This window comes from Thermodesulfobacteriota bacterium, assembly GCA_040753795.1.
GTDB lineage: Bacteria > Desulfobacterota > Desulfobacteria > Desulfobacterales > Desulfosudaceae > JBFMDX01.
This window is the reverse complement of sequence record JBFMDX010000007.1, coordinates 57,672-115,342: the sequence shown is the minus strand read 5'-3', so window position 1 is coordinate 115,342 and position 57,671 is coordinate 57,672. Positions and strand designations below refer to the sequence as shown.

General features: G+C 58.2%; 52 protein-coding genes (2 of these 52 cut by a window edge). 22 read left to right on the top strand and 30 right to left on the bottom strand.

What is annotated here, in order from left to right; genetic code table 11:
• The 5 genes from AB1724_10515 to AB1724_10495 form a co-directional block, all read right to left on the bottom strand.
• Positions 1–630: the 5' portion of an NAD(P)/FAD-dependent oxidoreductase gene (locus tag AB1724_10515; protein MEW6078236.1), read on the bottom strand. 741 nt of this gene lie to the left of the window's left edge; 630 of the gene's 1,371 nt are visible here — the first part of the coding sequence; its start codon is at positions 628–630; its stop codon lies beyond the left edge, outside the window.
• Between the two features lie 17 nt (positions 631–647).
• On the bottom strand, positions 648–2,591 hold the full coding sequence (locus AB1724_10510) for an ATP-binding protein (protein ID MEW6078235.1): 1,944 nt from the start codon (positions 2,589–2,591) through the stop codon (positions 648–650).
• Complete coding sequence (locus AB1724_10505) at positions 2,588–3,604, bottom strand: ATP-binding protein (GenBank protein MEW6078234.1); 1,017 nt, start codon at positions 3,602–3,604, stop codon at positions 2,588–2,590. Before AB1724_10505 ends, AB1724_10510 begins: the two co-directional genes overlap by 4 nt.
• A gap of 23 nt (positions 3,605–3,627) precedes the next feature.
• A complete protein-coding gene (locus AB1724_10500; protein ID MEW6078233.1) occupies positions 3,628–6,312 on the bottom strand; it encodes an alpha/beta fold hydrolase in 2,685 nt (894 codons plus the stop codon).
• A gap of 114 nt (positions 6,313–6,426) precedes the next feature.
• Complete coding sequence (locus AB1724_10495; protein MEW6078232.1) at positions 6,427–8,892, bottom strand: PEP/pyruvate-binding domain-containing protein; 2,466 nt, start codon at positions 8,890–8,892, stop codon at positions 6,427–6,429.
• Between the two features lie 207 nt (positions 8,893–9,099).
• Here AB1724_10495 and AB1724_10490 point away from each other — a divergent pair, with 207 nt between their 5' ends.
• Positions 9,100–9,960, top strand: coding sequence for an SDR family oxidoreductase (locus AB1724_10490; protein MEW6078231.1), 861 nt, complete (start codon positions 9,100–9,102; stop codon positions 9,958–9,960).
• 47 nt (positions 9,961–10,007) lie between these two features.
• Positions 10,008–11,084, top strand: coding sequence for a hypothetical protein (locus AB1724_10485; GenBank protein MEW6078230.1), 1,077 nt, complete (start codon positions 10,008–10,010; stop codon positions 11,082–11,084).
• 131 nt (positions 11,085–11,215) lie between these two features.
• On the opposite strand, the gene AB1724_10480 is transcribed toward AB1724_10485, so the two are convergent.
• Together AB1724_10480 and AB1724_10475 are read right to left on the bottom strand one after the other, a co-directional pair.
• Positions 11,216–11,824: a TetR/AcrR family transcriptional regulator gene (locus AB1724_10480; protein ID MEW6078229.1), complete on the bottom strand. Its 609-nt coding sequence runs from the start codon at positions 11,822–11,824 to the stop codon at positions 11,216–11,218.
• A gap of 259 nt (positions 11,825–12,083) precedes the next feature.
• Positions 12,084–13,037 carry a hypothetical protein gene (locus tag AB1724_10475; GenBank protein MEW6078228.1) on the bottom strand — a complete coding sequence of 318 codons (954 nt, stop codon included), beginning with the start codon at positions 13,035–13,037 and terminating at the stop codon, positions 12,084–12,086.
• 458 nt (positions 13,038–13,495) lie between these two features.
• On the opposite strand from AB1724_10475, the gene AB1724_10470 reads away from it, so the two are divergent.
• From AB1724_10470 to AB1724_10430, 9 genes are all read left to right on the top strand, one after another.
• A complete protein-coding gene (locus AB1724_10470; GenBank protein MEW6078227.1) occupies positions 13,496–13,843 on the top strand; it encodes a helix-turn-helix transcriptional regulator in 348 nt (115 codons plus the stop codon).
• A complete protein-coding gene (locus AB1724_10465) occupies positions 13,840–15,162 on the top strand; it encodes a HipA domain-containing protein (GenBank protein MEW6078226.1) in 1,323 nt (440 codons plus the stop codon). The genes AB1724_10470 and AB1724_10465 overlap by 4 nt, the downstream gene beginning before the upstream one ends.
• Before the next feature lie 37 nt (positions 15,163–15,199).
• Complete coding sequence (locus AB1724_10460; GenBank protein ID MEW6078225.1) at positions 15,200–15,565, top strand: four helix bundle protein; 366 nt, start codon at positions 15,200–15,202, stop codon at positions 15,563–15,565.
• A gap of 52 nt (positions 15,566–15,617) precedes the next feature.
• On the top strand, positions 15,618–16,607 hold the full coding sequence (locus tag AB1724_10455) for an NAD-dependent epimerase/dehydratase family protein (GenBank protein ID MEW6078224.1): 990 nt from the start codon (positions 15,618–15,620) through the stop codon (positions 16,605–16,607).
• 32 nt (positions 16,608–16,639) lie between these two features.
• On the top strand, positions 16,640–17,524 hold the full coding sequence (locus tag AB1724_10450) for a hypothetical protein (protein ID MEW6078223.1): 885 nt from the start codon (positions 16,640–16,642) through the stop codon (positions 17,522–17,524).
• Positions 17,525–17,668: 144 nt separating this feature from the next.
• Positions 17,669–18,532: a hypothetical protein gene (locus AB1724_10445; protein ID MEW6078222.1), complete on the top strand. Its 864-nt coding sequence runs from the start codon at positions 17,669–17,671 to the stop codon at positions 18,530–18,532.
• A 57-nt stretch (positions 18,533–18,589) separates the two neighbouring features.
• Complete coding sequence (locus AB1724_10440) at positions 18,590–18,973, top strand: STAS domain-containing protein (GenBank protein MEW6078221.1); 384 nt, start codon at positions 18,590–18,592, stop codon at positions 18,971–18,973.
• Positions 18,974–19,072: 99 nt separating this feature from the next.
• Positions 19,073–19,669: a hypothetical protein gene (locus AB1724_10435; protein ID MEW6078220.1), complete on the top strand. Its 597-nt coding sequence runs from the start codon at positions 19,073–19,075 to the stop codon at positions 19,667–19,669.
• A gap of 4 nt (positions 19,670–19,673) precedes the next feature.
• Positions 19,674–20,474: an aldo/keto reductase gene (locus tag AB1724_10430; protein MEW6078219.1), complete on the top strand. Its 801-nt coding sequence runs from the start codon at positions 19,674–19,676 to the stop codon at positions 20,472–20,474.
• A gap of 18 nt (positions 20,475–20,492) precedes the next feature.
• On the opposite strand, the gene xylB is transcribed toward AB1724_10430, so the two are convergent.
• The 12 genes from xylB to AB1724_10370 form a co-directional block, all read right to left on the bottom strand.
• Entirely contained in the window at positions 20,493–22,016 is a 1,524-nt protein-coding gene (gene xylB / locus AB1724_10425; GenBank protein ID MEW6078218.1) for a xylulokinase, read from the bottom strand.
• An 89-nt stretch (positions 22,017–22,105) separates the two neighbouring features.
• On the bottom strand, positions 22,106–24,187 hold the full coding sequence (locus AB1724_10420; protein ID MEW6078217.1) for a glycoside hydrolase family 3 C-terminal domain-containing protein: 2,082 nt from the start codon (positions 24,185–24,187) through the stop codon (positions 22,106–22,108).
• Positions 24,188–24,839: 652 nt separating this feature from the next.
• A complete protein-coding gene (locus tag AB1724_10415; protein ID MEW6078216.1) occupies positions 24,840–25,970 on the bottom strand; it encodes a xylose isomerase in 1,131 nt (376 codons plus the stop codon).
• A 15-nt stretch (positions 25,971–25,985) separates the two neighbouring features.
• Positions 25,986–26,612, bottom strand: coding sequence for a corrinoid protein (locus tag AB1724_10410; GenBank protein ID MEW6078215.1), 627 nt, complete (start codon positions 26,610–26,612; stop codon positions 25,986–25,988).
• Positions 26,613–26,630: 18 nt separating this feature from the next.
• The gene (locus tag AB1724_10405; protein MEW6078214.1) at positions 26,631–27,767 is read right to left on the bottom strand and encodes a uroporphyrinogen decarboxylase family protein; all 1,137 of its coding nucleotides are present in this window, start codon (positions 27,765–27,767) and stop codon (positions 26,631–26,633) included.
• 4 nt (positions 27,768–27,771) lie between these two features.
• Positions 27,772–28,581, bottom strand: coding sequence for a dihydropteroate synthase (locus tag AB1724_10400; GenBank protein ID MEW6078213.1), 810 nt, complete (start codon positions 28,579–28,581; stop codon positions 27,772–27,774).
• Positions 28,582–28,600: 19 nt separating this feature from the next.
• Positions 28,601–29,260 carry a TetR/AcrR family transcriptional regulator gene (locus AB1724_10395; GenBank protein ID MEW6078212.1) on the bottom strand — a complete coding sequence of 220 codons (660 nt, stop codon included), beginning with the start codon at positions 29,258–29,260 and terminating at the stop codon, positions 28,601–28,603.
• Positions 29,261–29,512: 252 nt separating this feature from the next.
• Entirely contained in the window at positions 29,513–30,106 is a 594-nt protein-coding gene (locus tag AB1724_10390) for an HD domain-containing protein (protein MEW6078211.1), read from the bottom strand.
• A gap of 50 nt (positions 30,107–30,156) precedes the next feature.
• Positions 30,157–31,440, bottom strand: coding sequence for a glutamyl-tRNA reductase (gene hemA / locus AB1724_10385; protein MEW6078210.1), 1,284 nt, complete (start codon positions 31,438–31,440; stop codon positions 30,157–30,159).
• Positions 31,440–32,273, bottom strand: coding sequence for a c-type cytochrome biogenesis protein CcsB (gene ccsB / locus AB1724_10380; GenBank protein MEW6078209.1), 834 nt, complete (start codon positions 32,271–32,273; stop codon positions 31,440–31,442). Before ccsB ends, hemA begins: the two co-directional genes overlap by 1 nt.
• Before the next feature lie 12 nt (positions 32,274–32,285).
• A complete protein-coding gene (locus AB1724_10375; GenBank protein ID MEW6078208.1) occupies positions 32,286–32,948 on the bottom strand; it encodes a bifunctional precorrin-2 dehydrogenase/sirohydrochlorin ferrochelatase in 663 nt (220 codons plus the stop codon).
• A gap of 39 nt (positions 32,949–32,987) precedes the next feature.
• Positions 32,988–33,227 carry a hypothetical protein gene (locus AB1724_10370; protein ID MEW6078207.1) on the bottom strand — a complete coding sequence of 80 codons (240 nt, stop codon included), beginning with the start codon at positions 33,225–33,227 and terminating at the stop codon, positions 32,988–32,990.
• Between the two features lie 346 nt (positions 33,228–33,573).
• Here AB1724_10370 and AB1724_10365 point away from each other — a divergent pair, with 346 nt between their 5' ends.
• From AB1724_10365 to AB1724_10355, 3 genes are read left to right on the top strand one after another with little or no spacing between them, the layout of a single operon-like run.
• Positions 33,574–34,254 (top strand): FHA domain-containing protein, encoded by a 681-nt coding sequence (locus AB1724_10365; protein ID MEW6078206.1) that lies wholly within the window; start codon positions 33,574–33,576, stop codon positions 34,252–34,254.
• Between the two features lie 9 nt (positions 34,255–34,263).
• On the top strand, positions 34,264–35,160 hold the full coding sequence (locus AB1724_10360) for a serine/threonine-protein kinase (GenBank protein ID MEW6078205.1): 897 nt from the start codon (positions 34,264–34,266) through the stop codon (positions 35,158–35,160).
• Positions 35,090–37,402 (top strand): hypothetical protein, encoded by a 2,313-nt coding sequence (locus AB1724_10355; GenBank protein MEW6078204.1) that lies wholly within the window; start codon positions 35,090–35,092, stop codon positions 37,400–37,402. Before AB1724_10360 ends, AB1724_10355 begins: the two co-directional genes overlap by 71 nt.
• On the opposite strand, the gene AB1724_10350 is transcribed toward AB1724_10355, so the two are convergent.
• The 3 genes from AB1724_10350 to AB1724_10340 form a co-directional block, all read right to left on the bottom strand.
• Positions 37,377–38,840: an NAD(P)/FAD-dependent oxidoreductase gene (locus AB1724_10350; protein ID MEW6078203.1), complete on the bottom strand. Its 1,464-nt coding sequence runs from the start codon at positions 38,838–38,840 to the stop codon at positions 37,377–37,379. The genes AB1724_10355 and AB1724_10350 overlap by 26 nt on opposite strands.
• 568 nt (positions 38,841–39,408) lie before the next feature.
• Complete coding sequence (locus AB1724_10345; GenBank protein ID MEW6078202.1) at positions 39,409–40,296, bottom strand: hypothetical protein; 888 nt, start codon at positions 40,294–40,296, stop codon at positions 39,409–39,411.
• Positions 40,297–40,790: 494 nt separating this feature from the next.
• A complete protein-coding gene (locus tag AB1724_10340) occupies positions 40,791–42,977 on the bottom strand; it encodes a thioredoxin domain-containing protein (GenBank protein ID MEW6078201.1) in 2,187 nt (728 codons plus the stop codon).
• Between the two features lie 747 nt (positions 42,978–43,724).
• On the opposite strand from AB1724_10340, the gene AB1724_10335 reads away from it, so the two are divergent.
• Positions 43,725–45,473 (top strand): amidohydrolase family protein, encoded by a 1,749-nt coding sequence (locus AB1724_10335; GenBank protein ID MEW6078200.1) that lies wholly within the window; start codon positions 43,725–43,727, stop codon positions 45,471–45,473.
• A gap of 75 nt (positions 45,474–45,548) precedes the next feature.
• Positions 45,549–47,150 (top strand): hypothetical protein, encoded by a 1,602-nt coding sequence (locus tag AB1724_10330; GenBank protein ID MEW6078199.1) that lies wholly within the window; start codon positions 45,549–45,551, stop codon positions 47,148–47,150.
• Positions 47,151–47,180: 30 nt separating this feature from the next.
• Here the strand turns inward: AB1724_10330 and AB1724_10325 are convergent, their stop codons facing one another.
• From AB1724_10325 to AB1724_10300, 6 genes are all read right to left on the bottom strand, one after another.
• Positions 47,181–48,077: a TIGR01777 family oxidoreductase gene (locus tag AB1724_10325; protein MEW6078198.1), complete on the bottom strand. Its 897-nt coding sequence runs from the start codon at positions 48,075–48,077 to the stop codon at positions 47,181–47,183.
• A 25-nt stretch (positions 48,078–48,102) separates the two neighbouring features.
• Complete coding sequence (locus AB1724_10320; protein ID MEW6078197.1) at positions 48,103–48,894, bottom strand: ZIP family metal transporter; 792 nt, start codon at positions 48,892–48,894, stop codon at positions 48,103–48,105.
• 38 nt (positions 48,895–48,932) lie between these two features.
• Positions 48,933–50,003 (bottom strand): A/G-specific adenine glycosylase, encoded by a 1,071-nt coding sequence (gene mutY, locus AB1724_10315; GenBank protein MEW6078196.1) that lies wholly within the window; start codon positions 50,001–50,003, stop codon positions 48,933–48,935.
• A gap of 45 nt (positions 50,004–50,048) precedes the next feature.
• A complete protein-coding gene (locus AB1724_10310; protein ID MEW6078195.1) occupies positions 50,049–51,395 on the bottom strand; it encodes a multiheme c-type cytochrome in 1,347 nt (448 codons plus the stop codon).
• An 84-nt stretch (positions 51,396–51,479) separates the two neighbouring features.
• Positions 51,480–51,953 carry a ferritin family protein gene (locus AB1724_10305; GenBank protein MEW6078194.1) on the bottom strand — a complete coding sequence of 158 codons (474 nt, stop codon included), beginning with the start codon at positions 51,951–51,953 and terminating at the stop codon, positions 51,480–51,482.
• A gap of 121 nt (positions 51,954–52,074) precedes the next feature.
• Positions 52,075–52,254 carry a rubredoxin gene (locus AB1724_10300; protein MEW6078193.1) on the bottom strand — a complete coding sequence of 60 codons (180 nt, stop codon included), beginning with the start codon at positions 52,252–52,254 and terminating at the stop codon, positions 52,075–52,077.
• 249 nt (positions 52,255–52,503) lie between these two features.
• Here AB1724_10300 and AB1724_10295 point away from each other — a divergent pair, with 249 nt between their 5' ends.
• The 6 genes from AB1724_10295 (at position 52,504) to atpE (ending at position 56,289) form a co-directional block, all read left to right on the top strand.
• Positions 52,504–53,667, top strand: coding sequence for an acyl-CoA dehydrogenase family protein (locus AB1724_10295; protein ID MEW6078192.1), 1,164 nt, complete (start codon positions 52,504–52,506; stop codon positions 53,665–53,667).
• A 4-nt stretch (positions 53,668–53,671) separates the two neighbouring features.
• On the top strand, positions 53,672–54,526 hold the full coding sequence (locus AB1724_10290; protein ID MEW6078191.1) for a dihydroorotate dehydrogenase electron transfer subunit: 855 nt from the start codon (positions 53,672–53,674) through the stop codon (positions 54,524–54,526).
• Positions 54,527–54,600: 74 nt separating this feature from the next.
• Entirely contained in the window at positions 54,601–54,843 is a 243-nt protein-coding gene (locus AB1724_10285; protein MEW6078190.1) for an AtpZ/AtpI family protein, read from the top strand.
• A complete protein-coding gene (locus AB1724_10280; GenBank protein ID MEW6078189.1) occupies positions 54,812–55,228 on the top strand; it encodes an ATP synthase subunit I in 417 nt (138 codons plus the stop codon). The genes AB1724_10285 and AB1724_10280 overlap by 32 nt, the downstream gene beginning before the upstream one ends.
• Position 55,229: 1 nt before the next feature.
• Entirely contained in the window at positions 55,230–55,919 is a 690-nt protein-coding gene (atpB, locus tag AB1724_10275) for a F0F1 ATP synthase subunit A (protein ID MEW6078188.1), read from the top strand.
• Positions 55,920–55,995: 76 nt separating this feature from the next.
• A complete protein-coding gene (atpE, locus tag AB1724_10270) occupies positions 55,996–56,289 on the top strand; it encodes an ATP synthase F0 subunit C (protein MEW6078187.1) in 294 nt (97 codons plus the stop codon).
• A 229-nt stretch (positions 56,290–56,518) separates the two neighbouring features.
• Here the strand turns inward: atpE and AB1724_10265 are convergent, their stop codons facing one another.
• Both AB1724_10265 and AB1724_10260 read right to left on the bottom strand, forming a co-directional pair.
• The gene (locus tag AB1724_10265) at positions 56,519–57,610 is read right to left on the bottom strand and encodes an ATP-binding cassette domain-containing protein (GenBank protein MEW6078186.1); all 1,092 of its coding nucleotides are present in this window, start codon (positions 57,608–57,610) and stop codon (positions 56,519–56,521) included.
• Positions 57,603–57,671: the 3' end of an ABC transporter permease gene (locus AB1724_10260; protein MEW6078185.1), read on the bottom strand. It continues 708 nt past the right edge of the window; 69 of the gene's 777 nt are visible here — the last part of the coding sequence; its start codon lies beyond the right edge, outside the window; it ends in the stop codon at positions 57,603–57,605. The genes AB1724_10265 and AB1724_10260 overlap by 8 nt, the downstream gene beginning before the upstream one ends.

Below are 57,671 nucleotides of genomic sequence, written 5' to 3'. Positions count from 1 at the left end.
GATCCGGTTGCCGGTGCGGCGCAGGGTATCCGCATCATTGACGGAGATGATCTCTTTTATCCCGATGAAAACATCACCGGGATTGACCGGATCGGCCCGGAAGGGATAGTCGTAAGGAACCCGTGAATCGATTACGGAATGCAGACCGCTGGCATCGACGACGACATCGCCTTTGATGACATCCGTCGCGCCGTTATTGGCGCCGGCGATACGGACGCCGGTAACCCGCGTTCCAGACAATTCCGGCCCCAGGATCGTGGTTTCAGTTCGGACTTCCACATGGGGATGCGGCTCGACAAGATCAAACAGCCACTGGCTCATCCGGCTCCGGTCAATGTACAGGTGGGGACAGGGTCGGTTTTCGAGATTGCCCGGGTCGATCCTATCCTTCATGTCCGGCGTGAAAAAGACCGGCAGGGATACCGGGCGCCATAACGCCGGCGGCGGCAGGCCCAGGCCGAGGCGCTGAAAAACATCTTTTTCCACCACATCGCACCAGTCACGACCGGGGTTCCCGCGTCGGCGTTTGTCGATCAGCAGGACGTTCAGCCCGCCGGCAGCCGCTGCCCTGGCGCAGGCAAGACCGGCATTTCCGGCGCCGGCGATAATCACATCGTATCGTTTCGGCATTATCCCCTGCTATTTGCTTATATAAACGCGCGGACGGCCCGGGTGATGGAGTCGGCGCGGATCCGGGCGGGGGAAACATACCTTCCGCCCAGCTCTTCCGCGATCCTTTCCGCCATGCCGAATCCGCCCCTGGTTTCATGTTCGGTGTTGATGACCATCGTTTTGATGCGGAGGTCGTTTTTAATGATCCGGGCCAGGGAAAAAATTTCGTCATATATCCGGCCGGCCCTTTCCATGGAGTAGGAAACGCCCGGGTTTGCCCCGACATTGGCCCGGCCGTCACTGACCAGGATCAGGAGAGGAAGTGTTCCGCCTTTTCGCCGGTCTCCGGACCTGGCCAGCCGGTATCCCTGCATCAGCCCGGCCGCCAGGGGGGTCTTGCCGCCGGCCGGCAGGTCGCGAAGCTTCCTCCTGGCCAGGTCAACGCTGTCCGTGGGCGGGAGCAGGATTTCTCCCTTCCGGTCCCTGAAAGCGATCATGGCGACCCGGTCCCGTTTCTGATAGGCCTCCAGCAGCAGGCTCAGAACGGCCCCCTTGGTTTCTTTCATCAGGCGCGTACCCATGGACCCGGACGCGTCCACCACGAAGATCAACAGGGTCCGGGTTTTGTGCTCCCGGATTTTTTCCCGGATGTCCTCCGGAGCGATGGTGACGGCCAGGGGTCCCCGCGGCCGGTTTTTCTGGTGGACGGCGGCGGCGCGGATGGTGGCGTCCAGGGCGATATCATGGCCGGTCCGGCATGAGGTAAAGCGGATGTATCGGCCCCGTTTGTCATCCGCCACGGACCGGTGACGCCGGCCCGCCTTTTGCCTTTGCCGGGCCGCCGTATGCCTGATCTCCCGGGTGGAAACGGTTATGGATTCGTCAATGCCGAACATCACGCCCTGTCCGCTCGAGGCCGGCGGGGGAAAATGCTCTTTCGCACTCCCTTCGCCGCCGGTTGCCGCCGGACAGGGAGAGGCTGAGGTGTCCGCTCCCTTATCCGGTGCCAGGTGACGGGGCCGGGCGGCATGTCCCGGCGCATCGGCGTGGCCAATACTTTCCGGACGCGGTTCCGTGACCAGGTGATCGGTTCCATTGTCTGAGGACCTTGCCCGATGGACCAGCGCCATCAGGAGAGCGGCCTTTATGTCCCTGTCGGTTACAGCCGGCCGGCCGGCATAGGCGGTCAGGGCCCGGGCCGCCTTGACCGCGACAATTTCCGCCCGGTGCCCGGCCGCGCCGGCCCGGATACAGGCGGCAACAACAAAATCGATTTGTTGATTTGAGACCGTCACGGAATCGTAAAGCCGCATCGCCTCAGCGAGGCGCCGCGCTTCCCGGCGTTGCTCCTCTTCCCACACGGCCTCAAAAGCGGCCGGGTCGCGGTCAAAGGCCTCCCGCCGCCGCAGCAGTTCCACCCTGAGGGACAGATCCCGGATGCCGGCAACATTCACGCACAGTCCGAAACGGTCCAGCAGCTGTGGCCGCAACTCCCCCTCTTCCGGATTCATGGTGGCCACCATGGAGAATCGCGCGGCGTGGAGGAGGCTGACGCCCTCGCGTTCTACCCGGTTGGTTCCGGCGGCGACGGTATCGGTGATCAGATCCGCCAGGTGGTCATCCAGAAGGTTGACCTCATCCACGTACAGGATGCCTCCGTGGGCCCGGGCCAGGATTCCCGGGTTGAATCGCTTTTGGCCCGCGGCCAGGGCGTATTCAAAATCCAGCCCGCCGACCAGGTTGTCTTCGGAAGCATTGACCGGCAGGGTGACGAACGGAAACGGGCCGGATGAGATATCCGACAGCAGACAGGCCAGGGCCCGGGCGCAGGTGCTCTTGGCCGTGCCCTTCTCTCCCCGGATCAGAACCCCGACACCACCGGGCACAATGGCATTGATGATCAAGGCGCGCTTGAGGTGGTCCTGACCGACGATGGCGGTAAAGGGAAATACTTGACGATGGTCGCGGCCCCGGGTCATGAGTCCGTTTCCGCCGCTGCCCGGACCCGGTCCATGTCCAGGCCGGTTTCGTCAAACGGATGGCGCCGCGCCCGGTGATACAGGGCCAGGGAGGCGGTACTCAAAACGTCTTCCAGGCCCACTTCGGTCCGTCCCTCCAGAGCGGCGCGGGTGACGGCCGCCTTCATCATGATCAGGTCGGCCCGGTGGCCGTCAACGCCGACTTCCAGAGCGATATTGGAAATCCGGGAAAGCATCCGATCGGAAATGGTTACCCGGGAAAGGCGGCCCCTTGCTTCCGCGATTTTTGTTTTCAGGCGCAGCTCGTCTTCCGCGAACCGTTTCAGGAAAGCGTCCGGGTCGACCTCAAAGTCGTGGCGGCGCCTGACCAGTTCCACCCGTTCCGATCTTTCCTTCAGGCCGGTAATGGCGGCGCACAGGCCGAACCGGTCCAGGAGCTGTGGCCGCAGATCGCCTTCCTCCGGGTTCATGGTGCCCACCAGGATGAAACGGGCCGGATGGGAAACGCTGACGCCTTCGCGCTCGACGATGTTCACCCCCATGGCGGCGCTGTCCAATAAAATATCCACGATATGGTCATCCAGCAGGTTGACCTCGTCAACATAAAGAATGGCGCGGTGGGCCTCGGCCAGCAGGCCGGGTTCAAAACGTTTTTCACCGGTTTGCAGGGCATGGGTCAGGTCCAGAGTGCCGGCCACCCGGTCCTCGGTGGCGTTGATGGGCAGTTCCACCACCCGGCCCGGCCGGGTCATCCGCGGTAGATTACCGCCGCGGGACAGGCACTGGGCGCAAAGATGGTCCCGGTCGTCCGGATCGCAGTTAAAGGGGCAGTCTTTGACCACGGTCACTTCCGGCAGAAGGGCCGCCAGGGCACGGACGGCCGTGCTCTTGGCCGTTCCCTTTTCGCCCCGGATCAGCATGCCGCCGATGGCCGGGTTGACGGCGTTAAGGATCAGGCCCAGCTTCATCTGGTCCTGGCCAACGAGGGCGGAAAAGGGGAAGGTGGGAAGCATGGTTTATCTTTAACCCTTCAAAGTCATCCCGCCGCCGCTGTCGGAATGGCGTTTGGCATGGCATCTTCCGTCATGAACTCCCGGATCCCGGCAATAATCCGGTCCGGTTCATCATCCTGAAGATAATGGCTGGCCGTGGCGATTTTGACCGACGGCGCGTGATTCGGCAGCAGTTCTTCGAATTTTTTGATGAACCAGGGTACGAAGACCGGGTCTTTCATACCCCAGATCACCCGGGTGCGGACATCCCAGCCGTCCAGGTTCCGGCGGGTTTGTTTCAGCAGACGGGCAATGGGGCCGAAGGGCCCGACGGGAATCTGGCGCACGGATTTCATGATGGCGGTCCGTTCGTGGGGCCGCTGGAAGGGATAAAGGTACCCGGCCATGGCTTTTTCGTTCAGCCGGTTTTTGTTGTGAATGCCCAGCCGCATGGATGACCTTAAAAAAAGATTCCAGTCCATGGCCATGCGTTTTCCCAGCACCGGAATTTTGTATGACCACAGATAGGGAAAGGCATGGGCCCCCAGGCATTGCATCACCTCGGCCGGGGTTTCCGGCAGAAAGCCGGTGGTGTTCATGGGAATCAGTCGTTTAAATCTCTCTTTATTGGCCGCGGCGTAACTCAATCCGATGATGCCGCCCCAGTCCTGGCATACCAGGGTGATATCTTTCAGGCCGAGCCGGTCCACGAATATTTCCAGCCGGCGGATGTGGGCCTCCATGGAATAGTCGGCCCGGGGCGGCTTGTCCGAAAGGCCGTAACCCAGAAGATCGATGGCCACGCAGCGGAAATTCTTCTTTAAATCACGGATCAGATGGCGATAGAGATATGACCAGGTGGCGTTGCCGTGGATCATGAGAATCGTCTCGCCCGCGCCCTCATCCACGTAATTGATCCGGTCGCCTTCGATGTCGATATAATGAAAGGTTACGGGAAAATCGTCGATGTCGGCCAGCCGGATGGCGCGGTCCGGCTCGACCCCGATCCGGAGTGACCGCCTGATCAGGCCATGAGCGCTTTGTCGCAGAAAACTTTTTACCGGATCGCGCCGCGCCACCACTTTGGGGGCGGACTTGTCCCCGGCAAACCGGATGATCTCCCAGGGCGGATCCGATTCCCGGGCGGTGTTTGTCGATTCCCGAAGCAGACGGCGGTAGATGAATTTCTGAATCAGCCGGTTGACCGGCCGGTAATCGCCGCAATATTTTAAAAACTCTTTTTCCACGGCCTCCGCCCGTTTTCTGACCGTTTCGTTGGGCGCCAGTTCTTTCAGGCTGTAATAGAGATCGCCCTGCATGTATTTGGACTCAAAGTAGCACCGGTCGGCCGCGGCCTGGAGAAACGGATTGGTCGAGTGCACCATGGTTTTGTATCCCTGCATCAGCACGTCGCTGATGTTGAGCAGGGAGGGGCCGTTGGTTTCGTACAGCTTTTTGTGGCACAGATCAAAATAGTGCCGGATCCGGCCGTCATCGAAGTTGGCATGCTTGAAAATCCGGTCGCTCCAGATCTGCACATGCTCAAAGGAGAAGTTGTCGTACAGCCTGTTTTCCTCCATCATGCGGTCGTACAGCATGGTCCCGGGACAGGGGGTCAGGGGGGCGACCTGGTAAAAATCGGGCTTTAAAGAAACAAAATAATCGATGTCCTCCTCAATGTTCTCCGGAGTGTGAAAGTCCAGCCCCAGAATGCTGGAAGCGATGATCTTGATGCCGTAGCGATGCAGGTCTTCAAAAACTTCACGGATATCTTTCCCGGCGCGTTTCTGAAACTGGTGAACGGAGGTGACCACATCGTCGAACTTGGATTCCACGCCGATCCACAGGGCGCCGATGCCGGCCATGATCAGCTCCTCGGTGGTGTACTGGGACACGGAGCGGATACTGGCAAAGGAGGAAATGTTCACCTTGCCGATGAGGCCTGCTTCCTGTAAGAGCCGGGCGAAACGCATCACGTAGGGCCGGTCGAGCAGAAAGTCTTCATTCCAGAGCATGTTATAAACGAACCGGTCCCGGGTGTACTTTTTCATGACGGTCTTGAGTGTTTCCACGGTTTGTTCGGGCGTGGACACGAATATCTTTTTAAACCGGAAAAAGGCCGAGGTGTTGCAGAATTCACAGGCGTTGGGACAGCCCAGGGCCACCAGGGTGGAGGTGGTGGGCATGGCGGCGATATTTTCCATGCCTCTTACCGTCGACAGGGCCGGCGGCATATGCAGCTGGGTGATGGGCTCGCCGGGGTCCTGGCCGAGAATATTCCGGAAAAAACCGACCCCTTCCTCCCGGCAGACATAATCGGCATTGTCCAGGATGAATTGCGCGTCATTGTCCGGATCATGGGGCGGGGGATGGTACAGGGTGGATACCCCGTATCCGCCCAGCACGATTTTGCTTTTGGGGGAAATTTCTTTGATGATCCGGACCATTTTCGCGATCCGGGGAATATGGACCGTCACTACCTGGAGCCCGATATAATCATATCCTTTCTGAAGCTCCTTCCGGAAGACGGCTTCGTCGGGATGTTCGAGAATCACCGCCGGAACCTTGATGTTTTCGGCGATGAGATAGAACGCAAAGGTGGAAAAGAAGCCCCGCAGAGAAAAAGGCCCCTGGCCCCGGGTCAGGCGGGCCCCGAAAAGATCGGTCATGTCTTCGCCCCAGCCGAGATCATAGGGGCCGATGGCATTGGTGAGCAGTACGGTGGTCATGATTATCCTCCGGACGCCTGATGAGATAGAAGGATACTGCTGAAATGAATGTACATTTTAACTAAAAAGAGGCGTTGTGTCAAAGGCGTTTCGCGTTTTATCGCGCTTGCCTCTTTATTTAAAATCCTGTTGCCTTTGTATCCGCCCGGCGTCTCCATTGACTTCGATCATTTCATCAGGCGCCATCAGGGCGCAGGCGTTGGCCACGCCGGTGACGGCCGGGATGCCGTACTCCCTGGCCACGATGGCGGCGTGGGAGAGCATGCCGCCGGTCTGAACCACCAGGCCGGCGATCAGGCCGAAGACCGGCGTCCAGCCCGGATCGGTGTTGGGCGCCACCAGGATATCCCCGGCGCGCACGGTCCGAAGTTCATCCACGGAGCGGACGATCCTTGCCGGGCCCCGGGCAAGGCCGGGCGAGGCTCCGGTTCCGGAAAGGATGCCGGCCGGGGGATGAAGGGGCTCCTCCGGGGGCGGGCAGGGCTTGTCGTCCATGATCCATTCCGGCGGCAGGGTTTTGGAATCCGCCTCGAACCGGGCCCGGCGACGGTCCAGTCCGTCCGGGGCAGCCGCTTTTCCGGTCCAGGTTTTCCCCAGTTCGTCATAAGTTAAAAAGAAAATGTCGTCGGGCTGCCGCAGGACGCTTCTTTTGACCAGCCGGTTGGCGACTTCTAGCAGCACATGCCGCATGTCCGTTAAAATGTAATCCAGGGCGTATCGCTGATTTTCCCGGTACTGGGTATAGGCCCGGGCCAGCTTCAGAAGGCGCCGGGCAGCCGCTCGTTTCCACCAGCCGCCGGGGTTCTGACCGATCTCGTCCAGCCAGCGGGCTTCAAAGTCGTTGTGATGGGGCTTTTCATCCGCGGCTTTGCCGGAGGCGGCCAGGGCCAGAACCGGCCCGATGACCAGGGAAGGGTCGTCCATCCAGCGGGGCAGATGCAGTTCCCGGGAGCTGCCGCGATGGCCGTGCTCGGCGATGAACTTCTCCAGGCGGGCTGCAAAATCTCCGGCCCCGGGCAGGGCCTGGATTTCATCCAGCGTCGGCGTGGCCGGGCGGCCGGCGGCCAGGGCCATCAGGGCCGGCACCTGCGCTGCTTCACGGCCGAGAGCCTTCATTTCTTCATTTACCCGTCGGGTGGTGTTGCCGGCCGGGTCGATCAAAAGCATTTCCAGGAAATGGCCTTCCGGGTCGGAAAAGGCGTCAAAGGAGGTCCACTTTTCCGTGATCCAGGCGCAGGCCAGCTTGGTGGCCATCAGGTACGAGGCCAGGCCCCAGCGGATAAAACGAAAATGCGCGCGGCCCATCCTGTCGCCGGCCTTGAGCCGCTTCCACAGGGCCCGGTCATCCAGACGGGTCAGGTCGTCGGAAAGCCGCGGCTTCAGTTTTTTTCGGACGCGCCGGGTATATCCGGGCAGCTTTTTGTAATGGGAAAGAATGGAAGCGTGGCGGTCGGCCAGCCGGGACCGGACGGCGCTGGCCATCAGGACCAGGGGGCGGAACTTCAAATCCGGCAGCTCGGGCCGCCAGTAGGGCGGAATCCAGCCAAGCATTCTTTCGATCCGCAGCGGCGGAGGAACCAGGGTCAGCAGCCGGTACATGTATTCGGAATTGAAGTACACATGACTGTGAATCCGGGCAAAGGGCGTCACGTCCCGGAGAAAATTCCAGCCGTTGATCCGGGCCAGGTCGGCCATGTAATCTTCCCGGATCCAGCGGCCCAGGAAGGTGTACTGCAGGTCGGTGGTGGCCTCGGCCCAGAACTCGTCCCCCCAGGCCCGGGTCCAGACTTTGGCCGGCCGGCGGATGGTGGTAATGGGCCGGGTCTGGAGCAGCCAGAGGGTTTCGCCGTCAAAGGCCCATTCCGCGTCCTGAGGCGACCCGAAGAACCGTTCCAGTTCGCGGGCCAGGCGGGCAAAGGCTTCCTGTCCGACCTGGTTGAGGCAGTTGACCGGGTTGGCCGTCCGCTCCGACATGATCTTCCCGCCCCGGGACAGCTCCAGGCGGTCCGGCGCCCGGCGGCCGGCCACCAGGTCTTCGCCCAAGCCCGGCACGCCCTCTACCACGATGCGGTCCTGGTCCGGACGGACGGGGTGCCGCGTGAAGAGAACGCCGGCGCACCTTGCCGGCACCATTTTCTGGAGGATGACCGCCAGGGAGGGTTTGCCGTCACGGCCCAGGTCCGCTCGGTAGGACTCGGCCCGGGTGGAATAGACCGATTCCCGGCATTTGGTCACGCACTCGAAAATTCCGGCAGCGGGAACATTGAGAAAGGTGTCGTGCTGGCCGGCAAAGGAGGCCTCGGCCCCGTCTTCATCCGCGGCCGAGGAGCGCACCGCCCACAACAGGTCCGGCCGGTCGTGGGGTTTGATGGCCCGCTCGATGAATCGTTTGACTTCGGGAATCTCGATCCAGTCCAGATCATTGAGCAGGGTCGTCGGCAGCACCGCCCCGGCCGGAACGTCGAATCCGGCCCGCATGAGCCGGACCAGGTTGGCGCCCTTGCCGCCCAGCAGGGATATGTCCGGAGGCGTATCCGGTGAAAGAGGCAGCCAGAAAGGGCCTTCCTTGTCAGCCGTCATGGTGTCGTCCGCCGGCATGCCGCCGGGTTAAAAGTAAAGAGGAAATTATGGTATTATCATATTCCTTCTGGACAAATTATCCACGCAAAAACAAAACGGGCTTTTTAAAAAAATGAAGGTGGAATAAATTTGTTGACAGGGGGACAGGAAATACACATACTAAAGTATCTGACTTGGGTATGTATAATTCGTATCAGGGGAGGGCATATGACCATCAAAGATTTTACGGGTAAGAAATGTTTCATCACCGGCGCGGCCAGCGGCATCGGCAAGGCCACGGCTACGGTTTTTGCCGGGCTGGGCGCCCGCCTGTTTCTGACCGACATCAACCGGGCCCAGCTGGAATCGGTGGTCGCGTCGATAAAAGAAAAGGGAGGAACCGTTGTCGCCTGGGACGCTTTCGACATATCGGACCATGACGCGGTCCGGCAGTTTGCCGAGAAAATCCAGCAGGAGTCCGGTCCCATGGACATTGTCATGAATATCGCCGGCACGTCCACCTGGGGATCGGTTTCCAGCTTGAAGCATGAGCACTGGAAAAAGATGATTGACATTAACCTGATGGGGCCGATAAACGTTATCGAGTGCCTGCTGCCGGCCATGGTGGCGGCGAAAAAGGGCGGGCACCTGGTCAATGTTTCCTCGGCCGCGGGCCTGATCGCCATGCCCTGGCATGCCGCCTACAGCGCCAGCAAGTTCGGCCTGCGGGGCGTTTCCGAGGTGCTGCGCTATGACCTGCGCCGATACCGGATCGGGGTCACCGTGGTCTGCCCGGGCGCGGTGAAAACGCCCCTGGTGGCAACGGTCCAGATCCTCGGCATCGAACGGAACCACCCGGAAGTGAAAAAGCTGGTGGGGCGATTTGAAAAACACGCTGTCACCCCGGAAAAAGTGGCCCGGGACATCATCAGCGGGATACGGAAAAACCGGTTCATGGTGATTACCTCCCCGGACATCAAACTGATTTACTGGCTGAAAAGAAAATTTTTCATCGCCTATCACATCACCATGATCCAGATGAACAATCTGCTGATGCATTTTTTTTCCAAAGCCAGGATACGAGAGTAGCGGAAGGCTTCAGCCTTCCAGAATAAAATCGTAAGGACCGATACAAAATGAGCAAAACCCATTTAAAAGAACGGCTCATGGGTTCCGCCGGTAGCATGGTGGACGACATTTTCCTGCTTCCGCCGAGAATTGCCAATCCTTTCCGGCCGCGCAGGAGAATCAGCCGCGAGGCCTATGAGCGGCAACTGGATTTTTACATCACCAGCGGATACGTCGACCGCCCGGAAACTTTTTTCACCTTCCCGGCGGGCACGCCCGCCTATACCATTGTGGACCGGCGGCCCTATTATGACGGCGAGAGCCAGCTCATCCGGTATGAAAGCGGGTACACGGCCAGAAACCCCCTGATCCGGGAAAAGTATCATGCCTTCGACGCCAACCGGACAGGGTACCTGGTGCGCTGGACCCACGGCGAACGGGGGCGCAAGACCGTCCTGTGCCATCACGGCTACATGCTCGGAGAGCCCCGGCAGGCGAGAAGAATGTTCAAGGTCCGGCAACTGTTCTCAACGGGCCTGGACGTGGTTCTCTTCATCGCTCCTTTTCACTGGAAGCGGAGCGCCGGGCCCCTGATGCAGCGGGGCATTTACCTGCAGCCGGACAACGTGGTCATGACCTGCGAGTGCGTCGGGCAGAACATGCATGACCTGTACGGCGCCTTCCGGATCCTGTCGGACCTGGGCTCCTCGAAAACCGGCCTGATCGGCGCCAGCCTGGGCGGTTACAACACAGCCCTGTTCATCAGCCTGACGGACGTTCCCGCCTTCGGCGCCATGATCGTTCCGGCCGTTAATTTCAGCATGCCCCTGGGACCGGACACGGCCCGGCACGCCTTTGCCGTTGACGACCGCCTCCGGCAAAAGATTCAAAGCGTCTGGGAACTGCACTCGCCCCTGAATTTCATGCCCAAAATTCCGGCTGAAAAAATCCTGGTGGTGGCCTCCCGCAGCGACCGGTTGTGTCCCTTTGAATACGTGCAGGCCCTGTGCGACAAGTGGGGTGTAAAAAACAGGCATTTTCTCACCGGCGGGCACTGGCTCATCTTCAACCGCCAGGAGCGGGGCCGGGCCTGGTATGCGTTTCTCGAGGACATGGGGTTCCTGGATGGAAAAGCCGGGGGGTAAGGGAACAAGGTGAAAGGTTTAGGGTTCAGGGTATAAGGTGCAGGGTACAAGGTGTGAGGTATAGGGTGTAAGGTTCAGGGTATAAGGTGTAATGGGTGCAACGATGGGGCGACCGGCGGTCGCCCCATCGGTTATCGTGTTCGTATCCCCTCAAAGACAAACAGCGCCTTGCTGTTGGCCGCCTCAACCAGGCTGTAGGCCCCGTTGTTCAGGCACCAGTCGAAGATAACGCCCCGGTACAACTGCACCAGTGTTTCCGTGATGGTGTCGGCGCTCTGGTCTTTGCGGATATCGCCGCTTTTCTGCCCTTCCTTTACTAAAGAGAGGATGATCTTGTAGAGGCTGAAACTCTTCGAGGTCAGGAACGATTTGTTTTTACCCGCGCCGGTTTCCACGTGATACACCAGCTTAACCGCCTTCCACCCGATCTCCTCCAGCTTGCGCATGGCATACAGTTGAAAGGCATACATCTTATCGAAAACGCTTTTGGCCTTTTTAGAATCCGCCAGGACTTCATCGTAACTGGCGTCAAGATACATGAAATTTTCGACAATGACCTGGTCTTTTGACTTGAAGTGGGTGTAAAAGGCGCCCTTGGAAACGCCTATTCTCTCGCAGATATCGTCGATGGTGACGTTTTCATAGCCGCGCTCGTTAAAAAGCGCCAGCGACGTCTCGAAGAGTTTCTGGCGGGTTTCTCTTCCCTGAAGTTTCCGTTTAGTGAGCTTTTCTCCGGGCATCAATTCATATCCAAAAGTTATCCGCAGGGTATTTCTTGAAAAAAGAGATTTCTCCTTTTGGTCGAAATGACATGGCGACCAACAGGGGTAATTCCTCTTAGAAGCAATAACAAAAAGGCTTGATCCGTGTCAACCGTCTCCGTCCGATTCCGCGCGTTCCCCACGGTGCCGCCGGCGGCAAATGTCCGGGCCAATGTAGGGGAAGGCTTTAGCCTTCCAGAAGCACGGCACGGCGCGCCGTGCCCCTGCCGGCACCCCCCTACATGCTGTAAAGCGCCATGGCCGCCATTCTCGGCACATGCGGGATCAGGGCCAGGGGCCCCAGCCGGGGGATAAAAAGGCGTTCTATCACCCCTACGCCTTTCTCACCGTCACACGTACAGGCGCCGAAGGTCTCGGTGATCATGGCGCCGTCCTTGTACAGCGGCCACCAGGCGGCGGCGGTAAGCGTCACCGTTCTGGCCGGTCCGCCCGCGGGAACGATTTCCATCCGGGCGCCGGAAGGCTTTCTTCCCAGGGGATCGCCCTGCCACTCGATATTTGCGCCGACCAGGTCCCGGGTGCTGCCGGCGTCGGCCACAAACCCGCAGGTCGCGGCCGGCGGGCCGGAACCCAGGCGCCAGTAATTAAACGCCCAGCCGGATTCGAACTGGGCGCTGATCCAGGTCCAGGAACCCACCCCGGCCCAGTGCCGTGGGCCCCAGCTGTGGTCCCGCTGCCCCCGGCCGCTGATAGACAGGTCCGTCCGGCCGAAACGGATCCGGCCGGATATCCGGCCGGCCTGTTCATAGTGGCTGGCCGCGGCGGACGGTCCCGTCTCCATGGCGACCTCCGGGTAGAAGTAGGGCGGCGTTTCGGCCGCATAGGTCAGGTCCAGGTCCACCCGCCGGGTTTTCAACGACAGCCGCCACTCCTCCATGGGCGAACGGCAGACAAAACAGAGCCCGCCCGTGCGGAGCTGGTGCGGCGGCCGGATGGCCACGGCCGGGGACGAGAGCTTTCTGCCCAGGGCCGGGTAAAGCAGGGCCGGCTTGCCGTTGACTGAAGCCAGCAGCAGGCCGTCGGCCCGGTTCCGGGACGGCCGATAGCCGATGCGGGTCAGGCCGTACACGTTCCGCTGGGCGTCGGCGAAATTAAAATACCAGGACTCCTGCCAGAAAGGGTCGTCGGTAGGCGGGTGTTCCTTTTCCAGGGCAATCGGGTTTTCGTTCATGGTTTTTGGCCGGCAGATTGATGTTCTAAATACGGGGTTACGATATCACACCCGCTGCCCGCATTCAATGCCCGCCGGCCGATGAATCCAGCGACCTCGCAGGGGAGCCTTCCTCCATTATTGAAATCATAGGGCCGAAAAATTGACACCAACGGCCAAATGCGATAAATTTTCGTTCAATTCATGGGGGTGGGGTTGGCCGCAATGGCTGGCCTCTCAACTTTCCACTTATTATGCAGCCGGCCTGGTCCTTCATCCGTTAGCTCGCGGACAAGATCGATGAAGGCTTCACCACCCACATGCGGGCTATTGCCCGGGAAAACCCGCCCTTCGTTATCGCTTCTCTTTGACGACATAATAGATTATGCAAGTCGTCGTTTATGACGAAAAAAAAGAAAATATTATTGCATATCGTCATAATTTACGATATATGAGCTCCTATTAAAGGAGTGTTTTGGATGAAGATTGAAGGATTATTGACGGACGAGGCGATTCTGGCGGAGCTGGGCGGGCGCCTGGCCCAGCGCCGGCTGGAACTTCAGCTTACCCAGGAGATGCTGGCGGAGCAGGCGGGCGTGTCAAAGCGGACCGTGGAGCGCATAGAGGCCGGGGCCACGACGCAGATGTCCACGATGATCCGGATTCTGCGGGTACTGGAGCTGTTGGATCGGCTGGAAATACTGGTGCCCGAGGCCGGACCGCGGCCCATGGATTTGATCAAACTGAAAGGCAAGGCTCGGAAGCGGGCCAGCGGCAAGCGGAAGTCCACGGATGCGGGGCCGTGGCAATGGGGTGACGAAACGTGAGCACAACGGCAAAAGTCAACCTGTGGGGACGCACGATCGGCGCGGTGGCGCTGGCAGACAACGCCGCGGCCGCGACGTTTGAATACGACCCGGCGTTTATCAGCAGCGGTATCGAGGTGGCCCCGCTGATGATGCCGCTATCCAGCCGGCTCTACTCCTTCCCGTCGCTGCGACCGGAAACCTTCCACGGTCTTCCGGGACTTCTGGCGGATTCTCTGCCGGACCGATTCGGCAATGCCTTGATCGATGCCTGGCTGGCCCGGTCCGGGCGCGGGCCGGAATCGTTCAACGCGGTGGAGCGACTCTGCTATACGGGTACGCGCGGCATGGGCGCGCTGGAGTATGCGCCGGCAACCCGGTTGGGAGGACCCGGCGCCTTCCGTATCGAAGTCGACCAACTGGTAAAGCTGGCTTCGGAGGTGTTGACCCACCGCAACAACCTGCGGGGATGGCTCGACAAAGAGGGGAAGGAAACGGCGTTGCGGGACATCCTGCGGGTCGGCACTTCCGCGGGCGGAGCGCGGGCCAAGGCGGTGATTGCCTGGAATCCGAAAACGAACGAAGTCCGCTCCGGGCAGGTGAAGGCGGGCAGCGGGTTTGAATACTGGCTGATGAAGTTTGACGGGGTCAGCGGCAACAAGGACAAGGAGCTGGAGGACCCCAGGGGATACGGCGCCATTGAGCATGCTTATTACCGGATGGCGACAGACGCGGGAATCACCATGAGTCCGTGCCGCCTGTTTGAGGAGAACGGGCGCCGTCATTTCATGACCAGGCGGTTCGACCGGCTGGATGGCGGCGGCAAGCTGCACATGCTGTCGCTTTGCGGTATGGCGCATTATGATTTCAACCAGGCGGGCGAATACGGCTACGAGCAGGCGTTGCAGGTCATCCGCCGGCTGGGCCTGCCCATGGCCGCCGTCGAGGAGCAGTTCCGGCGGATGGTATTCAATATCGTGGCCCGCAACCAGGATGACCACGTAAAAAATATTGCTTTCCTGATGGACCGGTCGGGAAACTGGTCTCTCTCGCCCGCGTTCGACATGACCTACAGCTATCAACCAAGCGGAAAATGGACGTCGAGCCATCAAATGACGATGAACGGCAAGCGGAGTGAGTTTGCGCTGGAGGATTTCAAGGCGTGTGCCAGGAGCGCTTCAATGAAGCGCGGGCGTGCGGAAACGATCATAAATGAGGTGAGGGCTGTCGTCGCGCGATGGCAAGACTATGCGGAAGAGTCGCGCGTGATTCCGGAGCAGCGGGATAAAATACAAAGGGAATTAAGAATTAAGAATGGAGAATTAAAAATTAGGAATTAGGAATTAGGAATGGAGATTTGGGGAGGAGGGATCAGGGATGAAGACCGACAATCCAGTACAGACAAAAGCTTACGCGTTTGCTTTGCGGATCGTGAAGCTGTATCGATATCTATGCGATGAAAAGAGGGAGTTTGTTCTTTCGAAACAGATGGTGCGCAGCGGTACGTCGATTGGTGCGAATATTGAAGAGGCCATCGGCGGTCAGTCAAAGAAGGACTTTCTCTCTAAGATGAGCATTGCCTACAAGGAAGCCCGCGAAACGCATTACTGGCTGCGGTCGCTCCGTGATTCAGACATTATTGGTGCCGAACACGCTGATTCAGTGATCGAAGAGTGTAACGAGCTTCTCAGGCTTTCCGGCTCCATAATCCGAACCACAAAGTCCAAAATTTCTAATTCGTAATTCCTGATTGATCATTTCTCATTCAGATTTGCATAAGAGAAGGGTGCCCAATATGAAAGCAATGGTTACAGGCGGAGGTGGTTTTCTGGCCGGGCACTTGATCGATAAACTGGTAACCGCCGGACACTTTGTCCGGGCGGTTGAGCTTCCGGGGCGGGATGTCCAGCGACTGGAAGGCCTGGATGTGGAAATTATACCCGGGGATTTATGCGATCCAGACCTTGCCGCGCGGACCTGCGAGGGCATGGATGTTGTCTTTAATCCCGCCGCCCTGGCCGCACCCCTCGGTCCATGGAAACGGTTCTGGTCGATCAACGTCGAACTTGTCGAAAATGTAATAGCGGGTTGTAAAAAGTCGGGCGTCAAGCGCCTGGTGCATGTCAGTTCTCCCTCTGCTGTTTTTGATGGCAGTGACCACTTCAACGCTGACGAGACGCTTCCCTACCCGAAAAAGTTTCTGAACTATTATTCCGCGACCAAAGCTGAAAGCGAAAAGCGCGTCCTGGCGGCTAATGGTAAAGACATTGAAACCGTCGCGATCAGACCACATGCGATCTGGGGGCCAAGAGACCGCACCCTGTTTCCGCGCATTATCGAGAGGGCCAAATCTCGCCGTCTCGTTCAGGTAGGAGACGGGACCAATATCATCAGTACGCTTTATGTTGAAAACGGTGCCGATGCCCTGATACTGGCGGCCACCGCTGATAGAGCACCGGGTAAGGCCTATTTTGTGACGGATAAAGACACCGTCAATCTGTGGGATTTTTTAAGACGTATTATTAACGATTTGGGTTTGCCACCAATCAGAGCCAGAATTCCTTACCCGCTTGCGTATGCCCTTGGCGCCGCTCAAGAGGCACTATGGACAGCGCTGAAGTTAGCCGGCGAGCCGACCATTACCCGTTATTCCGCTGCCGAACTCGCAAAAAATCACAGCTATTCCATAGATCGTGCCCGTTCCGATTTGGGTTATGAGCCAAAGATTTCGCGTGAAGAAGGGCTGCAACGTTTTTATGCCTGGGTCAGGAACAATTTGCTTTGACCTTAGACATATCAGCAGCAAGAGAAAACAGCATGTTAAAAAAACCAATAAGAATCGCCATTATGTCTGTTTTTGTCTTCATTGGGCTTACGGTTATTCTGGTGACAATAGGGGTTGTAAACATCCTGTATCTGACCATCGGAATAAAAGGAGGCGCAAACGGCATTTTTTTCGACAGGCATGACCGTCTATACATTGCCTCCTTTTTGGGTGGTGCTATTCATGTTATGGATACCAAAACCGGAAAGATTCTGGAAACCCTGGATAAAGAAGAAGGTGTTGACGGGCCTGATGATGTGGAAGTTACACCCGATGGCGACAAATATTATACGGACATTTTGCAGGGGAACATTTGTCGTCGTAAAGCCAACGGTGACGTTACAAAACAGCATATCGCAATCGGGGTAAACTCAATTGCGCTATCAAAAGAGGGCCGGGTTTTTGTCGGACTGGCAATTTTAGGTGATTCTTTATATGAAGTCGATCCTGATTTGAAAAGGCCGCCTCGTCTTATTTCCGGACCCCGGGGACAATTTAATGGATCGGATTTCGGGCCGGACGGCCGTTTATATACAGCCTTAAACCTTGCCGGAAAGATTATTTCCACCAATGTTGATGCCGACAATCCGGCGACAACTGACCTTGAATGCGATATTAAAACGGTGGCTACGGGTTTACCGACGGTGGCAGGTATTAAATTCAATTCAAAAGGGGAAATGTATGCATCCACATTTCTGGGCAATATCTGGAAAATAGAACCTGCAACCGGCGCCAAAGAACTGGTAGCGGATGTCGGCTGTATTGGTATCGATAATATAGCCATTGATTCCAAGGACAACGTATTTGTATCAAACACATTAAACGGGCTGATCTATGAGATACTGCCTGACGGGGTGACACGACCTGTTAAGGGGTGACACGGGCAACTGGTTGCCCGTGCCCGAAGGGCAAGAGGTCTGCCTGGCTGTTTTCAAGAATTTGACCGGGGCCCCGGTAACCCCGCCAAAGCGGGGCGGGGGCCACCCGCGCAGGTTATGTAAATTCTTCGCATGGAGCACGACATGAAGATTCCACCATACTGGGCCAGGGCGCGATACGAGGGAAGAGACCGGCAGGGGGATTTCCGGCAGTATGTCGCCTGCGGCTGGTCGTTTTCGTCGCTTCTGGAGGCCAGGAACCAGGCGTCGGCGCGGGTGAAGCGGATTTTCGAGCTCTTCTCCGCCGGGCAGAAACCGGATTTCTACGAATACCACGACCGGCCCATCAAGGAGGAGATCATCGAGGAGATCAAAGATGCTGGTGAGCCGGTTGCGGTTATAACGCGCAACCGGTACGGCGCCCTGGTCTTAAACTGCGCCAATGCCCTTTTTGTTGATGTGGACTTTCCAAAGCCGTCCCTGTCCGGCCTGCTGTCGAATATCGTTTGGGCTTTCAGGCGCAGGAGAGGTCAGGTGGAGGCGCCGGGTTCCAATGTAGCCGGGATCCGCAAGGTGGAAGCGTGGGCCGGCCGCAACCCCGGCCGCGGTTTCCGACTTTACCGCACCAAAGAGGGCCTCCGCCTGCTGTTCACGGACCGGCTGTACGATCCCGCCTCTGAAGAAACCGCCGCCATCCTCGCTGAACTGGAAGCCGACCCCCTGTATGTCCGGCTCACTCAGAAGCAGGAATGCTTCCGCGCCCGGCTGACCGTTAAGCCATGGCGCTGCGGCATTCCCCGCCCGCCCAGCGCTTTTCCCTGGGATAGCCCCAAAGAGGAAGCCGTCTTCCGGCAGTGGGAGGCCGACTACACCCGACGCGACGCTGAATTCAAGGTGTGCGAACTGATCAGGGCGTTCGGCCCGCCCGCAAAGATCGGCGCGCTGAAGACTATCGTTGACGTTCACGACCGGGGCGCGAAGATTAACGCTAACGCGCCGCTGGCTTGAGAATTGAAAATAATAACCAGGCCGCTTTCAACTCGGAAGCGTGATCAAGGAGAGCATATGTCGCTTAAAATCAAGACCATCAACCCAGTCAAAGACGTTTATATCATAGCTCCTGTGGGACCCATTAGCTACGACACCTACCCTGTTCTGGAAAAAGAAACCCAGCGCGTCATAAAAAAGTCGCCTGTCAAGGTCGTGCTGGATATGACCGGTGTCGATTACATAAGCAGCATGGGTATCCGCGTCATACTGGCTGCCTTAAAAGCCCTCAACACCATCAAGGGCGAACTCGTGCTGGTCAACCTGCAGCCCCAGATCAAAAAGGTGTTTGAAATCATCAACGCCATGCCTTCCGTGCAGATATTTGAAAACATCGCCGAGATGGACCGGTATCTTGACGCCATGCAGCGCCAGGCGCTGGCCGGGGACGAGGATGAGTAGTTTCTGAATACCGGTAGCCGGATCCGGATTACAATCTGAGCACACGCCGCCTTCGGGCCAAACGGCAATCCTTTGAAGCGTCCATGAAAGAGAGGCTGGATGAAACGGCACAATATGCTTACGGCAGGCGGCATCATCGGCGCCGCCGCCTGGTTTACCCTCTGTGATAAGTTCTTTCACATCGACAACAATATTCTCATTTATTACGCCAGGCCCCTGGACGTCATTTTCAAGGGCCAGTCCCTGTGGACGTTCCCCATCTTCTTCTGTGCCACTGCCGGCTTTTTCCTGGCCACCCGGCCATTGGCCGCTTCATGGAAGCAGAATCCAGGTTATCTTGCCCTGGCGATCAATATCATCGTGTGTACCCTGGCGTATTACGGATCAGGGGTAATGGGAAATTCGCATCCGATGGTCTACTTCTGGATCGTCCTGGCGGTCTGGACAGGGCGCATCCTGTTTGAGCGCGAGCACCGGGCAACGGCGATCAAAGCCGGCCTGCTCATGGGCTTTCTGGGCTGCTTCTGGGAAGGGGCCACATCCAAGCTCGGCTACTTTGACTACCATTACACCGACATCTTCAACGTTCCGCTGTGGCTCTTCGCGGCTTATCTCCACGCCGGGTTTCTCATGCTGGAGCTGCAGAGCTTAAGGGAATTATTCAGGCGCCGGGATTCCGCTGCCGGGAGGACATGACACGATGAGCAAAGAGACCTTTTCAGAACGCGTGACGCTCGGCCGGACCGGGCTGAAAGTGAGCCGCATCGGGCTTGCCGGCGGGTACAAGGTGCCGGAACATGCCGTAGAGCGCGCTTTTCACGAGTATGGCATCAACTACTTCTACTGGGAGATGCGCCGGCCGGGGATGAAGCAGGCGCTCCTCAACCTCGCCAAATCCCGGCGGGACCAGATGGTGATCGCCGTCCAGTCTTACGATCATTTTGGCTTCTGGCTGAAGCACTCATTGGAAAAAGCGCTGCGCGCCTTGAAGATAGAGTGCGCGGATATTTTCTTCCTGGGCTGGTTCAACCGTATGCCCTGGAAAAAGGTGCTCGAGGAGGCGGCCAGGCTCAAGGAACAGGGCAAGTTCCGCTTTCTCGGCGTGACCGGCCACAACCGGGCCTTTCACGGCGAGATGATCCGGCGCCCGGATTCGCCCTTTGACGTTCACCAGGTCCGGTACAATGCCGCGCACCGCGGCGCGGAAACCGAAGTGTTCGCAAACCTGCCGCCGGTCCGGCCCGGCATCACCACCTACACGGCCACCCGCTGGGGCAAGCTTCTCAATGCCGGCAGCATGCCGCCCGGGGAAAAGCCGCTGACAGCCGCGGAGTGCTACCGGTTCGCGCTCTCTCACCCGGCGGTGGACCTGTGCCTGGCCGGCCCGAGGACTGAGGAGGAAATGGAACAAGGCCTCCGGGCCCTCCAGGCAGGCCCCCTGTCAGCCGAAGAGGCCGCCCGTGTCCGCCGCATCGGCGATCACGTGCACGGATGGAAATGATTGCCGGCGCCTGTGATCCTATGACGCAAACAGGCGGCGGTGGCGGGCAAACACATCCCGCAGGGACCGGGACAGGGTGTCGTGGCAATCCTGCATTTCTTCGTAGACAAGCCTGTTTCCTGAACGCGGGCAACAGCGCGTCGATTCGTCAAGTCCCACCCAGGCATCGGTGATATCGGCTATGGAGGCGTGTTGCCCTGGTTGCGAATGCCAGGCCCAGGCCGCCTGGATGGCCGCGCCCAGAGCCGCGCTTTCATTCTGGGTGGTGCACACGACTTCGGTCTGAAACACGTCCGCCATGATTTGCCGCCAGACCGGGCTGTTCCCGCCCCCGCCGGTCAGCCGGATTTCCGCCGGCTTTATGCCCAGGGCCTTTAACCGTGACAGGCCGTAGCCCATGCCCAGGGCCACCCCTTCCATGGCGGCCCGCGCGAAATGGGCGGGTGTGGCGTTGGCCTGGCTCTGGCCGAACCACACCCCCGACCCGTCCGGAACATCCGGCACGCGCTCGCCTTCAAAATAGGGCAGCAGCATCAACCCGGCCGAACCCGGCGGTACCTGCCCGGCCAGCCGGTTCAATTCGTCGGTGGAAAGGGAAAACAGTTTTTTCACCAGTTCCGTGGCCACGGTGGCATTCATGACGCACAGCAGGGGCAGCCAGTGGCCGGTGCTGTCGCAGAAGGCGGCGATCTCACCGCCGGGATCAATGACCGGTGACGGGCTGAAGGCGTAAATCGTTCCGGAGGTGCCGATGCTGGCGGTGACGATTCCCGGCCGGACGTTGCCAGTGCCGATGGCACCCATCATGTTGTCGCCGCCGCCGGCGCTGACCAGAACGCCCCGGTCCAGGCCCAGGGCTTCGGCAGCCTCGACCCGCAGCTGGCCGCAGGGCTCCCATGATGGGAAGAGTCCCGGCAGGCGGCTATCCAGCAGCGGGTCGACGGCGGCAACAGCCGGCCGACAGAACTGCCTTGAGCGGATGTCCAGCAGGCCGGTGCCGGAGGCGTCCCCCCACTCCATGCGGCGCTCGCCGGTCAGCCAGAAGTTGATGTAGTCATGGGGAAGCAGGACGGCGGCCAGCCGCTCATAATTTTCCGGTTCGCGCTCTTTCATGTAAAGAATCTTGGAGGCCGTGAACCCGGCCGGCAGGGCGTTGCCGGTCAGGGCGATCATGGCGTCCGGACCGCCCAGGGCGCCGACAATTTTCCCGGCCTGGGCCGCGGTGGCAGTGTCGCACCAGAGCTTGGCCGGCCGGATCACCCCGCCGGCCGCGTCCAGGGGCACAAAGCCGTGCTGCTGGCCGGACACGCCTATGGCCACGACCTGGCGGGCTTCCACGCCGGAGTGCCGGAGAGCGTCATGAACCGCCGCAACAAGGGCGTCTATCCATGTCCGGGGATCCTGCTCCTTGTGGCCCGTCCCCAGTCCCTCGATCAGGCCATGCTCCTGCCGCCCCTCTCCCGCGACCGCGCCGCTTTCATCCACCAGCAGGGCTTTGGTTGATTGGGTGCCGCTGTCGATGCCGAGAAAATAGATGCTCATTGCCTGTGCCCCATCAGTATTTGATCAAATGGTGGAACAACAACCCCTTGAATCCTTCCTGTCAGAACAAATGGAGAAGAACCCGTTATTTAACATACGGTTACTGAACGTGATAGAGTCAGGGCAGCCGGATCCGCTGACGGCCCCACCCGGACGGTATAATCTCCCCGGGCGACCTGCCACCTTTCCTGGTCTTCCGAATAAAAGGCCAGGTCGCTGATCGGCACGGTCAGTTCCACGGTCCTTGTTTCCCCCGGGGCAAGAGATATCCGCTGGAAGGCTTTCAGCTCCCTTACCGGCCGGGGCGGGCCGGCGGCCGGGTATTCCACATAGAGCTGGACCACCTCGTCGCCAGCTCTGCTTCCGGTATTGGTGACATCCACCGCGGCCGTCAGCGTCCCGTCCGCCGGCAGGCAGGAGTCGGCGAGCCGCAGATCGGCATAGGAAAATCCGGCGTAGCTCAGCCCGAACCCGAAGTAAAAGGCCGGTCGTATTGTTTTGAAATCCGCGTAACGGTAACCATGATAATGATCGTAGGTGACGCGCCGGGCCTTTTTGTCAAAAGCAAAAAGCTGATCGGCTGATTCAAAGAAGGTGACGGGCAGACGGCCGCCGGGATTGACGTTGCCAAAGAGAATGTCCGCCAGGGCATTGCCGCCTTCCATGCCCGGGTACCAGGCCATGAGGATGGCGTCTACCGCATCCTTCCAGCCGTCCATGGCAATGACGGAGCCGCCCTCGAGCACGACCACGCAGGGCGAGCCCTGGCCGCAGACCGCTTTTATCATCGCCCGGTCCTGTTCTCCGAGGCCAAGTTCCAGGCGGTCGCCGCCCCGGATGCGGGGAAAGTATTCGCCTTCCTCCCGGCCGGTCAGGCCGGCCACGATAATGGTCACGTCGGCCCGGGCGGCAATCCGCCGGGCCTTTTCCAGGCTGCTGCCGGTGTAAGACAGAACCGCGATCTCGTTTCCCGCCCGGTTTCTTATCCCGGCCAGGGGCGTCACGGCGTAGGGCGGCCGGACCAGGCTGCTGCCCCTGTCGCCCAGGTTGGCCTTGCCGGCCAGTCGTCCCAGAACGGCGATCCGCCTTATTTTTGTCCGGTCCAGGGGAAGGACGCGGTTTTCGTTTTTGAGCAGGACCATGCTTTTGCAGGCGACTTCCCAGGCCAGGCGCGTGTGCTCCGGGCAGGCGATTTTTTCCGGCGGATACGCGTCGGCCGCATCCCGCAGGGCGAAGGCCAGCTTTGCCCGGAGGATCCGCGACACCGCCCGGTCGACGGCCGCTTCCGGCACTTCGCCCTGTTCGACCAGTTTTCGCAGTTTTTTCCCGTAACATTTGGTCTGGGGCATTTCCACGTCCAGTCCCGCGGTCACGCCCGCCTTGCCGTCGTATACCCCGTAGCAGAAATCGGACATGACCAGGCCGTCAAAGCCCCATTCGCTTTTCAGGATGTCGGACAACAAATGCCGGTTGTGGCCGCAGTGCTTGCCGTTGACGCGGTTATAGGCGCTCATGACGCTGTCGGCTCCGGCCGCCACGCACTTTTTGAAATGGGGCAGATAGATTTCTCGCAGGGCGCGCTCGTCGATGCGCACGTCCACATAAAAACGGGACTCCTCGATGCTGTTGCAGGCAAAATGCTTGACGCAGGTCATGACGTGAGGCTTTGCCCCCCGGATGGTGGCGCTGCCCATCTCTCCGAGAAGATGGGGGTCTTCGCCGAAGGTTTCCTGGGCCCGTCCCCAGCCCGGGTGCCTGAGGACATTTATGCAGACTCCGGCGAAAAAGTTGGCGCCCTGGGCTCGGGCTTCCACGCCCATGACCTGGCCCACCCGTTCCTCCAGGGCCGGGTCCCAGGCGGCGCCCCGGGCCATGGCCGCGGGAAAGCAGGTGGAACGGCCCACGGTGATGCCGCGGGGGCCGTCGGTGAACCGGATGGCCGGAATGCCCAGGCGCCGGTTCTCACCGGAATCGTAGGTCTTCAGGTTGTAGCGGACCAGCATGATGGCGACGTCAAGCTGCGTGGCGTTGCCGGACATCTGGCCGATCTTCTCGGCCAGGGACATGGCGGCAAGGAGTTCTTGTGTCGCCCTTTCCAGGGCGGATTTTTCTGTGGCGCTTTTGAGTCGCTCTACCAGGCGGGGAAATAGTTTTTTTTCAGTTCCGGTCATCGTTTATGCTTTTATTATGCTTTAAGTGTTTATTTTATATGTACTTTTCTTTGGCGCAAAGAAAAGTACCAAAAGAAACATTGCCCCGCAGCTTGGCCTTCGGCTTCCCTCGCGCGAACGCTTTTTTCGGTGCGGACAGGAACTCGTTTTTTCTTTGCGCATAAAATTCGATCCGGGTGGCATGCTTTCCCACGCGTGGTTATGCCTTCTTCAGGATACGACGCTCAAACAGCCTGCCCGCTTTTTCCGAAAAAACCGCCCGCGCTCGGCGGCGCTGCAAGGGCGGGAGCGGCGAGAATCCCCTTCTCAACAAACGTCCTGTCGGGAGCTCAGGTCGCTTGTGTAAGATGAACCGGTGAAAATTGTTTTTTGAGCGCCGTTTGAGCCATTTGGGAATAAGGCGGTTGCCATCGGCTGCGTTTAACATTTCTCGCTGTCTGAGGGCGTCAGCCCGAGTTCGAGAAATGTAGCAGCCGGTGGTAACCGCCACCAAATGGGACAAGGGGCGAAGAAAATAATTTTCTACCGGTTTTATAAATTTTCTTCAGTTCAATAATGTTGATGCGTTTTTATAAGCTACGATTAGCCAGCTTTCTCAAAAATGATCAAGAAGCGAACAAAACGACTTTTAACATCCTTTATTATATTCTCATTACGTTTCGTACATCTGATAAAATAGTTCACAGGCACGCATGACCGCCCGGCGCATCAGGTCTTCGGCTTGGGCTGTTTCCCGGTTTTCAAGGTGGCTGTTCAGGGCGGCGTAATCAAGCCCGGCCGCCGCCTGCTCGCAGGCCTCCCAGCTTAAGATGCTGCGGACGACGCGGTCGATCCCCTGCTCCTCGGTGTCGTGGGCCCGCACCTGCATGTCGTGGCCCTTCCAGCGGCCATACCCGGCCTGCTGAATCAGCCCGGCAATGGCAATGTTCATGCCGTTGATCCGGGCGCCGTTATCGATGTCATATTTTCCCGGGCCGCCCAAAATCAGGCCGTCATTGTACCCCTGGCTGTTGATGTGCATGTGGCAGAGCATGTGGTTGTCGATCTCCTCGACCGTGTCGTAGACATGGTCCAGGCCGATCATCTCCGAATGGCCGAACTCCTTGTTGACGCCCTTTTTGTCCAGGCTGATGCCGTACTCCTCACGCAGCCGCTTCCAGAAGACGATGGCCGAGGCCACCGTGGGCAGGAGCATGGCCGGGTGGCCTTCGTTGGGCTTGGGCTCGATGGCGATATGCAGGGCGCCGCCCAGTTCCGCTTCCCGGCGGCATAATTCCGCCACGCTCTCCTTGAGATGCCGGTACATATCTCGGATGCCGGTCGTGGCCAGGTCGTAGCCGAAGGAGCCGTTCCAGATGACAAAGCACGGCGGCGCCGCCGGATCCCAGGCCTTTTTCAGAGGGCCATAGGTCAGCTCCAGTGCCCGACGGCTGTATGCCCGGGCCGCCTCCCGTTCCTTGGGGTCCGGCGAGGCCGGCCCGCCGTAGGCAAAATGCCGGTGGGCCCCGGGGGTGGTCATGGCCAGGGCGATCCCCGAGGCCTTCAGCCGGTCGGCGATGGCGCCGGCGTCGGCTTCGCTGTATTCATAGTCGTAATGGATTTCCAGGCCCAGCCGGATATGGGCCGGCAGCCGGGGCGCGATCTTTTCCCGGATCAGGTCGATCTTGCCGCAGGTGTCCAGGCGGTCCGCGGACCAGCCGGGACGGGTGTCCGGCGGTGTGAATCCGCCCTTGCCGGCGTTGAACGTCCAGGCGCAGAGGCTGTGAAAGGATGGCTGTGTCATGATTTCCCTCTTTTTTTATTGCTGCAGCGAGTTCACCGCGAACACCTTGGCGGAAACGGAATCCCTGCCGTAAAAATCGGCCCCGATCTTGTCGGCAAAGGCCTGGTTGACCGGCGCGCCGCCGACCATGATCCTGACCCGGTTCCGGAGTCCGGCGGCCTCAATGGCCTTGATGGTCTGCTCCATGCCCGGCATGGTGGTGCTCAGCAGGGCGCTCATGCCCACCACCCGGGGCTGGTGGGTGTTAATGGCCTCGACGAACTTTTCCGGCGGGACATCCATGCCCAGGTCGATGACCTCAAAACCGGCGCCTTCCAGGGACATGATGACCAGGTTCTTGCCGATGTCGTGCATGTCCCCGCGCATGGTGCCCATGACGGCCCGGTCGGTGGGCGCAATGCCGCTGCCCTTGATCAGCGGCTCCAGCACGGCCAGGCCGCTCTTCATGGCCTGGGCCGCCACCAGCATCTCCGGCAGGTAGATCTTGCCGGCCTGAAACTGGGCGCCCACCTCGTCCATGGCCGGGATCAGGGCCTGCTTCATAATCGCTTCAACATCAACGTTATCCTTCAAAAGGGCGCGGACCCGCTCGGCCGCCTGCTCGTCCTGCCCGGCGATGATCATTTTTTTGAGTTGTTCCATATGTCCTTTCTCCTTTTATTAGAAGCCGTGCTCTTCGTTCCATTTGCGGGTTTCATCGATCATGGCGTAGTAGTTTTCGATCTTGCAGTAGTTGGTGATCGAGTTGCCGGAGCCCATGGCAAATCCCCCGCCCGGTCCGCAGACATCTAAAATCTGGCGGCATCGGGCCCGCACTTCGGCCTCGGTGCCATGGGTCAGCAAATTGACATCCAGGCCGCCCAGGATGGATATGCGGTCATGATACCGCTTGTAGAATTCCTCCACCGGTTCGATGTTGTCTTCAAAACTGTGATAGCCGTCGATGCCCACGGTCTCGATCAGGTCCTCCATCAGGGCCTCGATCTGGCCGCAGGCGTGCAGCAGGAAAGGCTTGCCGTGCTTGTGGACGATGTCGGCGATGCGTTTCTGGCGGGGAATGACCCATTCTTTAAAGAAGGCCGGCGACAGCATGGTGCCGGTGTTAAAGCCCATGTCTTCGGCATAAAATACCGCGCCCACCGCGGGATGGGCGGCTAATTTATCCAGTTCCGTTTCGGCAATGACCGTCAATTTTTCCAGGATGTCGCCGATCAACCCGGGGTCACGGATGCTCTTGATGGCCATCTGCTCAAACCCCATCAGCGCCCGCAGGTCTTCAAATATGCCCATGTAAAACACCATGATTTTGGCGCCTTCCGGCATCTGGGGTGCAATATAGTCGATACTCACCAGGCCAAGCCCGCTTGCTTCCGGCCAGGGGAAAGCCTCAAAGGCGGCCCGGTCAGGAATCAGGCCGGCGTGCTCGTTCTGCCAGGAACGCTGCTTGACTTGGCCGGGAATCGCCTGGCTGATATTCGCCTTGGTGCGCGGTAAGAGAATGGCGGGAATGATCGTCACATAATCGTAGCCCACCGCCCGGGCAAAGGCCAGGGAGAGGTTATAGATCTGTATCCCTTTTCTCATTGAATCCTGGTTTATGGAGCCGTCGCCTTCAACGAAGTCAGTCATGTCCAGCAGGCTGCTGAAGGGTGTGGGCAGTCCCGTCACCTCGGACATGGGGTCGCCGTCCACCGCCAGTTCGATGATCGGCACCGGGCCGCCGGATGTCTCCCGCATCAGCACCTTTCGCAGGTATTCAAAATCAGCGCCCTGTTTAAACGGTTTTTGAATGGTCATTGACTTATCCTTTCTGTGTCCGTTTGCGATGGGCGCCGATAAAGCGCCGGCAGTAGGTGTCTTTTCCCAGCAGGGCCTCGGCCGCGTAGAGGCCCATCATGAGGTTGTCGTTGCAGGGATCGAGAATGGCCGCGTCCAGGCCCGCGCCCAGGCTGAGGATCAGGAAGGTGGTGTTGAGGGTGGCCCGCAGGGGCAGGCCGAAGCTGACATTGCTCAACCCCATGACGGTTTTGACCTCCGGAAAGGCTGTCTTAATGGCCCGGATGGACTCTATCGCCATGGTGCCGGCCATGGGATCGGCAGCCACGGGCATGACCAGGGGGTCGAAGTAGAGTTTGGCCGGATCGACCCCGGCCTCTTGGGCCCGGCGGTAGATGGCCTCGGCGGCCTTCATCCGGCCGGCCACGTCCCTGGGGATGCCGTCGTCGCTCATGCACAGGGCCACCACCGGCGCGCCGTACTGTTTGGCCAGGGGCAGGACGCTTTCCAGGCGGCGGCTCTCGGCGGAGATGGAGTTGATCCAGGCGGCCCGGCCGGAAATCGCAGCCAGGCCGCCGTCAATGAGCTCCGGCTGCTCGGAGTCCACCGCCAGGGGTTTGGCGGTGTTCTTCATGGCGATTTCGATCAGCCAGCGCAGGTCGTCCAGGGACGTGGCCGTGTCCCCCCGGCCGGTGCCGGCGTTTACGTCAATGACATCGGCCCCAGCTTCATCCTGGGTTTTGACCAGGTCGACGATGGCGGCCTCGTCCCGTTCCTGGATGGCCCGGGCCACACCTTTGCGGGTGGCGTTGATTTTTTCTGCGATTACGATCATGGAAATCTCCTTCCTTATATTAATCGGTTCCGGTTGCTGTTTTCTTTTCGGACGATTTTTCCCTCTGTTTGCCGAACCGGATGAAAAACCGGTCGGATATGTCCACAAACGCCAGCAGGTCGTTCAGAGCGCTGTTGACACGTTCCGGCGTGGTATGGATGATTTCAATGGAAAGCGCGTTGAGCATCAGAAAGAACAGCCAGAACACCCCTTCCGGTTCATAACCCATGACTTCCCGGAAAGCGGCGTGGAACTTTTCCGTCCACCGTTCCGACAGGGAACGGACCTGTTTGTTGAGGACGGGGTCGGTCCGGGAGGCGACCACCAGTTCCAGCCAGGCGTAGTATGTGTTACTAGTCCAATGTTCCTTCCAGAGGAGGCGCGAAATATCGGCCAGGCTCAGGCCGTCCGCCGGGATATCCGCCATGGTTTTTTTAAAGTGCCGGACATTTTCCCCCAGGATGTATTCCACTGCTTCGATGATGAGTTCCTCGCGGGTGGCAAAGTGGTGCAACAGGGTCCCGCGGGAGGCGCCGAGTCGGCGGCAGACCTCCTGGGCGGTGGTGGCGGCGTACCCCTTTTCCGCCAGGGACTGGAGGGTCGCCTCCAGAAAACGCTGGCGCGTGGCCACGGCCCGTTTCTGCATCTTGATTGTTTCCGAAGGGGCTTTTTCTGCCATCTGATGAGTCCTTTTTGTCTTCCGGGCCCTGATTGCCGATTTATTAAAAGTCACAAAAGACTTTTTTATAGCAACAAAAACAAAAAAATATGAGTTTTTTATACAATAATGGATTTAAAAAAGTCAAGGATGATTTTTTTGTGGGTTTCGTTTATAATGGCAGGCGTGAAAAGAGGGGTTCGGCTAATTTCATGGTGTTTTTACCGGGCTTGCCGGCGCATTGTTTTTACAACAGATATTCGCCCGTTACTTTTATTCCGGCAGATCGCCGTGACTGGCGGCCTGCTCTACTCCCGAGACGGCAAAATCCCACAGGGACGGCGCTCCTTCGGCCATGTGACGGTTTACGGCCAGGACCTGAGCCTTGTGTATGCCGTTTTCCCGCCAGGCCCGCCCCCGGGTATGGATATTGTGCAGCATGGGCTGAAACCGGTCCAGTGCGCCGGCGAACCTGGCCTCCGGCGTCAGGCGGGCTTCGAATTCTTCCCATGCGGCCCGCAGATCGGCGGCCTGGTCGGGCGGCAGCATCTGAAAAAGCCGTTCCGCCGCGGCCTGCTCCCGGGCCTGTTTATCACTGTGGGCAGCCTGATCATAGATAAAGGTGTCGCCGGCGTCTATTTCCACCAGGTCATGGATCAGCAGCATGCGGATTACCTTCAGCAAATCGATATTCGCGTCATCGGCATGCTCGGCCAGGATCAGCGCCATGACCGCGATGTGCCAGGAGTGTTCGGCGGAATTTTCAAAACGGCTGGTATCGGTTAGATACGTGCGGCGATTAATGGTTTTCAGCCGGTCTATTTCCAGAATAAAGTCAACCTGCTGCTGTAAGCGAGTTCGGTTCATGACGTCACCTGATGTAATAAATGATATGATGGTGCCTGAAACGCGGGGTATCACTCGTCCAGGTTGAACAGCCGCCTGACCATGTCCAGATACTGGTGCTTGCTTTTCCGGTCGGTCCGGCCTTTCAGGAAACCGGTGGGGTCGTGCATGATTTTACTGACAATGGCATCGGTCATGCGGATCACCGCTTCCCGGTCGCTGCTGTCAAGGCCTTTCAAGGTTGCCAGGGTTTTCTCGGTTTCCGACCGGGCGATGGCCGACATCTTTTCCCGCAGGGACACCACCGTCGGCACCACGTCCAGGCTGTCATACCATGAGCGGAACTGGATAACCGACTCGTCCACAATCCGTTCCGCCCTGATCGCCTCCTTGCGGCGTTCCTCCATGTTGCCGTCGACAATGCCCTGCAGGTCGTCGATGTCGTACACAAAGGCGTTTTCAAGCTTGTTGATGTCCGGGTCGATGTCCCGGGGAACGGCGATGTCGATGAAGAAAAGGGGTCGGTTTTTGCGGCTGCGCATGACCGCCTTGACCTGGTCCCGGGTGATGACCAGGCCGGGCGCGCCGGTGGAGCTGATGACGATGTCGGCCTGGGCCAGCAGCCCGGGGATCTCGTCAAAACTGACCGCCGTGCCGTGAAAGGCCCGGGCCAGGGCGACGGCCCGCTCCAGGGTCCGGTTGGCCACCCAGATGGTGCCGGCCCGGTTCCCGGCCAGATGTTCCACGGCCAGTTCGGCCATTTCGCCGGCACCCACCAGGAGCACCCGCCGGCCTTCCAGGGATCCGAATATCTTGCGCGCCAGCTCAATGGCGGCGTAGCTGATGGAGACGGCGCTGTCGCCGATGCCGGTTTCGCTGCGGACCCGTTTGGCCACGAAAAAGGTCCGGTGAATGAGCCGGTTGAGAATGACGCCGGAGGTGCCGCGGTTGAGTGCCTGGCGGTAGGCCTTCTTCACCTGGCCGAAAATCTGGGGCTCACCCATGACCATGGAGTCCAGGCCCGAGGCCACCCGGAAAAGATGACGCACGGCCGCGTCTTTTTCATGATGGTAAAGCACGGGGGTCAGTTCGTCGGGGGAGATGCTTTTCATGTTGCAGACGGCTGAAACCACGGCATCCCCGGCCGCGTGCGCGTCATCCGTTGCAAACAGCACTTCCACCCGGTTGCAGGTGGAAAACAGAATCACCTCATGAACCGGCGGCAGGGCGATCAGCGCGTCCAGGGCCGCCAGCACTTCATCGTCGGAAAAGGCGAGTTTTTCCCTGATGGTTACAGGCGCGCTTCGGTGGTTGACGCCCGTCAGGATGATGGTATCAGGCTTTGTTTCGTCCATTATATTCCCGTAAACACCCCGTGATGTCCTTCCAGAAGGAAATTCACCCCCAGGAAGGTGAACAGCAGTACCGCAAACCCGATAATGGTCATGATGGCGGCGCGCCTTCCCCGCCAGCCGACCACCAGCCGTTCATGGAGCAGGGCGGCATAAACCAGCCAGGTAATGCCCGACCAGACTTCCTTGGGATCCCAGGCCCAGAAACGTCCCCAGACCAGTCCGGCATAAACGATACCCGTGATCAGTCCCAGGGTCAGCATGATGAATCCCAGTACCAGGCAGGCGTAGCCGGCCCTGTCGAGCATCTCCAGCGGCGGCAGCCGCCGGTAGAAGAATCCCCGTTTCTTGTCCTTTATGGCCCGTTCCTGGATAAGGTAAAAGACGCCGCAGCCGCAGGCCAGGGCCAGGGCGGCGTCACCGATAAAAATCGTGATGATATGCGCCATCAGCCAGACGCTTCCGGCCTGACCTTTGAGTGCGGTTATCTCTTGGCGGGGTGTGTCCGGCAGTATCAGCGCCACCAGTACGGTCAGGAGTACCAGGGGCGCGGCCCAGATGCCAAAGAATTTCAGGTTCAACTTCCGGTGCAGGACCAGAAACACGGCCGCCAGCGCCCAGCCCGAAACGAACAGCGCCTGGCCCAGGGTAAACGCCGGGATGTTTCCGGTGCTCGCGACCCGTAAGCCCAGTATAAAGGTATGGCATAGAAAGCCGCTGAAAAGAGCCCATCGTCCGGCATTGTAAAAAATTTCCCGCTGGGCGATCAGGTAAATAAAATACAGCACCATGCTGACGCCGTACCCGGCCATCATGATAAACGCGGCAATGTTCATAGCGGTTATCCCTTACCAGTCAAACCCGAGGTCGCGGCTGGAAAATCCCGGACCGAGCGTTTCGACCAGAACCCGGTCGATTTCGTCGCGGCGCCTTTGCCGGATCAGTTCCGGCAGGCTGCTTGCGATCAGCCGTTCAAACAGGGGCTTGTGCGCCTCCGGTTCATGAGCCGCGGCCAGAAGCTTTTCCCGGATCATGCCCATCAATCGGAGGAAGACATCATATTCCTTTCCGTAGCGGCCTTCCAGTTCTTTCCTCAACGCCCGGGCAAAGGCCGGGCTTTTTCCGGAAGTGGAGACGGCAATCTGCAGGTCTCCCCGCTGGACCACCGACGGCAGAATGAAATTGCAGCCCGCCGGATAATCGGCAATGTTGCAGAGGATGTTATGCGATTCCGCGTCCCGGCGGACCCGGTCGTTGACCGTCATGTCGCTGGTGGCCCCGAACGTAAGAAACACGCCGTTCATGTCGGCGGCGGCATAGGCCCGTTTTTCCAGGCGAATGATGCCGGCGGCGGCCATTCGCTCCAGCTCCGCCGTGGCGGACAGGGCCACCACCGTCACGCGGGCGCCGCACTCCACCAGTGATTTGACTTTTCGGGTACCCACGGAACCGCCGCCGACAACCAGGCACTGACGGTTGCTCACGTCCAGAAAGACCGGGTAATATTTCATATTCCTGTCCCCGCCCGTTTGACTACAACTCGATCCGTATCAGGTCCCGGGCCTTGATGATTTCGCCGCTGAATTTTCCGGCGCACGGTGTACAACATCCATCTGATCGCGGGCCGGATAAAAATGCGTCAGCACCAGCCGCTTCATTCCGGAATAGACCAGAGCGACTTCGTAGGCGGTTACCCCGGTTATCTCCATCAGCAGAGAACAGGCGCTCCTGGTCAGCGACGGCACGCAGGTACCCGAGCCGAGGATGGTAACCGTAAAACGGCAGTGCATGGTCTTGTTTTTCCTTAAACCAGCGATTTTCTGTCCTGGCGACGGCAGCCGTCACAAGGCCCGACAGAAAATATTATAGATACAAACAGTTGTGATGACAAGGCGCCCAAAAGACGACCCGATGATACCTCAAACCCCGGCGCCATTCAAGCCTGAACCGGGATCGAGCGGACTGGACCGATTGTTCCACAGAGAAGCCCAGAAAATATTGACATATTATGATGGCCTTGGTATAAAAAGATGGGGAATACAGGGGCGCTGAAAACGCCATTACCGGTGGCTTGAATTTAAAGTCGAGGCTTTTCGGATAAACTGACCAGCGGAGAATCAAATCAAGGAACGGTTTATGAAAAAACGAAACATAGAAGACACCATTCTTTTTGATCATAAAGACCTTGATTTTATTAAAGAAGAAAAAATAGAGGTTGAGAGTGATTTAATATATTCCGGCAAGGGAAAAGGGTCTTTTGTTGTTTTTATCACCGGTCCGGACAAAGGCAACGTCATCCCTATCAACAAGGAAAAAATGATTATCGGCCGAGACAGTGAGTCCGATATCGTTATCAACAAAAAATTTGTTTCCAAGAAGCACGCCAAAATCGTCACCGTTGACAATAACGCCGAAGTTTATGATTTCGGGAGCACCAACGGCACCTATGTCAACGATACGAAGATCCAACGCGTCGATTTGAAAGATCGGGATGAAATCCGGATCGGTGATATTGTTATCAAGTATTTTCGAATTGATCTCAATGACGGGAGCCTGGTCCAACCCGCGCTGATGGATATCGACAAGACTTATACCGAATTCTACAATCTGGCGGTAAAAGAGCTCAAACCCTATTTCGGACAGATGACCGACCGGTTTTTAAACCGGCAGATTTCGGCTCATGTGGGGAAAAGCCCCTATACCATATCGGTTTCCGATAAAAAGGATCTGGCCAAGTGGGTAAGAATTTCAGCCGGCCTTCTTCTGGACGAGGAAACCGCCGCCCGTCTGGCGGAAAAGATTCTGGCCCTGAAATAATGTCGTTCTATGGTGACCATCAAGGACTTAGACCTGTCTCACCTTGTCGGCCGGGATGTCGGCACTGCTACGCTTTTAAGCGAACTGGGCCGGGGCGCCATGGCCGTGATTTTCACCGCTTATCAGCGGACCCTCAAGCGCCAGATTGCTATTAAGATACTGCCCAGGTCTATTCTAACCGCCGCCGCAGCGGATCAGTTTCAACAGGAGGCGGAAACCGCCGCCATCCTGTCCCACCCCAATATCATTCAAATTTACGAAGTCGGCAGCACGGATGAGTTCATCTATTTCACCATGCAGCTGATTCAGGGCCGGCCGCTATCTTATTTTATCGCTCTGGCGCAGAAGCACGTCATTCCATCCAAACGGTTTATTGATCCCCATACGACCATTCGCGTGTTTTCGGCCGTTCTGGAGGGACTGGAATACGCCCATACCCAGGATATTCTCCACCGGGACATCAAACCGGCCAACATCATGATTGAAAAGCACAGTAAGCGTCCCATCATCATGGACTTCGGCATTTCCAAAAACATCCGCGAATCCGAGGAAAGTGAACAGGAAGTGATGGGCACGCCGTTAAACATGGCGCCGGAACAGATTTTGCGGGAAAATCTGGATAACCGGGCCGATATTTACGCCGCCGGCGTCATGCTGTTCCAGATGCTGGCGGGTGAATTGCCCCTGGCCACGCATGAATCCACCAGAGAGATGCTGAAATTAAAGCTCAAGGGCCAGTGGCTGACCCGGACCCCTTCACAGATCAATCCGGCGGTGAATGAGGAAATGGACCGCATTGTCCTGAAGGCCATGGCCCGTGATCCCGGGGAGCGTTATGCCGCCTGCCGCGACTTTTCACGGGACCTGCGGGGATACGCTTCACGATATCTGCAGGCGCAGCGGTAAGGGGACGGCCATGACCGGGCAGGCATTAAGCAAAGAAGACTATGCCCGAATCAACCGGGTGATGTTCCTGCTGCTGAACCGGGCCATGATGTACAAGGCCGATCACCCTCACATCAAGGACGCCATCGGCAATCTTCACCGGGCGTTGACGGAAATGCTCGCGGATTCCGGCAGTCTGGTGCTGCTGCTGAATCGGGACCAGCTGTTTCTGGACGAGGAGCCGGTCGATCCGAGAATCAATGCCGGCCGGATTGTCGCCCTGTTCAAAAAAAACCGGGTTCAATCCGTTTCCTTTGACGCCGGAATCACCGTCGAGGAACTGCAAGCCCTCATTGATATTCTGACGGCGCCCCAGACGTTCAGCGACTGCGATAAAATGGCGGCGGAGCTGGATTTTCGAGGGGTGCGGCATGTCAGAATCAATCATGTCTTTTACAAGAAAGTCACCAGGGACGATGAAGTGGTTTCCCGCCGGGAGGCGCGGCCGACCGCATCGCCGGCCCCGGGCGGGGCTGATCCGGCGGTTTCCCAAAAATTCATGAAGATGGTGGTGGAAAGCGTCCTGGCCGAAGAGGCAGGGAAAACCCTGTCCCTGAAAAATCTTCTGGCGGATCCGGCCGGTCTTTCCCGAACCATGCTGGAAACTGAAAACAGGACCCGGCAGGCGGCGGCCGACGCGCAGGAGGAGGGGGACGCGGTCGGGGAAAAGACCGGAGAGATAGCCGCCGGTGCCGCGCTGCTTTATCAGATTCAGGCGTTAAATGACGATGTGGACAGGCAGATGGCCACCGGTGAACCGGTCAATATGATGGATGTGGCCGATGCCGTCTGTGAAATGAAACGGCAGCTTTCCATCGGCATCGAAGCGCAGAAGGCCGTCAACCAGGCCTACGCCAACGAAGAACAACTCCTCGGGCAGATGAGCGCCCTGACGGACAATGTGGTTATCAAGCTGATCCGGAGCGAATATCAGCAGGGAAAAATAACGACGGTCCGCCTGGCCCAGATTCTGCGCCGGCTGATTCCAGAACCCGGGGACCTCAAGCGGCTGCTGCCGAAAATAAAGGCGGCCCTGATTTTCGAAGGCATGTCGATCGCCGACTACCTGCAGCTGGTGCGCCACCTCGGCCGGGAGCTGGAAAATGAAGGCTTGTCATCCCTTCTTATGGAGGCCGCCGAATCGGTGGGCGTGGAGGGTGAGGAACTGATCGCCGAAATCCGCGCTCACCCGGAGCGGGCCGCTGAACTCATGGCTATCGCGGCGGAAATCCGTAAAGGCACCGGTGATGAAAAGGGCTTCACGGAAATGCTGGTCGGTTACGTGGAAGAGTTGGGCGCCAGGATGCACCAGGAGGCGGCCGACGCCGGAGACGCCGGGGAGGAGGGCCGGGCCCGCGACGCCATGGCCGAGGTCGGTTCCGGCCTGATCGCACAGTTGAAAAGCATGAATCTCAAAGGCGAAGCGCTGCTTCGCCTGGAGGAGCGGATCAACGCCCGCATGGGGGAACTGTTCGGGAAGATGGCCGCCGGCGGCGCGGCCTTTTCCCCCGCTGCCTCCTCGCCCCCGCCAACGGAGAAAACGCTGCTGCAAATGATAGAGCAGAGCGTTAGGGACAATGAGCAGTTAAAAAACGCCCTGCGGATCATCCGCTCCCGGACCGATGCCGATAAGATCGACGAAAACAGCTTTGAACAGATTTACGCCTTTTTTGTTGAGCATGAAAAAGCCCTGCGCGATCAGGAAGCCAGGCGGGAGGTCCCGCCGGGTGTCCTGAAAACAAGCCAGTTCAGATTTCTGCTGGAAAAAGAGATCCTCCGGGCCAAACGCCACGACCTGCCCCTGTCGACGCTCTCTTTTACCATTATGAACGTGCGGCTCAATGACCCGGATGCGGAGAACAGGAAGATTCGGAAATCCGAGGTGTTTGCCGAGGCCTACCGCAAGCTGATCAGTATTACCAGGGCCTCGGACCTCATTGGCGAACTGAACTCCGGCGCCATGTCCATGATCCTGCCGATGACGGACAAGGCCAAAGCCCTGGTGGCGTTAAAAAGAATCAGTAAGCTGATGAACGATCACCTGTTTGAAATCGGCGGCATCCGCCTGTATGTGGTTCTGGCCGGATCAGTGGTCGCTTTTCTCCCGGAAATGAAGCCGAACGTTGAACTGTTCATGAAGTCCATGGCTTACGAGCTGGAGCACGCCGTTTCCAAAATCAAGTACGTTCAAAGCCTGACCTGATTCCGCCAAGGTCCCTGGTGACCAGGTCGGCGCCGTCCATACCGCTCTGGCAGGCCAGTTCCGTGCCCACCCCCCGGGCCGGGCCGGCGCAGTCCCCGGCCAGGTAAAGTCCCCGCACCGGCGTCTCATGAGGCAGGCGGTTGCCGCCGGTCTGGGTGACGCTCTGGGCCGTGGAAATGGCGGCCCCGCTGCTCTTGCCGATCCAGGCGGCCAGGGCGCGTACCGTCCAGCGGTCGCAGAACATCATGTTATCCTCCAGGCCCGGCACCAGTCGATAGAAGGCCGTCATCATTTTGTCCATCCACACCGAAGGCGGGTCTTCCAGCGGAATGCCCAGGTGGGGTGCGGCGGCCACGGCCGTTATAAGCTGGCAGCCCTCCGGCGCCAGTTCCGGATCAAAGTTGCTGGGCACGGGCATGTAAACGGGAATGTAATCGCCCGACTTGCCCTGCAGGGCATCCTGGTACAGCCGCCGCATGAGGGCTTCGCTGACTTTGCCTTCCTGCCGGGGCGGGTAGAGGCCCACCAGGGAGCCGGCCCTGATGAGTTTTTTCTTAACGCCGATTTTGGCCTGAAAGGCGGTCATGGACGGGGTCAGGGCGCGGATGGTCTCAAGGTAGGGGGCGGGAAAGTGTTTTTCGCCGGCCAGCTTCAGGACGGTGTCGTTGGCCGAGGAAGTGCTGATGACGGCCCGGGCGGTGATGGCCTCGCCGTTTTTAAGGACCACGCCCGTGGCCCGCCCTCCGGCGATGGTAATGCGTCTGACCGGCGCGTTCATGCGGACTTCGGCCGAAAAATTCCGGGCCCCTTCCAGAAATGTTTTCGGAATGGTTACCGTGCCGCCCCTGGGATAGCAGACGGTCAGCCCCCGTGCCGCCAGTTTCTGGAAATTCCAGACCGATTCCCCGGCCGACGCCTCCCAGATGGGCAGGATGAAATAGAGCCCCATCAGGTAGCCCAGCACCGTGATCACCTGGATGTTGGTGGTGTAGCGCCGCATGAATTCTTCGATGGAGACGCGGTCCAGGGCCTCGATCTCCGGCGGCGTCATGCGGATCATGTCGCGGATCATGCGGATAATGGCCGGATATTCGGCCAGGGGGATCTCGGCCTGGAGGATAAAGCGCAGCAGGAAGAAGATCCGGGCGATCCGGCCGGCCGGCAGGGCCAGGTCCAGGTTGAAGCCGCGCAGGTGCGTCACCGGGTCGCAGTAGAGAAAACGGATGGCGTCGCCCATGCCCAGGCGGCGGGTGCAGTCGCCGAAGGGGCCTTCGTTGCCCCGGATGAACAGGTGGGCGCCGGTGTCCACGTGAAAGCCCTGTTTGAGATAATAGGAGCAGGAGCCGCCGGGCCGGGGGTTCTTTTCCAGGATCAGGGTCTTCAGGCCGTTGCGGGCGCAGATGGCCCCGGCCGCGGAACCGCCCAGGCCGGTGCCGATGACGATGACGTCAAAATCCGTCTGCCCGCGTCTCTGTTCTCCATTGCTGGCGGCGTTGTCAGGACGGTTATCGATTTCAATTCCCCTTAAAGCGGTTTTTCTTCAGCCCCGCCGGACGAGGTCTGGCTGCTTTGGCCTGCCGATGATGGGTTCTTGCCGGGGAAGGCTTCAGCCTTCCAGAGCGGCGCGTCGTGCCCCTGCCCAAGGCGCCTTCATGGCTGCCCGTCATCCTGAAGAAAGGTTGTAGGGGCGACCCGCCGGTCGCCCTGTAATTCTGGAAAAGAATATACATGCGTTGTTGCCAGAAGCATGTTTGTTCGCGTCCTGACCCTTTTGGGGCCGGATGTCCTCATCCGCGGCGTTTCTCGAACTCGGGCTGTACCGCATACCCTGAGAGATCTGCCAACACCCTCGGACAGCGAGAAACGCATTTCGCGGATGACGCCATCCGGCTATTTCCCAAAAGGCTCAAAGGCGCTTACAAACACACTTTTGGCAATGTGCGGGAAAGACTCCCATTGACTGTTTGTGTGCCTTTTCACGCCGGCAGGTCATGCAGTGGATAAAACTAACACCCGCCTTCGCCAACGTTTAAGACTTCCTTCATGCTTTCGTCAAGGAGTTCGTGAATCGTATAGAACCCCCATTCATAACCATAATTTTCTGATACGATATATTGTTTTCCCCGTACAGATATCAAAACGCCAGGGATAAGTTCGTGTATTCCTTCGCTGTCACAAGTTGTGGTAATCAATTCCGAACTCAAGAACGATATCTTGTCACCCTTAACCAACACCCAGTTGTTGGTGGAATTCAAATTATAGCAGTCCGGGTCTGAACCTAGCTGTTTTTCCTGTGCCTCAATGAAATACAGCACCCGCTCTCTATTTTTTACTCTATAGATTTTTGTCAGTTCAACCGGGGCTTTTGCCTCAAATTTTGCTTTTATGGCGTTGACCAAAGATGAAGGAATCTCGCTTTCTTTGTTTAGATGTTCGAAAGGAATAATATTCGACTGAAGATTGGCGGCAATTCCCACTTTGGGCGTCGGAGCACAGTCAACCGTTTCTGTGGGATGCAAATCTGTTTTAAGGCCCCATCCACCAGAGCAATGAGAACTATACTGTTCAGCATCAACTACATTCAGATTTTTTGCATCAGGTCCTCCGCTCCATAAAAAAACTTTCGCAGGTATTTCCTTTATGCCGCCTTTCCACGCATCAGGAATATCTTGCAGTTTCATTTTACCGTTAGTCGTTTTAGCAAGCTTATCCACTTCGGGCTGTTCATCTATGGATATTTCAGGCCATGCCTTTACCCAGTTGTCTTTATATGTGCCAATCGGCACAAGAATCCCGTCGACTCTGACAATGCCAATCCATAATGGCACTTCATCGGCGATACTGAAACCGCAGATCGTGGACAGGATAAACATAAACGAGAGAATCCTTTTCATGGCTTTTTCCCGGCTAAAAGATTATTGAATGGACGTTTTTCCTTGGGGCTCATCTAAAAGGTTCTAATAAAAGAAGCGCCCAACCCCTTCAAACAGTTTTTATGGTGTTTTAAAAGGCATGTCAATCTGCCGGGTTTTCTTGCGAAAGTTGTCAGAGAACCAACCATCTATTGTCGAGTATTCACTCGCCGCATTCGGGAAAGGGGTTTTTGCGAGCGACCTGCGGGCATTTTGGGAAAAAGGGATCAGGGGGCTTCGCGTCAGGAATTTCTCGCTGTTTGAGGGTGTGGTCCGGACATCTCATGCAAGATTGAACAGCCCGAGTTCGAGAAATTCAGCGAAGGCGCCTGATCCCGCCCAAAATGATCGGGGAGCGAACAAGAACCCCTTCCCGAATGCGTCCTTAATATAGTTCTGACTCCCGAGTTGATTTTAAGGCAGCCTTTAAGGATATTCCCAATCATACCGAGGCTCCACTTATCGGCCGGGGCCGTTCAATCTTTTCCATTCACCGACAGGAGCCGCCTTACTTTGTCCGGATCGCTGACCGGGGGGTGGCAGGTGTGTCCGGCGCAGACCCAGGCCGCAGGCCTGTTATCGCCGGGAACATAGGACAGAATGTCCGGGATGTGTGGTCCGAGCGTGTCAATGGCGGCCGGGCCGTCAATCAGCAACACATCGTTTCCAACAGCCGCGTTCGACCGGGCTGCCTGGATCATTGCCCCGGTGACGGCATCGGTGAGATTCCCGAAGACGACAATCCGGTTGTGCCCGGCCAGCCTGTTGCCCAGGGCGGCCAGCATCAGGGGCGCGGAAACCGGGTGCTGTTCCAGGCCGGCCCGGGCCCGGGCCAGCAGCCGCCCGGCGGCCTGCTCATACCTGGCGCTGCCGGTCAGGGCGGCCAGCCGCTGGAAGGCCAGAACAGCCGTTGAAGAGACCGAGGGCAGGACGTTGTCCGTTTCATCGGCCGGCCGGAAAAGCAAATGGCGGTCATGGCCGTCGGCCACGGCAAAGCAGGAGCCGGACATGTTGTCATAGAAGAGGTTGTAAAACCGGTCGGAAATTTCCAGCGCCCAGGCCAGGTGGTCCGGATCAAGCCCCGCCCGGTACAGATCAAGCAGGCCCTGAACCAGGAAGATGTAATCCTCGGCCAGGCCGTCGATGCCGGCCTCGCCGTCCCGCCAGCGCCGTCTGAGGTTGCCGGTGGCCTCGTCATAAAGGTTCTCATGGATAAAGGCCGCGGTTTTTCGGGCCCCCTCCAGATATTTTTCCCGGCCAAGAACCAGGAACCCTTTTGATAATGCCGTCAGGGCCAGCCCGTTCCATGAGGTGAGGATTTTGTCGTCCAGGTGGGGCCGCGGCCGCCGGTTTCTTTCCGCGAACAGAATATCCCGGCCCCGGGACAGAATCCGCCCGGCCTCTTCTTCGGACAGGGCAAACCGCGCCGCGGTTTCCGCCAGGGTATGGGCGCAAAACGGTACGTTGATGCCGCCGAATTCGCCGGAGGGATCGTGCCGGACATTGCCGTCCGGTTCCAGGCCGAAGTGATAGGCCATGATGTCGGCGTCCTGACGGGGCAGCGCGGACTGAACGTCGGAAAGCCGCCAGCCGTAAAAGGCGCCTTCCTTTTTATGACCGACGCCTGGCTTGCCCGGGTAGCTGTCCGCGTCTTCGGCCGAGTAGAAACCACCTTCCGGCCGCATCAAATCCCGGACCATGTAGTCAAGGATTTCCGCGGCTTTTTCCGATGGCCAGGGGTCATCGATCAGGTCCTGCGCGTCCAGGTAAACGGAGGCCAGCTGGGCATTGTCGTAAAGCATTTTTTCAAAGTGAGGCAGATGCCATCGCTCGTCCGTGGCGTAACGGTGAAACCCGCCGCCCACCTGGTCGAAAATGCCGCCGTCGGCCATGGTTTTTAACGTGTGACGGACCATGTCCAGGGCGGCCTGCCCCATCCGGGGCTCGATCTTTTGAATCCGGCCGAGCCGGGCCGCGGTCAGCAGAAAGGACAGGGTGGGGGGCATGGGAAACTTGGGCGCCCGGCTGAATCCGCCGAAATTGTTATCGTAATTGTCGGCCAATACCTTTACCGCCCCGGCAATCAGTTGCATGTCGTTTGCTTGCTGCCCGTTGACCGGGGGCCCGGCCCGGCTTGACAGGTGCTGTTTGAGAACGTCGGTCAAGGCGGTGGAAGAGGCAAGGATTTTCTTTTTTGTTTCCGGATCGTTCCAGGCCCGTTCAATGTGAAGCAGAACATCTTTCCAGGAGGGCAGTCCCGGCCGCCCGGCCGGCGGAAAATAGGTACCGCCGAAAAAAGGCCGCCCGTCCGGAGTCAAAAAGACATTCAGGGGCCAGCCGGCTGATCCGTTCAAGGCCGATACCGCCGTGATATAAATATGATCGATGTCCGGCCGCTCCTCCCGGTCCAGCTTGATGCAGAAAAAGGCGCGGTTCATTATTTCCGCTACAGCCGGATCGGAAAAAGACTCGTCAGCCATGACATGGCACCAATGACAGGTGGAGTAACCGATGGAAAGCAGAACCGGTTTGTCCGCTGCCGCGGCCAGACTGAACACTTCTTCTCCCCAGGCATGCCAGTCCACCGGGTTGTGGGCGTGCTGCAGGAGATAGGGGCTTTTCTCGTGGATCAGCCGGTTTTCAAATTTCTGGTTCGGGTCCATGATCCTTCCTCCTGCCCGGGTTTATCGTTCAACCCTTTTCTCCCGAGCCTGGCTGAATTAATAATTTCTTCATCAATAAATGATACAAAAGCAAAAAAGGTGCCATAAACTTGACGGCAAACTTAATTTTAGTTGTCATCGACCGGCTTTACCGGACGATCCAGCCGAGACAGATCGTTACAAGCAGTTAAATCGTTTTATTCAGGATTATCCGGCCAAACAAGGTGATGACAGGTAAAGAAGGGAAAGTCTCGTCGATTTGTCCTGCGCAACAGATATGTATTCCTTTTTCTTGATACAACCGGGCTTGTTTCTATAAAAAATTGAGACGCCGGCTCTGGGAAAAGGGTGGAAGATAAATTTTTTATAAATAAAAATCGGATAGATATGGAAAACGAAAAGGTTTGTTGCCAGGTTTTGATAATATGGCACAGAACTTGAATTGATCGTAATCAAGAAGAAAAGAAATGGAAATGATGATAATCGTAACCATTTTAGAAAACGGAAAGCGCCGGGCATGAACAAGATAGAATTCTCATCCTGGTGGAGTATTAGATACCGACATAGGACATAATGCCCTTCTCCTCTGCTCTTTCCGGAGTAAGGCGGCGTATCCCCCCCTTCCCCTTCCCCCCCCGCCGCCTTACTCATTTTTTCCCTTCCTCTTGACCCGGGTTTGCGGGTTGCAATAGGATAGTCCTGTCCGGCGTATCACCATTTCAATAACGATAGAGGGGACAGGAAATCATGAGACTCGATACCATTCTTGAAAACGCGCTGATCGTGGATGGTTCCGGCCAAAAACCTTTTTCAGGTGATGTTGGCCTGCAGGGCGATACCATTGCCGCCGTGGGCGACCTGAAACAATGTCAGGCCGGGCAGCGGAAAAACGTGAGCGGGCGGGCGGTCTGCCCGGGATTCATCGACGTCCACTCTCACGCCGACCTGACTTTTTTCAGAAACGACCATGACGACCTGCTGACGCCACTGGTGGAGCAGGGCATCACCACTTTTGTGGGCGGCAACTGCGGCATGGCCCTGGCCCCGATTACAAAGGAGAACCGGGAGGAGATCAAGACCTATCTGGAAGTGTTCACGCAGATGGATTTTGAGCGGGATGTCCAATGGGACACCATGGCGTCCTACATGGAGTACGTGGATAAAAAAGGACTCCTGCTCAACTGCGCCCAGCTTGTGCCCCACGGGGTGATGCGCATTTCCGCCCTGGGGCAGTCGGACAAACCGGCCGACGACAAGGCCATCGCCATGATGCAAAGACTTCTGGCCGAATCCCTGGAGGCGGGCGCCTTCGGCCTGTCCACCGGTCTGCAATACGCGCCGGGGCTGCATTCGGATACCCGGGAGCTTTCCCTGATATCCAGTCCCCTGACCGCCCATGACGCCATTTTTACCAGCCACTTGCGGTCCTATACCAGCAACTGCCTGGACAAGGCCATTGACGAGGTGGCCCGCGTGGCCGCCGATAATAATGTCCGGGGGCAGATCTCCCATATTTTTTCGGTGCCCTGGACCGGTCCTTTTCACTCTCTGACCCTGAAGGTGATCAAGTGGCTGGCCCGCCACGACAAGACCGCCGTGCAATTGATCCCGGACGCCCTGCTGGACGTCGAGATGAACCGTATTCTTAAAAAAGTGGAATCGGTCCGGCGGTCGGGCGTGGGCATGGGCATGGACATCATGCCCACCACCACCGGCTTTACCCACCTGCTGGCCTTTTTCCCGCCCTGGGCTTTGACCGGAGACCGCCAGACCGTATTGCAGCGCCTGCGGGACAAGGCCGTCCGGCAGGAGATGCGCCGCGACATCGAACAGGGCAAACCCATATGGCCCCACCGGGGCAAGAACACCTGGTCGCTTAACCTGATCCGGCAGATGGGCTGGGACGCCCTGCTGGTAATGGCCGTCAACAGCGAAAAGAACAAGCCCCTGGAGGGCCGCCGGTTTACCGAGATAGCGGCGGAGCGGAGCCAGCACCCCTTTGACGTCATGTGCGACCTGCTGCTGGAAGAGGACGGCCAGGTCCTCTCCTTTGAAACCATGAGCGATCCGGAAGACCTGTTCACCGAGCGCTATACCTTTCCGGCACTCAGCGATCCCCGCACCATGATTTCCACCGACACCATTCTGCTGGGCATGGGACGTCCGGCCTATTTGTTCTACGGATGCTATCCCAAGTTCATCAACCGCTATGTTTATCAGAAGAATCTGCTGGACCTGCCGACCGCCGTGGCCAAGTGCACCTCGATTCCGGCCGGACATTTCGGCATTAAAAACCGGGGCCTGATCCGGGAAGGGTTCCAGGCCGATCTACTGGTGATCGACGCGGAAAATTTCCGGACCCAAGCCACTTTCGCTGATCCCCGGCATGCCGCTGAAGGGCTGGATATGGTTTTTATCAACGGCCGGCAGGTGGTGGAGAACGGAAAACGGATCAACCGGGATTTGCCCGGAAGGATGCTGCGGAAAAACGGGTAGTGGCCGTTTACCAATTACAACGGGGCGTTCTTTTAAGTTTTTAAAGAGGTGCCTGATATTCTTTACGGGCGGCCGATGGTCATCCCTATGCGTTTGAAGCCGGTTCTCGCGGGCAGCGTCATTCTGTTTGGACCGCTTCTGTCTCTTTTTCTTCTGTTGGTGTTTTTCCCCGGATTCGTTGTACGCCAGCTGGAGGAATATACCCGGCTGCGCTTTGATTCCGGCATAGGCGCCGGTGAAGGCGCTTTGCCCATTGGCCGGGGTGAGCTGGGGCTGTATGGCCAGCGGTTTGTCATCGATATGGTGGCAAAAACCTGGAATGCCATGGGGCCAGCACTGCTGTGGGCGGCCATCGCGGTCGCCCTGATTCCGATTACCCGTTCCCTCCTGCGGAAATACAACCCGTCCGGCCGCAACCGTCTGGCTGAACCGGCGATTTTTCTGATCCTGCTGACGATCATGACGCTCTGGCGTGAAGCGCCTTGGCCGATGCTTCTGGTCTGCGCCGGCCTGATGCTTTATGCCATGAATTTTTTGATTCCTTTTTCAGATCTAGAACCTCGCAATGGGGGACGACGGTTGTTATCATCCGTTTTTTTCATGGCGGGTTCCCTGACGGGCGTGATGCAGCTTCTGGCGCCGGTACCCCTGTTGTCCTGGCTTGTGAAACTGTCACGGCTGTCATTACGGCAAGATGAATTAAACAAGGTCGCAATCCGGGCCGGAAGGTTGGCTGTCTGCCTGATCAGTTTTCCCCTTCTGGCCCTGTTCGTCTACTCCAATCAGGAAACACCCCGGCCGCCGCAGGTCCGGTCGCTGCTGGTCACGCCGAACCTGTACGATATCGAACTGGATTATCCGGCCGGCCGCTTGATCGTGACGCGCAAGACCGGCGGTACCGGGTTTATGTTGAGCCTGGACCGCCTTGAGGTGTTGCGGGAGTTCTCCCTTCCCTCAGCCGAACTGGAGGACATCGCCCTTGATCAGGAGGCCCGCGAGATCTATCATATCGACAGATTCAATCAGACCATTTTCGTTTGGGATGCCAACAGCCTCAAGGTTCTCAGGAAAGGTCAGATCAGCCGGCCGTCTTCCGGGAGCACCAAGCTGGCTCTGGACGAACGCTCCGGACGCCTGCTGGTCTCATTTGAAAACGACAATCTGTTTGCAGTAGATGGCCATACGCTGGCCTGTTCTTTCATGGGCGCCCCGGGAAACGTTAGCTTGGTGGCGGACCAACAAAACCCTCTGATCTATGTTGGTTCCGAAAGACAACTTTGGGTGGCTGCCGTCAATATGCAGTCCTGCAGGGAAATCAACCGCGTAACCGGCCCTCATCGCGGTGAACGGATGGTTGTGTCGGCGAAACGGAATGAGCTGTATGCGCCTGACGCCAAAGCGGGAACCATATGGGTGTTTGCCACTCCCTCGCTGAACTTGCTTCGAAAGATACCCGCCCAGTTCGGCGTTCGCACCCTGGCCACGGACGATGTGAACGGGCTGCTCCTGGCCGCCAGTGTTGTAACGGGTTACGTGGAAGTCCTGGACCCGGCGTCGGGCCGGTGCCTGAATCGGTATTATGTCGGTAAATATTGCCGTGTCATGAAGACCGACCCTTTGAAGCGTCGGGCGTTCATTACCCTGACGCGGGACGGGCTGTATGTAATCAATTATTAGGGTGGCTGAAGCCCTCTGATGCATCGTGCTTTAGCCGGTCAGGGACGCTTTCAGGGCGCCGTGGATATCCGGATACCGGAAGACAAAACCGGACGACAGCAGTTTGTTCGGGACCACCCGCTGGCTGTTTAGCACCAGGCTGCCCAGCTCGCCGGCGGCCAGGCGCAGGGCCAGCGACGGGACGGTGAAGAAGGCCGGCCGGCGCACGGCCGCGGCCAGGGCGTCCGAAAATTCCTTGTTGGTGACGGCCTGGGGCGCGCAGAAATTGACCGGGCCCCGGATGGTTTCATGGGTCAGAACAAACCGCATGGCCGCGATCAGATCGGTCAGGTGAATCCAGGGAAACCACTGGCGGCCGGAGCCCATTTTTCCTCCCAGCCCCAGCCGGTAGGCGGGCAGCATCTTGGCCAGGGCGCCGCCGGTTTTATCCATCACCACGCCGAAGCGGGTCAGCGCCACCCGGGCGCCTTTTGCTTCAGCGGCCAGCGCCTCTTTTTCCCAGTCCACGCAGACCCGGGCCAGAAAGTCGTCGCCCGGCGAAGCCGTCTCGTCCAGCAGGGTGTCCCCCCGGTCACCGTAGTAACCGGCGGCCGAGGTGCTGCAGAAGACGGTTTTTTTTCCGGAAGGCAGGGCCGCCACCAGGTTGCGGGTGGTCAGGATGCGGCTGTCGTAAATGGCCTGCCGGTAGGTGTCGGTCCAGCGTTTGAAAATATTGGCGCCGGCCAGGTTGATGACGGCGTCCGCGTCCGCCCCGGCCTGCTGCCAGTCCCCCGGCCGGGTGGTGTCCGTCCGGATAAATTGAAAACGATCGCTGGCAATCTCCTGGGGATGAAAGCCGAGGCCGATAATTTCATGGCCGTCCGCCAGCAGCGCGGCGCACAGGGCGCCGCCCACGAACCCGGAGCTTCCGGTCATCAGTATTTTCATGGTTTGTCTCCTTTCTTATCCCGAGTTATCCCAGCAGATTGTCCAGTGCCATCATGATGATAAAGCCGACCAGCACGCCGTAGGTGGCCGGCCGGGATTTGCCTTCGGAATGGGTCTCCGGAATGATCTCGTCGCTGATAACAAACAGCATGGCGCCGGCGGCAAAGGCCAGGGCCAGGGGCAGCACCGGATGAAACAGGGTGACGGCCCCGGCGCCCAGAAGGCCGCCGATCGGTTCCACCAGGCCGGTAGCCGTGGCAATGCCCAGGGCCTTTAGGCGGCTGTAGCCCAGGCCGAGAAGCGGCAGGGCTACGGCCAGCCCCTCGGGCATGTTCTGCAGGCCGATGCCCATGGCCAGGCTGGTGCCCGCACCCGTGTCGCCGGCGCCAAACCCCACGCCCACGGCCATGCCTTCCGGAAAGTTGTGGATGGTGATGGCGATGACAAACAGCCAGATTCTTCTCAGGCGGGATGAAGGACCTTCCGGACCCTTGAAAAAATGTTCATGGGGCATTTTTTTATCGATTACATCCAGAAGGATGCCGCCGAAAAGAATGCCGGCCATAACCACGAACACGCCATGGCCCGGCCAGAGCAGTTCGCCGTGGGCAATGCCCGGGATGATCAGGGAAAAAGAGGTGGCCGCCAGCATGACGCCGGCCGATCCACCCAGCAGGATGCAGAGCGTTTTTCGGGACAGTTCACGGACAAACAATACCGGCAGGGCGCCCAGGCCGGTGCCCAGGCCGGCCAGGGTGCTCGCTAATATGCCATAAAGAAAGAGGGTCATATTTATAATGGATTCAAGGGCTGACAAGGGTTGATGCTCATGTCGTAAAACTTGTCATCAATATATCAGAAGGGCAAAACCGGGGGCAACCGAAAAACAGGCAGGGCGCGCACCTTCGGCAGCAGCTTATGCACGGCCTTGTGCAGCGGATATTTTGACAGTTCATCAAACCTGACCCAGGCAAAGGCTTCCGGCCCGTTCAGGCGAACGCGTCCAGCCAGAGGGCGGCAGAGACAGGCATCCAGGTCGAGGGTAAAATGGGTGTAGGCGTGGCGCACCCGGCCCAGGTGAGCGGCAATCGTCACCGTCAGCCCCACCGTCCGGAGAAGCGCTTCCCGGCAGGCGGCTTCCGTGTCCCGGCCGGTTTTCACCGGACCGGCGGGAAACTCCCAGAGCCCGCCCAGCATCCCCTCCGCCGGTCGCCTGACGATGAGCATTTTCCCCTTACGGATGACAACACCCGCCACCATCTGCCGACGGGGGACCGCTCCGACGGCGGCCCGTGCCGGAAATTTTCCGACTTGTCCTTGCTGAAAAGCGCCGCAGTCTCGGCTGACCGGGCATTGATCGCACCGGGGCGCCCGCGGCCTGCAGATTAACGCCCCCAGTTCCATCATAGCCTGGTTCCAGGTGCCGGGATCCCGGCAATCCAGCAGTCGGTCGGCCAGACAGCGGAAGATCTTGTGCGCGGCCGGCCGGTTGACAGGATCGGCCTTCATCAATAGCCGGGACAGAACCCGCTTGACGTTGCCGTCCGCCACCGCCAGGGCATGGCCGAAGGCGATGCTCTGGACGGCAGCGTTGATATAATCCCCCACCCCCGGCAGCTGCGCGAACCGCTCCGGATCATCCGGCACCCGGGGGGTGCCGGAGGCAACCAGCTCCCTGGCTGCTTTCTGGAGGTGGCGGGCCCGGGAATAATAGCCCAGTCCTTCCCAGGCCTTGAGTACCCGGTCCGGATCGGCTGCCGCCAGCGAAGGAATATCAGGAAAACGGCGGATAAAACGGTTGAAGTAGTCAATGACCGTGGCCACCTGGGTCTGCTGCAGCATGACTTCGGAAACCCAGATGTGATAGGGATCGGCGGATGTACGCCAGGGAAGATCCCGCCGGTTGGAGCGGTACCAGCGGGTCAGGCGTTTTTGAAAAGCGGCGATGGATGGGTTGTCCGTGAGCGGCTCCTACAGGCTTTTTTCCGCTTCCGCCATGATGGTGACCGGCAGTGCGAAAGCACCTTTACCGGTGACCTGGTCGACCAGTTGCTGGGCGCAGATCCGATAGCAGAGCTTGACCTTGACGAGCAGCCCCGAACGCGGTGTTTCGGGTGGAAGTCGGAACGTCTGCGAGGCCGATTGTTTCGGGGCAATGCGGTTGTCTGATAGAATTTCCCGGGCTTTGGCCAGGTTGTCCACCGGCCGGCCGCTTCCGTCGCCGAAAACGGTCCGGTAGAGCGGAACGGAATCGGCCAGGTAGCCGTTGGCGTCCGGCTGTCCGATGGCGTAGACCACCCGGCCGCTGCTGTTATCCGTGACGGCAACATCCAGCCACACCTGGCGCACGTTGCTCAAGCCGGTGGGCAGCTTATGGCCGGCGCCGGTGTTGGTAATGGTCACCGTGATCAGGCCGTCGCCGATTTTTTTGTCGTCGATGGCCAGCGTGGCGGCGTTTTTAAGGCGTTCTTCGGCCAGGCTTATCTTGTCCTGGCCGCCGGACAGGCCCGGCAGAAAATTATTGGCCCCGACAAAGTTGTGGGTAAACACATGGGGACGTTCCGGACCGATGTCGGAAGCCTGGCCGGGATTATCCGGCCGGGGCGTGCTGCCGGTAGCCGGCACGCCGGGACGCTGGTACATGTGGCAGCCCTGGCAGGTGACCCGTTTGGCCGGATCCCGGTCATTGTATGGGCTGGCCGCCCATTCATCATAGGTGGTTTCCAGATCGGTGTGAAAGGCTACGTGCCGGACGTTATGACAGGTGCCGCAGATGCCGGGATTAACGTGAAATTCGGAATAAGCCGCTTCATGGAATTCCGGCTCGGCATCCTTCCGCGGTCCCCGCTTTAGGCCGGGCTCCGCTTCGCCGTTTCCGGGAGAAAGAATGATCCCGTTGTTGTACATGCGGGTCGTGCCGGTGGCGGAATGGCAGAAGTCGCACTGAACGCCGAAGGTGGCGATTTCCGGCACCGCCGCCAGATCATCGGATGTCTTGCCGGGATTGCCGCCGGCGGCGCCCACCGGCGTATGGCACTTGACGCAGGACTCGGCCTCCTCGATTTCTCCGGCCTCGGTCAGGCCTTTTAAGAAAAAGGCGGCCACGGCATTGTAAATCGGGTCAGTATGCGCCAGGCTGTGGGTCGAGTTTTCCCACTGGCTGTAAATATCGCTGTGACAGCCGGCGCAGGTTTCAGGGGAGATAAAGCGGGAGGGCTCAATCAGGTCCGCCGCCTGAAGATGCCCTGAAAAAAGCAGCGTCAACAGCAACGCCACCGCCAAACCGAACAGGCGGTTCCCCCGCGTTTCGTTTTTCATGATTCGTCCCCGTCAGGGCAAAGCCTCGGAGCCAACCCCATCCACCTCACCCTGCACCTTAAACCCTGTACCTGCACCTTGCCCCTATCCCAGCTGTTTCAGCTTGCCGGCCAGGATCACCATGTGACTCATCTCTTCCTTGATAATAGTCCGGACCTTGCCTTTTCCAAGGTCTCCGCGGACCAGTTCGCACATGCCCGCGTAAAAGGCGATGGAGTCCTTTTCGGCGGCCATGGCCGCTTTCAGCACCTCTTCCAGGGAGGTCATGTCAATGGTTTTCTGGTGAAACACCCGTCTGTCCGCAAGGGCCTTAAGATATAAAGCGGTTTCGTCTTCCGGGTCAAAGGCCCCGGGTTTTTTTTCGTCGGCCGTCAGATCGGCGCGCAGGCCGGCGAAGGTTTTCTCATGCTGATCTTCCATCCGGGCCAGCTCTTCCAGCGTATCGCGGGTCATCTGATCAGGAGCGTTTCTGGCCGCGTTCCGGTAAAAGGCGGCGCCGTTGCGCTCGATTTCCTCGGCCATCGTCAGAATTTCATCGATATTAAAATCAAAAGCCATTGTTCTTTCCTTTCCTGTGCAGTTTCTTTATCTGTTTATTTTTGTTCCGTATCCGCTGCCGGTTTCAGAGCGTTTTTATCTTTTGCGGGGATTGTATTGAATCGCCGCACCCGTTCGGGCATCACATCATGGGTTCAAAGGATTTCTTACTGGCCCCGCAGACCGGGCACTTCCAGTCTTCGGGAAGATCGGCGAAACGGGTCCCCTTGGGGATTTTCCCTTTTTTATCCCCCCGGTCGGAATTATAGATATACCCGCAACTTGTTGTCTGGCATCGATACATATCCGGCTGCTGGCTCATGGCGCCTCCTAAAACAGTTATTATTTATCAAATAATAAAAACTATCAAAAGGATGTCAAACAAGGCAAGGGCTTTTTTGATAAAGGATCCGAGGGCCAGGCGAACGGCGTTGAATCCGATGAGCATTTTTAAAAACTGTTGCTCCGGCAAGTGCCTCTTGTTATATCTTTTAAAATCAATGCAGCACATTCCTGAGGTTGTCCGATCAGCGGCGGCCGGGGATTTAATTTAAGGGTAAGGGGGAAAATCATGAAGACCGAACAAGCGGCGTTTCACACCTATCAGCAGTATTTCAATAAGGAACACGAGATGCTCCGCAAGGCCCTGCGGGAATTTGTTAAAAAAGAGATCACCCCGTTTGTCAACGAGTGGGAGGCCGCCGGTGAGTTCCCCCGGGAGCTGTATAAAAAAATGGGCGACCTCGGCTATCTGGGCATCGGCTTTCCCGAATCCATGGGTGGCAGCGGCGGCGATGTTTTCACCACGGTGGTGTTTAATGAAGAGATGATGCGCTGCGGTGCCGCCGGCGTGGTGGCCAGCCTCGGCTCCCACGGAATCGGGTTGCCGCCCATCGCCATGCACGGCACACCGGAACAGATCGACCGGTTTGTCCGGCCGGTCATCGCCGGGGAACGCATCGCTGCCCTGGGCATCACCGAACCCGGCGGCGGGTCGGACGTGGCCAGCCTGAAAACCACGGCCGTGCGCGACGGCGATTATTATGTCGTCAATGGCAGCAAAACCTTCATTACCAGCGGTATCCGGGCCGATCAGCTCACCTGCGCCGTGCGTACCGGCGGGGAAGGCGCTCACGGCATCAGCTTCCTGCTGATCGAATCCAATACCCCGGGCTATTCCACCGGCCGGAAGCTGGAAAAAATGGGCTGGCTGGCGTCGGATACCGGTGAAATTTTTTTCGACAACTGCCGGGTCCCGGCTGAAAATCTGATCGGCAAGGAGAACGAGGGCTTTTACATCATCATGGGAAACTTCCAGATGGAACGGCTGCAGTTGTCCATCATGGCCAACATGACCGCCCAGCTGGCCCTGGAGGAGTCGGTCAAGTACGCCCGCCAGCGGGAAGCCTTTGGAAAACCCCTTAAGGCCTTCCAGGTGACGCGGCACAAACTGGCCGACATGGCCACTCTGGTGGAAGCCAGCCGGGAGTTCACCTACCGGGTGGCGGCCAAGATGAACGCCGGTGAAAACCAGATCAAGGAAGTTTCCATGGCCAAGAATTTCTCCTGCCAGGTCAGCGACAAGGTCACTTATGACGCGGTCCAGATTTTCGGCGGCTACGGCTACATGCGCGAATACCTGGTGGAGCGGCTGTACCGGGACAACCGCATCCTCTCCATCGGCGGCGGCACCACCGAAATCATGAAGGAAATCATCTCCGGGTTCGTGGTGTAACAGCATGATGATCCAGAAAACCGCCGCTATCACCGAAAACCGCCCTGTGTCCGGCGCCTGCTGGAAGATGACCCTGGCCGTGGGAACGGACATGGCGGCCGCGGCCCGGCCGGGGCAGTTTGTCATGGTCCGGGTTCCGGACGGCGGCCTGAAGCCTTTTCTGTCGCGGCCCTTTTCGATTCATCGTATTAATAAGGAAAGGGGCCTCCTGGAACTGCTCTACAGAGTCGTGGGCCATGGTACCCGCCAGATGGCGTCCCGTTGCGCCGGGCAGACCATGGAGCTGGTCGGGCCCCTGGGCAATGGCTTTCGGATCGAGCAACCATTTAAAAACATAGCGTTTGTCGCCGGCGGTATGGGGGTGGCGCCACTGGTTTTCCTGGCTGAAACGCTGGTTGCGGAACACGGCGGCGCGCTGCGGGCCCGGGCTTTTATCGGCGGCGCCTGCGGAGAAGACCTGCTGTGTTGTGATGTTTTTGCCGGTCTGAACATGGATGTGGCCGTGGCCACCGAGGACGGTTGTGCCGGATGCCGTGGTTTTGTCACCCAGCCGTTTGAAAACGCAATAAAAACAGATTCTCCGGAAATGGTCATGGCTTGCGGACCGCCGGCCATGCTGGCTGCCGTGGCAAAAATCAGCGCCGCCGCCGACATTCCCTGCCAGGTATCCATCGAGTCCCTCATGGCCTGCGGCATCGGCGCCTGCCTCGGCTGCGCCGTAAAATCTTCAGGCAATGCCAATTATTACAAACACGTATGTAAAGACGGCCCTGTTTTTGCGGCGTCTGAAATCGACCTTGACGGGCTGGCGGCAAGCCACGGGGCAGGACAGCGGGCGTTTTCGGTCCGGAAAAGCTGATTCTCTTTTTTTTAAGTTGACTTGCCGGAACCGGACATGTTATTAAACCTTTTTTGTTTGGCAAACGGTTTGTCATGAAGGAAGAGACCAGACGCGCGATAAGAGACCTGGGTTATTACAGTGGCCTGGGGTTGTCGGTCGCGCTGGCCATTTTCATCGGCCTTTTTTTCGGTATCTTCCTTGACGCGACCTTCGGCACCGGGCCGGTGCTGATGTTTGTGTTCCTGGGGCTGGGCATACTGGCCGGGTTCCGGAACATTTTACATGCCATGAGACGGGTACAGGATGAAGGAAAAAAGGATCACTCCGACAAATGACGCGATTGAGCAGCGGCTGTTGAGCTTCATCAATCGCGCCAACTGGATTCTGCTGGTCGCCATCGCGGCCGGCGGTCTGGTGATGGACAACGCGGGAGTGGCCGGGGGCCTGATCTGCGGCGGATTGATTGCCACGGTTAATTTCCACCTGCTTCACCGGACGCTCAAAAAAGCCTTTGGTTCCGGCCGCCTGTCTTTCCGGGGCCTGGTCATGGCCAAATACTATATGCGGTTTACGGTCAGCGGCCTGATCCTGTTCGTTCTGATTTCAAAGCACCTGGTTGATCCGCTGGCACTGTTCGCGGGATTGTCCGTGGTGATCGCCAGCATCTTTCTGGCAACCTTGTCTGAATTGAAAAAACTCATATTCAAGGAGGCGGTGTAAGTTGGAACATCCATATCTTTTACTGGTAAGCCTGTTCGATGCCGTGGGGCTGGGTCATTTCGCGGCTGCATACAAACATGTCATTTATTCCTGGCTGGTGATGGCCATATTGATCGTCTCAAGCATAGTGGCCACCAGAAGCATCACCCTTATTCCCGGCAAGGCCCAGAACCTGTTTGAAATCATCATTTCGGGGATTGAAAACTTCATGGTCGGTATTACCGGCGAAGAAGGGCGGTGGTTCTTCCCCCTGGCGGCCACCATTGCCCTTTATATTTTCGTTTCCAATCTCCTGGGCCTGGTTCCCGGTTTTTTTCCGCCCACGGCCAACATCAACACCCCGCTTTCATGCGCCCTGGTTGTTTTTGTTTTCACTCATTACATCGGCGTCAAATATCACGGAGCCAAATACGTCAAGCACTTTCTGGGGCCCTCCCTGGCCCTGGCGCCGCTGATGCTGATCATCGAAATCATCGGCCACCTGGCCCGGGTTCTGTCCCTGACCTTCCGTCTGTTCGGGAACATGATGGGGCATGAACTGGTGCTCATGATCCTGTTCTTTCTGGCCGGTCTCTACCTGGCGCCGCTGCCGATCATGGCCCTGGGCATCCTGGTCTGTTTTATTCAGGCGTTTGTTTTCTTTATTCTGTCGATCATTTATTTTTCCGGCGCCATGGAACACGCGCACTAAATATTAACATTACGGAAGCATTGGTTAGTCAATAACAGGAAGAAGCATTCAACACATCAGTAAGGAGGAAGAAACAATGGAATTGAGTGTAGCGGCAGTCAAAATTCTGGTAGCCTGCGTGACAGCGGCTGGATTCGGCATCGGCATCGCGGCCTTCGGTTGCGGTATCGCTCAGGGCCTGGGCCTCAAGGGCGCCGTGGAAGGCGTTGCCCGTAACCCGGAAGCTTCCGGCAAGATTACGGTTACCATGCTGATCGGTCTGGCCATGATCGAATCTCTGTGTATTTACGCGCTGGTCGTGGCGCTGATCCTGATCTACGCCACCCCCATGGCGGGTCCGGTCATCAGCCTGCTGGGCGCCGGTCACTAATCGTCGACCGTTCAAAGCTTTAGCCGAAAAGGGCCGCGCGTTTCGCGCGGCCCTTTTTATTTACTTGCTACGAAGATTGACGCAGACCATAGTCAATACCCCGCTGTTTGCGGCCCGGTCCTTTATTCAAAAGTTTTAACCAAACAGTAATGGAAAAAAGAGGAATAACATTTGGCAGCCATGACTCTATGGTGGATTTTTCCCCTTTTCTGCGAAAAAGGCCCTGGCGCTATTGCATGCACGGCATCCAGAACAACGATGTTTCCGGAAGGCTTACCGTTAGAATATTGTTATCGCTGTTCAATCCAAAGCGAGCGGCGGTGCGGCGCGGCACTTCAAATTTCAAAATGGCATTAGTAGCCGTGTGTTGAAAATGTACGAGTTGTGTCGTATCAAGGTCAAGAAGTCGCGCCTTGCCCTTCAGCGCTAATTCACCAGATTGCGGTGGATGGGCGGCGTCGCATAACTTTATATCGTCTGATAGAATGCCTACCGCAACCGTGGTGCCCGCAATGGGCGCGTTTTCACCCGCGGGCATGCGCAGGGTCAGGCCCAGGACGGAGCAGTCGACAAGCAGGCGGTCGCCTTCACGCCCGGCCACTTTGCCATCCCAGAGGTTGTTGATACCCAGAAAATGGGCCACTTCGGTATCAGCCGGACGGCGGTAGACCGTTGACTTATCGCCTTGCTGACGGATACGGCCGTCCAGCAGGATGCTGACACGGTCGGCCAGGAAGTATGCTTCGGTTAGGTCATGCGTAATGAGCAGGACGGTCAGGTTTTGTTCCTCCTGCAGTTCTCGCACCAGCCACCAGAGTTCTCGTCGTAATGATTCATTCAAGGCGGTGAACGGCTCATCCAGCAGCACAAGGCGCGGCCGGCTGGCCAGGGCACGTACAAGACCGACCCGCTGGCGCTCGCCCCCGGACAATGTCATGGGCAGACGATCCAGTAACCCGGCGATGCCCGTGGCCTCCACCAGTTTGTCCACCAGCGGCTGGAACTGTTTCGATGGGATTCCGCGGGCACGGGCACTGTAGTTAAGGTTGTCGCGCACCGTTAAATGGGGGAACAGTCCGAGTTGCTGCGGCAGATAGCCCAGGCCCCGCCGTTCGACGGGATGACGGGTAATATCTTCGTCATCGAGCAGGATGCGGCCGCGTTCGGGAGGAATCACCCCCAGCACGGCTTTCATCAGCGTTGTCTTTCCCGCGCCGGAAGGACCGATTACGGCATGACCTTTGCCTCGCGCAACGCTCAACTCAATATCCCGCAGACAAAACGCACCGGTGGTGACGGTCATCCGTTCGATTTCAAACATGCGCCATCCTTCCCAGCAACCGGCGCGCGATATAAAGCGAGGTGAGACCTATGCTGACGAG

Bases quoted from the DNA above. Each gene is read 5' to 3' on its own strand.
- xylB (MEW6078218.1), bottom strand. From the start codon at position 22,016: ATGAGCATCTATTTTCTCGGCATCGACAGCGGCACCCAATCAACCAAA.
- AB1724_10265 (MEW6078186.1), bottom strand. From the start codon at position 57,610: ATGTTTGAAATCGAACGGATGACCGTCACCACCGGTGCGTTTTGTCTG.
- AB1724_10370 (MEW6078207.1), bottom strand. From the start codon at position 33,227: ATGCACTGCCGTTTTACGGTTACCATCCTCGGCTCGGGTACCTGCGTG.
- AB1724_10415 (MEW6078216.1), bottom strand. From the start codon at position 25,970: ATGACACAGCCATCCTTTCACAGCCTCTGCGCCTGGACGTTCAACGCC.
- AB1724_10480 (MEW6078229.1), bottom strand. From the start codon at position 11,824: ATGCCCGGAGAAAAGCTCACTAAACGGAAACTTCAGGGAAGAGAAACC.
- AB1724_10335 (MEW6078200.1), top strand. From the start codon at position 43,725: ATGAGACTCGATACCATTCTTGAAAACGCGCTGATCGTGGATGGTTCC.
- AB1724_10395 (MEW6078212.1), bottom strand. From the start codon at position 29,260: ATGGCAGAAAAAGCCCCTTCGGAAACAATCAAGATGCAGAAACGGGCC.
- AB1724_10310 (MEW6078195.1), bottom strand. From the start codon at position 51,395: ATGAAAAACGAAACGCGGGGGAACCGCCTGTTCGGTTTGGCGGTGGCG.
- AB1724_10295 (MEW6078192.1), top strand. From the start codon at position 52,504: ATGAAGACCGAACAAGCGGCGTTTCACACCTATCAGCAGTATTTCAAT.
- AB1724_10430 (MEW6078219.1), top strand. From the start codon at position 19,674: ATGAGCAAAGAGACCTTTTCAGAACGCGTGACGCTCGGCCGGACCGGG.
- AB1724_10325 (MEW6078198.1), bottom strand. From the start codon at position 48,077: ATGAAAATACTGATGACCGGAAGCTCCGGGTTCGTGGGCGGCGCCCTG.
- AB1724_10390 (MEW6078211.1), bottom strand. From the start codon at position 30,106: ATGAACCGAACTCGCTTACAGCAGCAGGTTGACTTTATTCTGGAAATA.
- AB1724_10355 (MEW6078204.1), top strand. From the start codon at position 35,090: ATGCCGCCTGCCGCGACTTTTCACGGGACCTGCGGGGATACGCTTCAC.
- AB1724_10400 (MEW6078213.1), bottom strand. From the start codon at position 28,581: ATGATCGTAATCGCAGAAAAAATCAACGCCACCCGCAAAGGTGTGGCC.
- AB1724_10290 (MEW6078191.1), top strand. From the start codon at position 53,672: ATGATGATCCAGAAAACCGCCGCTATCACCGAAAACCGCCCTGTGTCC.
- AB1724_10475 (MEW6078228.1), bottom strand. From the start codon at position 13,037: ATGAACGAAAACCCGATTGCCCTGGAAAAGGAACACCCGCCTACCGAC.
- AB1724_10405 (MEW6078214.1), bottom strand. From the start codon at position 27,767: ATGACCATTCAAAAACCGTTTAAACAGGGCGCTGATTTTGAATACCTG.
- AB1724_10490 (MEW6078231.1), top strand. From the start codon at position 9,100: ATGACCATCAAAGATTTTACGGGTAAGAAATGTTTCATCACCGGCGCG.
- AB1724_10495 (MEW6078232.1), bottom strand. From the start codon at position 8,892: ATGACGGCTGACAAGGAAGGCCCTTTCTGGCTGCCTCTTTCACCGGAT.
- atpE (MEW6078187.1), top strand. From the start codon at position 55,996: ATGGAATTGAGTGTAGCGGCAGTCAAAATTCTGGTAGCCTGCGTGACA.
- AB1724_10440 (MEW6078221.1), top strand. From the start codon at position 18,590: ATGTCGCTTAAAATCAAGACCATCAACCCAGTCAAAGACGTTTATATC.
- AB1724_10460 (MEW6078225.1), top strand. From the start codon at position 15,200: ATGAAGACCGACAATCCAGTACAGACAAAAGCTTACGCGTTTGCTTTG.
- AB1724_10365 (MEW6078206.1), top strand. From the start codon at position 33,574: ATGAAAAAACGAAACATAGAAGACACCATTCTTTTTGATCATAAAGAC.
- AB1724_10510 (MEW6078235.1), bottom strand. From the start codon at position 2,591: ATGACCCGGGGCCGCGACCATCGTCAAGTATTTCCCTTTACCGCCATC.
- AB1724_10300 (MEW6078193.1), bottom strand. From the start codon at position 52,254: ATGAGCCAGCAGCCGGATATGTATCGATGCCAGACAACAAGTTGCGGG.
- AB1724_10455 (MEW6078224.1), top strand. From the start codon at position 15,618: ATGAAAGCAATGGTTACAGGCGGAGGTGGTTTTCTGGCCGGGCACTTG.
- AB1724_10445 (MEW6078222.1), top strand. From the start codon at position 17,669: ATGAAGATTCCACCATACTGGGCCAGGGCGCGATACGAGGGAAGAGAC.
- AB1724_10285 (MEW6078190.1), top strand. From the start codon at position 54,601: ATGAAGGAAGAGACCAGACGCGCGATAAGAGACCTGGGTTATTACAGT.
- ccsB (MEW6078209.1), bottom strand. From the start codon at position 32,273: ATGAACATTGCCGCGTTTATCATGATGGCCGGGTACGGCGTCAGCATG.
- AB1724_10505 (MEW6078234.1), bottom strand. From the start codon at position 3,604: ATGCTTCCCACCTTCCCCTTTTCCGCCCTCGTTGGCCAGGACCAGATG.
- AB1724_10360 (MEW6078205.1), top strand. From the start codon at position 34,264: ATGGTGACCATCAAGGACTTAGACCTGTCTCACCTTGTCGGCCGGGAT.
- AB1724_10420 (MEW6078217.1), bottom strand. From the start codon at position 24,187: ATGACCGGAACTGAAAAAAAACTATTTCCCCGCCTGGTAGAGCGACTC.
- AB1724_10410 (MEW6078215.1), bottom strand. From the start codon at position 26,612: ATGGAACAACTCAAAAAAATGATCATCGCCGGGCAGGACGAGCAGGCG.
- AB1724_10485 (MEW6078230.1), top strand. From the start codon at position 10,008: ATGAGCAAAACCCATTTAAAAGAACGGCTCATGGGTTCCGCCGGTAGC.
- AB1724_10280 (MEW6078189.1), top strand. From the start codon at position 54,812: ATGAAGGAAAAAAGGATCACTCCGACAAATGACGCGATTGAGCAGCGG.
- hemA (MEW6078210.1), bottom strand. From the start codon at position 31,440: ATGGACGAAACAAAGCCTGATACCATCATCCTGACGGGCGTCAACCAC.
- AB1724_10305 (MEW6078194.1), bottom strand. From the start codon at position 51,953: ATGGCTTTTGATTTTAATATCGATGAAATTCTGACGATGGCCGAGGAA.
- AB1724_10435 (MEW6078220.1), top strand. From the start codon at position 19,073: ATGAAACGGCACAATATGCTTACGGCAGGCGGCATCATCGGCGCCGCC.
- AB1724_10450 (MEW6078223.1), top strand. From the start codon at position 16,640: ATGTTAAAAAAACCAATAAGAATCGCCATTATGTCTGTTTTTGTCTTC.
- AB1724_10345 (MEW6078202.1), bottom strand. From the start codon at position 40,296: ATGAAAAGGATTCTCTCGTTTATGTTTATCCTGTCCACGATCTGCGGT.
- AB1724_10375 (MEW6078208.1), bottom strand. From the start codon at position 32,948: ATGAAATATTACCCGGTCTTTCTGGACGTGAGCAACCGTCAGTGCCTG.
- AB1724_10500 (MEW6078233.1), bottom strand. From the start codon at position 6,312: ATGACCACCGTACTGCTCACCAATGCCATCGGCCCCTATGATCTCGGC.
- AB1724_10330 (MEW6078199.1), top strand. From the start codon at position 45,549: ATGGTCATCCCTATGCGTTTGAAGCCGGTTCTCGCGGGCAGCGTCATT.
- AB1724_10470 (MEW6078227.1), top strand. From the start codon at position 13,496: ATGAAGATTGAAGGATTATTGACGGACGAGGCGATTCTGGCGGAGCTG.
- AB1724_10340 (MEW6078201.1), bottom strand. From the start codon at position 42,977: ATGGACCCGAACCAGAAATTTGAAAACCGGCTGATCCACGAGAAAAGC.